61 protein-coding genes and 1 pseudogene (2 of these 62 running past the window's edge) are annotated in these 57,501 nt (G+C 40.5%); 12 read left to right on the top strand and 50 right to left on the bottom strand.

Features of this window, described 5'->3' with window-relative positions; translation table 11 throughout:
* The 34 genes and pseudogenes from rpsE to TZ96_RS00420 form a co-directional block, all read right to left on the bottom strand.
* A protein-coding gene (gene rpsE, locus TZ96_RS00575) for a 30S ribosomal protein S5 (protein WP_000874203.1) crosses the window boundary here: on the bottom strand, positions 1-399 show its 5' portion. It extends 96 nt beyond the left edge of the window; only the first 399 of its 495 coding nucleotides appear in the window; its start codon is at positions 397-399; its stop codon lies beyond the left edge, outside the window.
* Positions 400-416: 17 nt separating this feature from the next.
* Positions 417-773: a 50S ribosomal protein L18 gene (rplR, locus tag TZ96_RS00570; RefSeq protein WP_000624044.1), complete on the bottom strand. Its 357-nt coding sequence runs from the start codon at positions 771-773 to the stop codon at positions 417-419.
* Between the two features lie 83 nt (positions 774-856).
* A complete protein-coding gene (gene rplF, locus TZ96_RS00565; protein ID WP_000086625.1) occupies positions 857-1,393 on the bottom strand; it encodes a 50S ribosomal protein L6 in 537 nt (178 codons plus the stop codon).
* Between the two features lie 187 nt (positions 1,394-1,580).
* Complete coding sequence (gene rpsH / locus TZ96_RS00560; protein ID WP_000245504.1) at positions 1,581-1,979, bottom strand: 30S ribosomal protein S8; 399 nt, start codon at positions 1,977-1,979, stop codon at positions 1,581-1,583.
* A 284-nt stretch (positions 1,980-2,263) separates the two neighbouring features.
* On the bottom strand, positions 2,264-2,449 hold the full coding sequence (locus TZ96_RS00555) for a type Z 30S ribosomal protein S14 (RefSeq protein WP_001085699.1): 186 nt from the start codon (positions 2,447-2,449) through the stop codon (positions 2,264-2,266).
* Between the two features lie 17 nt (positions 2,450-2,466).
* Positions 2,467-3,009: a 50S ribosomal protein L5 gene (gene rplE, locus TZ96_RS00550; protein ID WP_000013542.1), complete on the bottom strand. Its 543-nt coding sequence runs from the start codon at positions 3,007-3,009 to the stop codon at positions 2,467-2,469.
* A gap of 23 nt (positions 3,010-3,032) precedes the next feature.
* Complete coding sequence (gene rplX, locus TZ96_RS00545) at positions 3,033-3,338, bottom strand: 50S ribosomal protein L24 (protein WP_000497691.1); 306 nt, start codon at positions 3,336-3,338, stop codon at positions 3,033-3,035.
* Positions 3,339-3,421: 83 nt separating this feature from the next.
* The gene (gene rplN, locus TZ96_RS00540) at positions 3,422-3,790 is read right to left on the bottom strand and encodes a 50S ribosomal protein L14 (RefSeq protein ID WP_000616548.1); all 369 of its coding nucleotides are present in this window, start codon (positions 3,788-3,790) and stop codon (positions 3,422-3,424) included.
* Between the two features lie 25 nt (positions 3,791-3,815).
* Positions 3,816-4,076 carry a 30S ribosomal protein S17 gene (gene rpsQ, locus TZ96_RS00535; protein ID WP_000440801.1) on the bottom strand — a complete coding sequence of 87 codons (261 nt, stop codon included), beginning with the start codon at positions 4,074-4,076 and terminating at the stop codon, positions 3,816-3,818.
* A 24-nt stretch (positions 4,077-4,100) separates the two neighbouring features.
* The gene (rpmC, locus tag TZ96_RS00530) at positions 4,101-4,307 is read right to left on the bottom strand and encodes a 50S ribosomal protein L29 (protein ID WP_000772918.1); all 207 of its coding nucleotides are present in this window, start codon (positions 4,305-4,307) and stop codon (positions 4,101-4,103) included.
* 9 nt (positions 4,308-4,316) lie between these two features.
* Positions 4,317-4,730, bottom strand: a complete 414-nt coding sequence (gene rplP, locus TZ96_RS00525) for a 50S ribosomal protein L16 (RefSeq protein WP_000960948.1) — start codon at positions 4,728-4,730, stop codon at positions 4,317-4,319.
* A 3-nt stretch (positions 4,731-4,733) separates the two neighbouring features.
* Positions 4,734-5,387 (bottom strand): 30S ribosomal protein S3, encoded by a 654-nt coding sequence (gene rpsC / locus TZ96_RS00520; protein ID WP_000529936.1) that lies wholly within the window; start codon positions 5,385-5,387, stop codon positions 4,734-4,736.
* A 12-nt stretch (positions 5,388-5,399) separates the two neighbouring features.
* A complete protein-coding gene (rplV, locus tag TZ96_RS00515) occupies positions 5,400-5,744 on the bottom strand; it encodes a 50S ribosomal protein L22 (RefSeq protein ID WP_000818137.1) in 345 nt (114 codons plus the stop codon).
* 11 nt (positions 5,745-5,755) lie between these two features.
* Positions 5,756-6,037: a 30S ribosomal protein S19 gene (gene rpsS / locus TZ96_RS00510; RefSeq protein WP_000533766.1), complete on the bottom strand. Its 282-nt coding sequence runs from the start codon at positions 6,035-6,037 to the stop codon at positions 5,756-5,758.
* Positions 6,038-6,141: 104 nt separating this feature from the next.
* On the bottom strand, positions 6,142-6,975 hold the full coding sequence (rplB, locus tag TZ96_RS00505; RefSeq protein ID WP_000512914.1) for a 50S ribosomal protein L2: 834 nt from the start codon (positions 6,973-6,975) through the stop codon (positions 6,142-6,144).
* Between the two features lie 17 nt (positions 6,976-6,992).
* Positions 6,993-7,289 (bottom strand): 50S ribosomal protein L23, encoded by a 297-nt coding sequence (locus tag TZ96_RS00500; protein ID WP_001055347.1) that lies wholly within the window; start codon positions 7,287-7,289, stop codon positions 6,993-6,995.
* Positions 7,289-7,912: a 50S ribosomal protein L4 gene (gene rplD / locus TZ96_RS00495; RefSeq protein ID WP_000024549.1), complete on the bottom strand. Its 624-nt coding sequence runs from the start codon at positions 7,910-7,912 to the stop codon at positions 7,289-7,291. Before rplD ends, TZ96_RS00500 begins: the two co-directional genes overlap by 1 nt.
* Before the next feature lie 24 nt (positions 7,913-7,936).
* Complete coding sequence (gene rplC, locus TZ96_RS00490; protein WP_000160197.1) at positions 7,937-8,563, bottom strand: 50S ribosomal protein L3; 627 nt, start codon at positions 8,561-8,563, stop codon at positions 7,937-7,939.
* 82 nt (positions 8,564-8,645) lie between these two features.
* Positions 8,646-8,954 carry a 30S ribosomal protein S10 gene (rpsJ, locus tag TZ96_RS00485; RefSeq protein ID WP_001284513.1) on the bottom strand — a complete coding sequence of 103 codons (309 nt, stop codon included), beginning with the start codon at positions 8,952-8,954 and terminating at the stop codon, positions 8,646-8,648.
* Between the two features lie 264 nt (positions 8,955-9,218).
* Complete coding sequence (locus TZ96_RS00480; RefSeq protein ID WP_045762467.1) at positions 9,219-9,842, bottom strand: uridine kinase family protein; 624 nt, start codon at positions 9,840-9,842, stop codon at positions 9,219-9,221.
* Positions 9,839-10,435: an anaerobic ribonucleoside-triphosphate reductase activating protein gene (nrdG, locus tag TZ96_RS00475; RefSeq protein WP_045762466.1), complete on the bottom strand. Its 597-nt coding sequence runs from the start codon at positions 10,433-10,435 to the stop codon at positions 9,839-9,841. The genes TZ96_RS00480 and nrdG overlap by 4 nt, the downstream gene beginning before the upstream one ends.
* Positions 10,436-10,440: 5 nt before the next feature.
* Positions 10,441-10,941, bottom strand: coding sequence for a GNAT family N-acetyltransferase (locus TZ96_RS00470; protein WP_045762479.1), 501 nt, complete (start codon positions 10,939-10,941; stop codon positions 10,441-10,443).
* Between the two features lie 339 nt (positions 10,942-11,280).
* Positions 11,281-11,367 (bottom strand): annotated as a pseudogene (locus TZ96_RS10530) (anaerobic ribonucleoside-triphosphate reductase activating protein); the annotation flags it as partial.
* A 5-nt stretch (positions 11,368-11,372) separates the two neighbouring features.
* Complete coding sequence (locus TZ96_RS00465) at positions 11,373-11,873, bottom strand: GNAT family N-acetyltransferase (protein ID WP_045762465.1); 501 nt, start codon at positions 11,871-11,873, stop codon at positions 11,373-11,375.
* Positions 11,874-11,910: 37 nt separating this feature from the next.
* The gene (locus TZ96_RS10815; protein WP_045762464.1) at positions 11,911-12,051 is read right to left on the bottom strand and encodes a hypothetical protein; all 141 of its coding nucleotides are present in this window, start codon (positions 12,049-12,051) and stop codon (positions 11,911-11,913) included.
* Positions 12,052-12,062: 11 nt separating this feature from the next.
* Positions 12,063-14,270, bottom strand: a complete 2,208-nt coding sequence (nrdD, locus tag TZ96_RS00455; protein WP_045762463.1) for an anaerobic ribonucleoside-triphosphate reductase — start codon at positions 14,268-14,270, stop codon at positions 12,063-12,065.
* A 119-nt stretch (positions 14,271-14,389) separates the two neighbouring features.
* A complete protein-coding gene (locus TZ96_RS00450; RefSeq protein WP_045762462.1) occupies positions 14,390-15,943 on the bottom strand; it encodes a damage-inducible protein CinA in 1,554 nt (517 codons plus the stop codon).
* A gap of 44 nt (positions 15,944-15,987) precedes the next feature.
* Positions 15,988-16,122 (bottom strand): hypothetical protein, encoded by a 135-nt coding sequence (locus TZ96_RS11035; protein WP_277813588.1) that lies wholly within the window; start codon positions 16,120-16,122, stop codon positions 15,988-15,990.
* 86 nt (positions 16,123-16,208) lie between these two features.
* Entirely contained in the window at positions 16,209-18,125 is a 1,917-nt protein-coding gene (mnmG, locus tag TZ96_RS00445; RefSeq protein ID WP_045762461.1) for a tRNA uridine-5-carboxymethylaminomethyl(34) synthesis enzyme MnmG, read from the bottom strand.
* Positions 18,115-18,546, bottom strand: coding sequence for an NUDIX hydrolase (locus tag TZ96_RS00440; RefSeq protein WP_045762460.1), 432 nt, complete (start codon positions 18,544-18,546; stop codon positions 18,115-18,117). The genes mnmG and TZ96_RS00440 overlap by 11 nt, the downstream gene beginning before the upstream one ends.
* 8 nt (positions 18,547-18,554) lie before the next feature.
* On the bottom strand, positions 18,555-19,010 hold the full coding sequence (locus tag TZ96_RS00435) for an NUDIX hydrolase (protein ID WP_045762459.1): 456 nt from the start codon (positions 19,008-19,010) through the stop codon (positions 18,555-18,557).
* A gap of 149 nt (positions 19,011-19,159) precedes the next feature.
* On the bottom strand, positions 19,160-19,591 hold the full coding sequence (locus tag TZ96_RS00430) for an SseB family protein (protein ID WP_045762458.1): 432 nt from the start codon (positions 19,589-19,591) through the stop codon (positions 19,160-19,162).
* Between the two features lie 22 nt (positions 19,592-19,613).
* Positions 19,614-20,735, bottom strand: a complete 1,122-nt coding sequence (gene mnmA / locus TZ96_RS00425; RefSeq protein ID WP_045762457.1) for a tRNA 2-thiouridine(34) synthase MnmA — start codon at positions 20,733-20,735, stop codon at positions 19,614-19,616.
* 200 nt (positions 20,736-20,935) lie between these two features.
* Positions 20,936-21,553, bottom strand: coding sequence for a LysM peptidoglycan-binding domain-containing protein (locus TZ96_RS00420; protein WP_045762456.1), 618 nt, complete (start codon positions 21,551-21,553; stop codon positions 20,936-20,938).
* Between the two features lie 232 nt (positions 21,554-21,785).
* On the opposite strand from TZ96_RS00420, the gene sdaAB reads away from it, so the two are divergent.
* Genes sdaAB through TZ96_RS00405 form a run of 3 tightly spaced genes read left to right on the top strand, consistent with a single transcriptional unit; the run spans position 21,786 to position 24,003 of the window.
* Positions 21,786-22,457 (top strand): L-serine ammonia-lyase, iron-sulfur-dependent subunit beta, encoded by a 672-nt coding sequence (gene sdaAB / locus TZ96_RS00415; protein WP_045762455.1) that lies wholly within the window; start codon positions 21,786-21,788, stop codon positions 22,455-22,457.
* 8 nt (positions 22,458-22,465) lie between these two features.
* The gene (sdaAA, locus tag TZ96_RS00410; protein ID WP_045762454.1) at positions 22,466-23,338 is read left to right on the top strand and encodes an L-serine ammonia-lyase, iron-sulfur-dependent, subunit alpha; all 873 of its coding nucleotides are present in this window, start codon (positions 22,466-22,468) and stop codon (positions 23,336-23,338) included.
* Positions 23,339-23,361: 23 nt separating this feature from the next.
* The gene (locus tag TZ96_RS00405) at positions 23,362-24,003 is read left to right on the top strand and encodes an HAD hydrolase-like protein (protein WP_045762453.1); all 642 of its coding nucleotides are present in this window, start codon (positions 23,362-23,364) and stop codon (positions 24,001-24,003) included.
* A gap of 86 nt (positions 24,004-24,089) precedes the next feature.
* Here TZ96_RS00405 and TZ96_RS00400 read toward each other — a convergent pair whose 3' ends face one another.
* The 4 genes from TZ96_RS00400 to TZ96_RS00385 all read right to left on the bottom strand — a co-directional run bounded on the left by TZ96_RS00400 (position 24,090) and on the right by TZ96_RS00385 (position 28,097).
* Positions 24,090-24,506: a DUF805 domain-containing protein gene (locus TZ96_RS00400; protein WP_075230439.1), complete on the bottom strand. Its 417-nt coding sequence runs from the start codon at positions 24,504-24,506 to the stop codon at positions 24,090-24,092.
* A gap of 152 nt (positions 24,507-24,658) precedes the next feature.
* Entirely contained in the window at positions 24,659-25,084 is a 426-nt protein-coding gene (locus TZ96_RS00395) for a DUF805 domain-containing protein (RefSeq protein WP_045762451.1), read from the bottom strand.
* A gap of 261 nt (positions 25,085-25,345) precedes the next feature.
* Positions 25,346-27,196: a polysaccharide biosynthesis protein gene (locus TZ96_RS00390; RefSeq protein WP_001035795.1), complete on the bottom strand. Its 1,851-nt coding sequence runs from the start codon at positions 27,194-27,196 to the stop codon at positions 25,346-25,348.
* Positions 27,197-27,266: 70 nt separating this feature from the next.
* Positions 27,267-28,097 carry a glycosyltransferase gene (locus TZ96_RS00385; protein ID WP_045762450.1) on the bottom strand — a complete coding sequence of 277 codons (831 nt, stop codon included), beginning with the start codon at positions 28,095-28,097 and terminating at the stop codon, positions 27,267-27,269.
* 218 nt (positions 28,098-28,315) lie between these two features.
* On the opposite strand from TZ96_RS00385, the gene TZ96_RS00380 reads away from it, so the two are divergent.
* The 7 genes from TZ96_RS00380 (at position 28,316) to TZ96_RS00350 (ending at position 35,056) form a co-directional block, all read left to right on the top strand.
* Positions 28,316-29,482, top strand: a complete 1,167-nt coding sequence (locus TZ96_RS00380) for a CynX/NimT family MFS transporter (RefSeq protein WP_045762449.1) — start codon at positions 28,316-28,318, stop codon at positions 29,480-29,482.
* Positions 29,483-30,067: 585 nt separating this feature from the next.
* Complete coding sequence (locus TZ96_RS00375; protein WP_045762448.1) at positions 30,068-31,564, top strand: hypothetical protein; 1,497 nt, start codon at positions 30,068-30,070, stop codon at positions 31,562-31,564.
* 41 nt (positions 31,565-31,605) lie between these two features.
* The gene (locus tag TZ96_RS00370) at positions 31,606-32,031 is read left to right on the top strand and encodes a hypothetical protein (protein ID WP_045762447.1); all 426 of its coding nucleotides are present in this window, start codon (positions 31,606-31,608) and stop codon (positions 32,029-32,031) included.
* 173 nt (positions 32,032-32,204) lie between these two features.
* Complete coding sequence (locus TZ96_RS00365) at positions 32,205-32,531, top strand: PadR family transcriptional regulator (RefSeq protein WP_000273853.1); 327 nt, start codon at positions 32,205-32,207, stop codon at positions 32,529-32,531.
* The gene (locus TZ96_RS00360; RefSeq protein ID WP_045762446.1) at positions 32,518-33,111 is read left to right on the top strand and encodes a DUF1700 domain-containing protein; all 594 of its coding nucleotides are present in this window, start codon (positions 32,518-32,520) and stop codon (positions 33,109-33,111) included. Before TZ96_RS00365 ends, TZ96_RS00360 begins: the two co-directional genes overlap by 14 nt.
* A complete protein-coding gene (locus TZ96_RS00355) occupies positions 33,104-34,012 on the top strand; it encodes a DUF4097 family beta strand repeat-containing protein (RefSeq protein WP_045762445.1) in 909 nt (302 codons plus the stop codon). The genes TZ96_RS00360 and TZ96_RS00355 overlap by 8 nt, the downstream gene beginning before the upstream one ends.
* Positions 34,013-34,099: 87 nt before the next feature.
* Positions 34,100-35,056, top strand: a complete 957-nt coding sequence (locus TZ96_RS00350) for a DUF6574 domain-containing protein (RefSeq protein ID WP_045762444.1) — start codon at positions 34,100-34,102, stop codon at positions 35,054-35,056.
* A gap of 156 nt (positions 35,057-35,212) precedes the next feature.
* On the opposite strand, the gene TZ96_RS00345 is transcribed toward TZ96_RS00350, so the two are convergent.
* The 11 genes from TZ96_RS00345 to TZ96_RS00295 all read right to left on the bottom strand — a co-directional run bounded on the left by TZ96_RS00345 (position 35,213) and on the right by TZ96_RS00295 (position 51,514).
* On the bottom strand, positions 35,213-36,070 hold the full coding sequence (locus tag TZ96_RS00345; RefSeq protein WP_045762443.1) for a DUF4299 family protein: 858 nt from the start codon (positions 36,068-36,070) through the stop codon (positions 35,213-35,215).
* A gap of 124 nt (positions 36,071-36,194) precedes the next feature.
* Positions 36,195-37,181: a rhodanese-related sulfurtransferase gene (locus TZ96_RS00340; RefSeq protein WP_045762442.1), complete on the bottom strand. Its 987-nt coding sequence runs from the start codon at positions 37,179-37,181 to the stop codon at positions 36,195-36,197.
* A gap of 128 nt (positions 37,182-37,309) precedes the next feature.
* Positions 37,310-37,999, bottom strand: a complete 690-nt coding sequence (locus TZ96_RS00335; RefSeq protein WP_045762441.1) for a CPBP family intramembrane glutamic endopeptidase — start codon at positions 37,997-37,999, stop codon at positions 37,310-37,312.
* 158 nt (positions 38,000-38,157) lie between these two features.
* Positions 38,158-39,645 carry an ABC transporter substrate-binding protein gene (locus TZ96_RS00330; protein WP_045762440.1) on the bottom strand — a complete coding sequence of 496 codons (1,488 nt, stop codon included), beginning with the start codon at positions 39,643-39,645 and terminating at the stop codon, positions 38,158-38,160.
* Positions 39,646-39,754: 109 nt separating this feature from the next.
* Positions 39,755-40,675: a carbohydrate ABC transporter permease gene (locus TZ96_RS00325; protein WP_006149055.1), complete on the bottom strand. Its 921-nt coding sequence runs from the start codon at positions 40,673-40,675 to the stop codon at positions 39,755-39,757.
* A gap of 13 nt (positions 40,676-40,688) precedes the next feature.
* Positions 40,689-41,618, bottom strand: a complete 930-nt coding sequence (locus tag TZ96_RS00320) for an ABC transporter permease (RefSeq protein ID WP_001032156.1) — start codon at positions 41,616-41,618, stop codon at positions 40,689-40,691.
* A gap of 296 nt (positions 41,619-41,914) precedes the next feature.
* Entirely contained in the window at positions 41,915-44,059 is a 2,145-nt protein-coding gene (locus TZ96_RS00315; RefSeq protein ID WP_045762439.1) for an AAA family ATPase, read from the bottom strand.
* 624 nt (positions 44,060-44,683) lie between these two features.
* The gene (locus TZ96_RS00310) at positions 44,684-46,564 is read right to left on the bottom strand and encodes a beta-N-acetylhexosaminidase (protein WP_045762438.1); all 1,881 of its coding nucleotides are present in this window, start codon (positions 46,562-46,564) and stop codon (positions 44,684-44,686) included.
* Positions 46,558-47,427, bottom strand: coding sequence for an ROK family protein (locus tag TZ96_RS00305; RefSeq protein ID WP_045762437.1), 870 nt, complete (start codon positions 47,425-47,427; stop codon positions 46,558-46,560). Before TZ96_RS00305 ends, TZ96_RS00310 begins: the two co-directional genes overlap by 7 nt.
* Positions 47,428-47,511: 84 nt before the next feature.
* Positions 47,512-50,157 carry an alpha-mannosidase gene (locus tag TZ96_RS00300; RefSeq protein ID WP_045762436.1) on the bottom strand — a complete coding sequence of 882 codons (2,646 nt, stop codon included), beginning with the start codon at positions 50,155-50,157 and terminating at the stop codon, positions 47,512-47,514.
* Positions 50,158-50,233: 76 nt separating this feature from the next.
* A complete protein-coding gene (locus TZ96_RS00295) occupies positions 50,234-51,514 on the bottom strand; it encodes a glycoside hydrolase family 125 protein (RefSeq protein ID WP_045762435.1) in 1,281 nt (426 codons plus the stop codon).
* Between the two features lie 171 nt (positions 51,515-51,685).
* Between TZ96_RS00295 and TZ96_RS00290 the strand changes: the two genes are divergently transcribed.
* Both TZ96_RS00290 and TZ96_RS00285 read left to right on the top strand, forming a co-directional pair.
* Positions 51,686-53,770, top strand: coding sequence for a GH92 family glycosyl hydrolase (locus tag TZ96_RS00290; protein WP_045762434.1), 2,085 nt, complete (start codon positions 51,686-51,688; stop codon positions 53,768-53,770).
* 414 nt (positions 53,771-54,184) lie between these two features.
* The gene (locus TZ96_RS00285) at positions 54,185-55,633 is read left to right on the top strand and encodes an APC family permease (protein ID WP_045762433.1); all 1,449 of its coding nucleotides are present in this window, start codon (positions 54,185-54,187) and stop codon (positions 55,631-55,633) included.
* Between the two features lie 117 nt (positions 55,634-55,750).
* Here the strand turns inward: TZ96_RS00285 and polA are convergent, their stop codons facing one another.
* Positions 55,751-57,501 carry the 3' portion of a DNA polymerase I gene (polA, locus tag TZ96_RS00280; RefSeq protein ID WP_045762432.1) on the bottom strand. The gene runs 883 nt beyond the window's last position, so the window shows 1,751 of its 2,634 coding nt (coding positions 884-2,634); its start codon lies beyond the right edge, outside the window; the stop codon is at positions 55,751-55,753.

Raw genomic sequence — 57,501 nt, 5'->3', positions numbered from 1 at the left:
GATTGGAGTATTTGAGCCAAGAGATTTAGATGTAACATCAGCCACACCTGCCAACTCGATAACGGCACGAACAGCACCACCAGCGGCAACTCCAGAACCTTCTACAGCTGGTTTCAACAATACTTTAGCTCCACCGAATTCTGAAATAACTTCGTGTGGGATTGTTGTTCCAACCATAGGAACTTCGATCAAGTTTTTCTTAGCATCTTCTACTGCTTTGCGGATTGCTTCTGGAACTTCTTGAGCTTTACCAGTACCAAATCCTACGCGACCGTTGTGGTCACCAACGACTACAAGAGCTGCAAAACGAAGACGACGTCCACCTTTAACAACTTTAGTAACACGGTTAACAGCAACTACGCGTTCTTCTAATTCAACTGCATTGTCTTTAAATGCCATTTTCTAGTGTCCTCCTATTAGAATTTCAATCCGTTTTCACGAGCTGCATCAGCCAAAGCTTTCACACGTCCGTGATATAGATATCCACCGCGGTCGAACACCACTTCTGAAATACCTTTAGCGTTTGCACGTTCTGCAACGAGTTTACCGACAGCAACGGCTTGTTCAGTTTTTGTTCCTTTTGAAACTTCTTTGTCAAGAGTTGAAGCACTTGCGAGCGTTACACCCGCTACGTCATCAATAACTTGAGCGTAGATGCCTGTATTAGAACGGAATACGTTCAAACGTGGGCGATCAGCAGTTCCAGAGAGTTTTCCGCGAACGCGACGGTGGCGTTTTTGGCGGAGTTTGTTTTTATCTGGTTTAGAAATCACAGTTTTCACCTCTTTAGTTTTAAATCGTGTGCTATGCACAAAGTTGGAAATGATATTGGTGGCTGAAAATCAACCACTCAATATTATTTACCTGTTTTACCTTCTTTAAGACGAACATATTCGCCAACGTAACGGATACCTTTACCTTTGTATGGTTCTGGTGAACGAAGGCTACGTACGTAAGCAGCTGTTTGACCAACTACTTCTTTTGAAATTCCGCTAACAACGATTGTTGTTGGGTTTGGAAGTTCAAAAGTAATTCCTTCTGGAGCTTCAACTTCGTCTGGATGTGATTTACCAACAGCCAAAACAAGTTTTGATCCTTGAAGTTGTGCACGGTAACCAACCCCACGCATTTCAAGTTGTTTCTTGAATCCTTCTGATACACCAATAACCATGTTGTTCAAAAGAGCACGAGTAGTTCCGTGGATAGTTTTCATTTCTTTTGAATCGTTTGGACGGTGAAGAGTTACTTCAGTACCTTCCACACGAATTTCAATATCTTTTGAGAACTCACGAGTAAGTTCTCCTTTAGGTCCTTTTACAGTTACAACGTTGTCATTGTTAGTGATTTCAACACCAGCAGGCAACACGATAACTTTATTACCAATACGTGACATGTTTTTATTCTCCTGTTAAATTGTCAGGCCTTGTCGGCCAGTTTTCACGGGGTTAAATCGATTTCTCGATTTAAAGGAATATTTAGGTTTCAATTTCAAAGTGAATCTAGGCATCGTCTCGCAGGCATAACTTTGGGTTAGGCAAGAGACGATAACGACGAGTCACAAAGAAATTGGGAGCTAAATATTACCAAACGTAAGCGATAACTTCTCCACCAACGTTCTTTTGGCGTGCTTCTTTATCAGTAAGCAAACCTTCAGAAGTTGAAAGGATAGCAATTCCAAGACCGTTAAGTACTTTTGGAAGGTCTTCACGTTTTTTGTAGACACGAAGTCCTGGTTTAGAAACACGTTTCAAGTTTGTGATAACTTTTTCACCGTTTGGTCCGTATTTAAGGAATACACGGATGATGCCTTGTTTGTCATCTTCGATGATTTCTACGTTCTTAACAAAACCTTCGCGTTTAAGGATTTCAGCAATCCCTTTTTTGATGTTTGATGCAGGTACTTCAAGTACTTCGTGTTTTGCTTGGTTAGCGTTACGAATACGAGTTAGGAAGTCTGCGATTGGGTCAGTCATAACCATTTTATTTTTCTCCTCTTACTAGTAGTTTGCAAGTTGCACTTGCTAGTTAATACATGATACAAAGAGCGTAACAGCAAGAGCAAAAATAGGCAATTTGATGCAGGAGCGATGCTCCAAAGCAAATTGATCTTTTTTGCCAAAGCTGTAGCTCGTGTTCAAATTGGCAAGCCCAACTGAACCCGGGCTAAACTCTGTGTGAAAAAGATAAACTTTTCTAGAAACTAAAGTTTCTTCGTCAAGTTTCCTATTTTCACTTGGAGTTTTGACGCCCTTGATATCTTAAATTACCAAGATGCTTTTGTTACACCAGGGATTTGACCTTTATATGCCAATTCACGGAAGCAAACACGGCAAAGTTTAAACTTGCGGTAAACTGAGTGTGGACGTCCACAACGTTCACAGCGAGTGTATGCTTGAGTAGAGAACTTCGCTGGGCGTTTGTTCTTAGCAATCATAGATTTTTTAGCCATTAGTTATACCTCCTATATTATTTTGCAAAAGGCATTCCAAGGCCTGTAAGCAATGCACGTGACTCTTCGTCAGTGTTAGCAGTAGTTACGATAACGATGTCAAGACCACGAGTTTTGTCAACGTCATCAAAGTTGATTTCTGGGAAGATCAATTGTTCTTTCACACCAAGTGTGTAGTTCCCGCGTCCATCAAATGATTTTGTTGGAACACCATGGAAGTCACGCACACGTGGAAGTGAAACTGAAACCAATTTATCCAAGAATTCGTACATACGTTCACCACGAAGGGTAACTTTTGCACCGATCGCAACACCTTCACGAAGACGGAAGCCGGCGATTGATTTTTTAGCTTTAGTGATAAGTGGTTTTTGACCTGAGATAAGCGCCAATTCTTCAGCAGCTTTTTCAAGGCTTTTAGCGTTTGATACAGCTTCACCAACACCCATGTTCAAAACGATCTTATCTACTTTAGGCACAGCCATCACTGATGAGTAGTTGAATTGTTCTGTCAAAGCAGGAACTACTTCATTAAGATATTTTTCTTTTAAACGATTTGCCATTATACTTCTCCTTTCCTTCGTGATTAATCAAGCACTTCGCCTGATTTTTTGTTGTAGCGAACTTTTTTACCGTCTACAAATTTGTAACCAACACGACCAGCTACACCATTTTTGTCCAAAACTTGAACGTTTGATACGTGTATAGCTGCTTCCTTCTCGATGATACCACCTTGAGGAAGTTCGTTAGTTGGACGTTGGTGTTTCTTAACGATGTTAACACCTTCAACGATAACTTTGTTTACTTTTGGAAGGGCAGTAAGGACAACAGCTTCTGTTCCCTTATCTTTACCAGCGATTACGCGAACTTTGTCGCCTTTTTTTACAAACATTTTTTTCTCCTTTTATTCTTACGCCCAATGGGCACCCTGGCTAAGCCAGGGGACTGTGTTTGTTTGTTTTTGCTCTGTGAAAATTAAAGTACTTCTGGAGCAAGTGACACGATCTTCATGAAGCCACCTTCACGCAATTCACGTGCAACTGGGCCAAAGATACGTGTTCCGCGAGGAGTTTTATCTTCACGGATAATAACTGCTGCGTTTTCGTCAAATTTGATGTATGAACCATCAGCACGACGAGCACCTGATTTAGTACGAACGATAACTGCTTTAACAACGTCACCTTTTTTAACCGCACCACCAGGAGTAGCTTGTTTTACAGATGCCACAATAACATCACCGATGTTCGCAAATTTACGTTTAGAACCACCAAGAACTTTGATAGTCAAGATTTCGCGTGCACCGCTGTTGTCTGCGACTTTCAAACGAGTTTCTGTTTGAATCATTTCAGTTTTCTCCTTTCAGGTTTGATTAGATGATAACCGCTTCTTCAACGACTTCTACAAGACGGAAACGTTTTGTAGCTGAAAGCGGACGAGTTTCCATGATACGTACGATATCGCCTTCTTTGGCAACATTGTTTTCATCATGTGCTTTGTATTTTTTAGAGTAGTTAATACGTTTACCATAGACTGGGTGGTTACGTTTTGTTTCAACTACAACTGTGATTGTCTTGTCCATTTTGTCAGATACAACACGTCCAACAAGAACTTTACGATTATTGCGTTCCATTGAAATTTCTCCTTCCCTAGTCTATTATTTCGCTTCAGATTGAACTGTTTTGATACGAGCGATTTGTTTTTTAACTTCTTTCAAGCGAGCTGTTTGTTCTAATTGACCAGTAGCAGCTTGGAAACGAAGTTCAAACAATTCTTTTTTCAATTCGTTTTCGCGCTTCGCGAGTTCTTCTTGAGAAAGACCACGAAGTTCTTTAACAAATTCTTTTACTTCATTAAGTTTCATGCCTTCTCCTTATTCTGCTTCACGTTTTACGAATTTACATTTAACTGGCAATTTGTGGCTAGCAAGACGAAGCGCTTCACGAGCGATCTCTTCAGATACACCAGCAACTTCAAACATTACTTTACCACGTTTAACTGGTGCTACCCAACCTTCAGGTGCCCCTTTACCAGATCCCATACGAACCCCGATAGCTTTAGCTGTGTATGATTTGTGTGGGAAGATTTTAATCCAAACTTTACCACCACGTTTCATGTAACGAGTCATGGCGATACGAGCAGCTTCGATTTGGCGGTTAGTGATCCAGTGGCTAGTTGTAGCTTGAAGACCGTATTCACCGAATGCTACTTCTTTTCCACCTTTAGCTTCACCGCGCATTTTACCACGGAATTCACGACGGTGTTTAACACGTTTAGGTACTAACATTGGTTATTTACCTCCTTTAGTGTTTTTACGAGCTGGAAGAACTTCACCACGGTAGATCCATACTTTAACACCAAGTTTACCGTATGTAGTGTCTGCTTCTTCCCAAGCGTAATCGATATCTGCACGAAGTGTGTGAAGTGGAACAGTTCCTTCAGAGTATCCCTCAGCACGGGCGATATCTGCACCGTTCAAACGACCTGATACTTGAGTTTTGATTCCTTTAGCTCCAGCACGCATAGCACGTTGGATTGCTTGTTTTTGTGCACGACGGAAAGCAACACGTTGCTCCAATTGACGAGCAATTCCTTCACCAACAAGGTGAGCATCCAAATCAGGTTGTTTGATTTCGATGATGTTGATGTGTACTTGTTTTCCAGTCAATTTGTTAAGTTTAGCACGGAGTGCATCAACGTTAGCACCACCTTTACCGATAACCATACCTGGTTTAGCAGTGTGAAGTGAAACGTTAACTTTGTTTACTGCGCGTTCAATTTCAATAGTTGAAACAGCTGCGTCAGCAAGTTCTTTTTGAACGAATTTACGGATTGCAAGATCTTCATGAAGGTAATCCGCGTATTCTTTTTCAGCATACCATTTGGCATCCCAATCACGGATGATGCCGACACGCATACCAATTGGATGTACTTTTTGACCCACGATTTTACCTCCTTATTTTTCTGCAACAGCTACAGTGATGTGAGCTGTACGTTTGTTGATTGGTGAAGCTGAACCTTTCGCACGTGGACGGAAACGTTTCATAGTTGGTCCTTCGTTTGCGAATGCTTCAGATACTACCAAGTTAGCTTTATCCAAACCAAAGTTGTTTTCAGCGTTAGCTACAGCTGAGTTCAAAACTTTCAAGATGATTTCAGCAGCTTTGTTTGGAGTGAATGTCAAAATTGCGATTGCATCGGCTACGCTTTTACCACGGATGTTGTCAAGAACAAGACGTGATTTACGAGGTGAAACACGTACTGTGCGAGCCATTGCTTTAGCTGAAGTAATTTCTGCCATTTATGTTCTCCTTATTTTCTACGTGTCTTCTTGTCGTCTGCGGCGTGACCTTTGTAAGTACGAGTTGGTGCAAATTCACCAAGTTTGTGACCTACCATGTCTTCTTGGATGTAAACAGGTACGTGTTTACGTCCATCATAAACTGCGATTGTGTAACCAATGAAACTTGGGAAGATCGTTGAACGACGTGACCAAGTTTTGATAACTTTTTTCTTTTCGTCGTTAGCTTGAGCTTCAACTTTTTTCATCAAATGCTCATCGACGAAAGGTCCTTTTTTAAGACTGCGTCCCATTTTTATATTTTCTCCTTTAAATTTTGTACCACAGCGGCTTGCGCTCACAAGGAGCGCTACCGAGCTGGCGGAATTTCCTAGTTGCTTAAGCGACTAGTTTTAAATTATTTCTCGTTGCGACGACGAACGATAAGTTTGTCAGATTTCGCTTTCTTGTTACGAGTTTTAAGACCAAGAGCAGGTTTGCCCCATGGAGTAGATGGTGCTTTACGACCAACTGGTGCTTTACCTTCACCACCACCGTGTGGGTGATCGTTAGGGTTCATTACAGAACCACGAACTGTTGGGCGGATACCTTTCCAACGGCTACGTCCTGCTTTACCAAGGTTTACAAGTCCATGTTGTTCGTTTCCGACAACACCAACTGTAGCACGACAAGTTCCAAGAATCATACGAACTTCGCCTGATTGAAGACGAACAAGAACGTATTTACCTTCTTGTCCCAATACTTGAGCAGAAGCTCCAGCAGCACGAACCAATTCACCACCACGACCTGGTTTCAACTCAATGTTGTGGACCAAAGTACCAACTGGGATGTTAGCAAGTGGAAGAGCGTTACCTACTTTGATATCTGCTTCAGGACCTGAAACGATACGTTGACCAACTTCAAGACCTTTTGGAGCGATGATGTATGCTTTCACACCGTCAGTGTAGTGTACAAGAGCGATGTTTGCAGAACGGTTTGGATCGTACTCGATAGTTTTAACAACTGCTTCAACGTTATCTTTGTTACGTTTAAAGTCAACCAAACGGTAGAAACGTTTGTGTCCACCACCTTGGTGACGAACTGTGATACGACCGTTGTTGTTACGACCAGCCTTGTTCTTCAAAGCAACAAGCAAAGTTTTTTCAGGTGTGCTTGTTGTGATTTCAGCGAAATCCAAAGAAGTCATATTACGGCGACCGTTTGTTGTTGGTTTATAAACACGAATTCCCACGATATTTCCTCCTTAGATTATTCAGCTTCAGCAGCAAACAACTCGATTGCTTTTGAATCAGCTGTAAGTGTGATGATTGCTTTTTTAGTTTTGTTAGTAAAACCAGTGTAACGTCCAACACGTTTAGCTTTAGGTTTTACGTTGATTGTGTTAACATTTGCAACTTTAACACCTTCGAAAGCAGCTTCAACAGCTTGCTTGATCAAAAGTTTGTGCGCACGAGTGTCAACTTCAAATACATATTTGCCTGCTTCAAGTTGAGCCATTGAGCTTTCAGTGATGACAGGTTTTTTGATAACATCATACAAATTCATTATGCAAGAACCTCCTCGATTTTAGAGATAGCTGCTTGAGTAACAAGAAGTTTGTCACTATTTGCGATGTCAAGAACACTTGCAGTTGTAGCAGTCGCAACTTTCACGTTTGGAAGGTTACGAGCTGAAAGAGCTGCGAATTCGTTTCCTTCTTCAAGAATAACAAGGACTTTAGAATCGATGCTCAAAGCTGCAAGAACTTTTGCAAATTCAGCAGTTTTTGGAGCTGTAAATTCAAGAGAATCAACGGCTACAAATTTGTTTTCAGCAACTTTTTCTGAGTAAACAGATTTTAGTGCAAGGCGACGAACTTTTTGAGGAAGTTTGTACGCATAGCTACGTGGAGTTGGTCCGAAGACGATTCCACCACCACGCCATTGTGGAGAGCGGATAGAACCTTGACGAGCACGTCCAGTTCCTTTTTGACGCCATGGTTTGCGTCCGCCACCTGAAACGGCTGAACGGTTTTTAACAGCGTGAGTTCCTTGACGAAGGCTAGCACGTTGGCTGATGATGACATCAAACACAACAGATTGGTTTGGTTCGATACCAAAGATTGCATCGTTAAGAACAACTTCGCCCGCTTGTTTACCAGTTTGGTCGAATAATGTTACATTTGCCATTTTGACTGTATTCCCCTTTCCTTATTATTTACCAGCTTTAACTGCTGATTTGATAGTGATAAGAGATTTCTTAGCACCTGGTACGTTACCTTTGATAAGGATAACGTTCTTTTCTGGAACAACTTGTACAACTTCAAGGTTTTGAATTGTTACACGGTCGCCACCCATACGTCCTGCAAGGTTTTTACCTTTGAATACGCGGTTAGGTGCAACAGGTCCCATAGAACCTGGACGACGGTGGTAACGAGAACCGTGAGCCATAGGTCCACGTGATTGTCCGTGGCGTTTGATAACACCTTGGAAACCTTTACCTTTAGAAGTACCAGTTACGTCAACAACATCTCCAGCTGCGAAAGTTTCAACTGTGATTTCAGCACCAACTTCCAAGCCTTCAACGTTTTTGAATTCACGAATGAAGCGCTTAGGAGCCGTGTTAGCTTTTGCTACATGTCCTTTAGCAGGTTTGTTGCTCAATACTTCGCGTTTGTCATCGAAACCAACTTGGATAGCGTTGTATCCGTCTGTTTCAACAGTTTTAACTTGAAGAACAACGTTTGGAGTTGCTTCAATAACTGTTACAGGGATCAATTCGCCAGCTTCAGTGAAGATTTGAGTCATTCCCACTTTTTTCCCTAAGATTCCTTTTGTCATGAGAAAATAGTTCCTTTTCTATATTTTTTATTCAAAAAGTTTTTAACGAGCGTTTTTTATGCTCAAGTTATCAAGCTTTAAATTAAAGTTTGATTTCTACGTTTACACCACTTGGAAGATCCAATTTCATCAAAGCGTCAACTGTTTTTTGAGTTGGGTTAACGATATCGATCAAACGTTTGTGTGTACGCATTTCAAATTGTTCGCGAGAGTCTTTGTATTTGTGAGTCGCACGAATGATTGTGTAGAGGCTACGCTCAGTTGGAAGTGGGATTGGACCCGCAACTTGTGCACCTGTACGAGTAGCTGATTCTACGATTTTTGCAGCCGCTGTGTCAAGCGTACGGTGTTCGTAAGCTTTCAAACGGATACGGATTTTTTTGTTTGCCATCTTTTTCTCCTTTTCGTCTATTTAAGATAATAGGCTAGCTCCACAAGAAAACCGACGCGCGTTGCGTGGCAATGCAACCGAGCGTGTCGCAACCTCTTGCATCAAAGCTAAAGCTGTAATTTACAGCACCATAATAGAATAACACAAAGCCCCTGCGATTGCAAGGGATTTGACAGGTTTTTTTAAATTTTTTAGATGAAACTGTTTTCTTATTCCATTTTAATAAATTTTCATATTTAAGTGCTAGATTATCTGTCTTTTCTTCTATATAATGTTAGTTTTAATTTGAAATTTATCATCTGATTGATCTACCAAGATATCAGCTCTTGACTCGGTTTCTTTATAGTATTGTAGATACTGCTCCCGTCTCATCTGCTGACTAGCTAATATAAAGGATGCATCACCATTTCTCACAGTCGTATCTCGAGCTAGACGTCTCTTTAATTCGGTCTCCTCATCTGTGTAGAAACAAATGGTTTTGTCAAAAAGTTCCTTGGGTAGAAAACCCACAGACATCCCTTCGACTATCAGAATTGGTTTTGCTCCCGATAAGACCTCACTAGCCTTCCAGGGTTCCTCAATTGTTAAGATGTCCATACCCGCTTGCAGAGCAAGAATATCTCTTTGTAAACTTGCCAACTCATGCGCTACCGGTAAACATGCTGTCACCTTTTGGTCTGGTGCCTCTTTAGGTACCACTAATTGTCGTCCTGAAGTAATATAGGGATCTGTCTCTAGTAAATTTACCTTTTCAGCATCCAATACTTGGTATAATTCTTGAGCAAAAGTTGATTTCCCTGAAGCGCCGTGGCCGTAGATACCTAGCGTCCTAATTCTTCCCGAGTCTATTTCTGATACTAGTCTTTCTATTAACTCTTTTTTCTTCATTCTCTCTTCACCTGTTCATAGCTTTCTTTTCCATCGTTAAGCTTGTCCCAAATGACTACCTTTCCACTTTGGAGAGACTTTTGTACATCGATAATTCGTTGATTGGAAGAGCCGCGGAATTGAAGCATAAGATTTCTCTTGCTCCGATCATAGCGACCATCGACCAGGATATCAATCATAGATAAAAGCTCTAGCTTATCTGTAGTTTCCAGCATCATTTCTTCCCAAGTGTAGCCTGTCCAAGACCAGATGTCTTTTTCTGGCAATTCCTTTCGAATGCGTTTTACAAGGGGCAAAAGAATACCTGTATTGAGGAATGGCTCTCCTCCTAACAAAGTCAATCCTTGAACATAGGGCTGGGCTAAGTCTGCCATGATTTGTTCTTCCAATTCTGGCGTATAAGGAATTCCTGCATTGAAAGACCAGGTCGCTACATTGTAACAGCCCTCACAGTGAAACATGCAGCCGGCTACATAGAGAGAATTGCGCACCCCTTCTCCATCCACAAAGTTAAAAGCCTTATAGTCAATGATACGCCCTTGACTAAGCTCCTCACTCTTCCACTCGCCTGGTTTTGGTGTATTCCATGTCATGCTTTCTACTCCAACTCTATCCAGTAGCGCTCCGTTCCATTTCGAACATCCTCCAACTCTCCACCATTAGCTAAGATAACAGCTCGGCTGGCAGGATTTTCTGTGCTACAAGTAACCAGAGCACGATGAATGTTCTTTTCTTTAGCCACTTGTAGACCTTGACGGAGAGCTTCCTTGGCATAACCTTTGCCTCTTTCAGATGGGCGAATAGAATATCCTATATTCCCTGCATAATTCAGCAGTCCCTCATTCAGTCTCAACCGTAAATTTAAAAAACCTAAAGCATGGCCTGATTCATCAAACAAAACGAACTGAATTGATGGGACGCGATTTTCAGGCAAGTTTATTCCCATTTCTTTATTAAGGTTAGTTTCTAGCCAATTCTCGTAAGAAAAACCCTCAGTATCCCAAAATCCGCCATCGTGGGCTGATTGGCTTTTTTCAAATTCTGCCATCATCTCTAAAACTGTTTCTTTATCTGCTAATCTTGGTCTGCGTAGTTCCATATTCCCCTCCCCGCTATAGGAAAAGCGAGAGGCAATTCTCACTTTTTCTTGTTTTTTGTTTAAAAACTGTTCTCTAAGGCTAACTACTCGGTCTTTTTTGCTGCTTCCACCTTTCGAATGCTTTTCTTGGAATCGTTGGACCAAGGCCTTACCTTTATCGTCTAATTGATATTTTCCCACTCTCTTTCTAATTTCTTACTTCATGTCCTGCTGTTTTGATAGTAGAACCGTTCATGTGTTTGACACGCGCAGCAATTTCCTTATGACGTCCGTTGACCATCGGCCGAGCTTGTGGGTTTCCAAGATAGCCACAAGTTCGTTTAACAACATCTACTGTTTAAAGTTAAAAGCCTTATAGTCAATGATACGCCCTTGACTAAGCTCCTCACTCTTCCACTCGCCTGGTTTTGGTGTATTCCATGTCATGCTTTCTACTCCAACTCTATCCAGTAACGTTCTACACCATTGCGAACATCCTCAAACACCCCACCATTAGCTAAGATAACAGCTCGGCTTGCTGGATTTTCTGTGCTACAAGTCACCAGAGCACGATGGATGTTCTTTTCTTTAGCAACTTGCAAGCCCTGACGGAGAGCTTCCTTGGCATAACCTTTGCCTCTTTCAGACGGTCGGATGGAATAGCCAATATGACCACCTTCTTCCAATAAGAAGTCATTGAGACGCAATCGAAGGTTGAGGAATCCAACTGCTTTACCATCTTTTGCAAAAGCAACTAACTGAATATCAGGCACCCACCCTTCAGGCAAATTAATCCCCATTTCATGATTCTGATTACTTTCCAACCACTCTTCATAAACAAAATTCTCAGCATCCCAAAATCCGCCATCATGGGCTGACTGGCTCTGTTCAAACTCTGCCATCATCTCTAAAACTGTTTCTTTATCTGCTAATGTTGGTCTGCGTAGTATCATTTTTACCTCCTACTAAGAGAAAAGCGAGAGGCAACTCTCACTTTTTCTTGTTTTTGTTTAAATATTGTTCTCTAAGTATAGCCACTCGGTCTTTCTTATTGACTCCACCCTTTGAATGTTTTTCGTGAAATCGTTGAACCAAGGCCTTGCCCTTATCGTCTAATTGATATTTTCCCATTCTATTTCTTTCTAACTTCTTACTTCATGTCCTGCTGTTTTGATAGTAGAACCGTTCATGTGTTTCACACGTGCAGCAATTTCCTTATGACGCCCATTAACCATCGGACGAGCTTGTGGGTTTCCAAGATAACCACAAGTTCGTTTAACAACATCTACTGTTTTAGGATCGTTATTACCACAGTTAGGACAAGCAAATCCTCTCTCTGTCGGCTCAAAATCTCCTTCAAAATCACACTTGTAACAGCGGTCAATTGGAGTATTGGTTCCGAGATAACCTACACGGTCATAAGCATAATCCCAAACAGCTTCCAAGGCCTTTGGATTTTGTTGAAGAACTGGATACTCACAGTAGTGGATGAAGCCACCTGATGCACCCGCTTCTGGATAAACCTTTTCAAAATCTAGTTTTTCAAAAGGAGTTGGATTTTTACGCACATCATAGTGGAAGGAATTTGTGTAGTATTCTTTATCAGTAATGTCTGGAATAGAGCCAAATTTCTCTGTATCCAAGCGGCAGAAGCGGTCTGTCAGACTTTCAGACGGTGTTGAATAAATAGAGAAGTGATACCCATATTGGTCTGACCACTCTTCCACTCGATGTTTCATATCTCGAATGATATCAAGGGTGAATTCTTTAGCTTCTGGATTGGTTTCCCAATTGTTGCCAAAGAATACTGTCGCTACTTCATAAAGTCCAATGTAGCCAAGCGAAACAGTAGCACGACGGTTCTTAAAAAGCTCGTCAACACTTTCTTCCTTCCCAAGACGACGTCCGAAGGCACCGTATTGATAAAGAATTGGTGCATTAGCTGGAGTGGCTTCCTTGGTTCTTTCCACACGATAAACTAGAGCATCTTCAGCAATATTCATGCGCTCGTTGAAAATTTCCCAGAACTTATTCATGTCGCCTTCGGATTCGAGGGCAATACGAGGAAGATTGACCGTCACCACCCCTAGATTCATACGACCAGAGTTAACTTCTACTCCATTTTCATCCTTCCATCCTTGAAGGAAAGAACGGCATCCCATCGGAACCTTGAAAGAACCTGTCAACTCGACAATCTTATCGTAAGACAAAACATCCGGATACATGCGTTTAGTTGCGCATTCAAGTGCTAACTGCTTGATATCGTAGTTAGGTGAACCTTCCTCCAAGTTAAGTCCTCTTTTAAGAGTAAAGATAAGTTTCGGGAAGATAGCTGTACGGTGTTCTGAACCTAACCCCTTGATTCTAATGTTCAGGATTGCCTTTTGAATTTCTCGTTCAAAACGATTGGTTCCTAGACCAAAACCAAGGGAAGTAAAGGGTGTTTGTCCATTTGATGTAAAGAGGGTATTAATCTCGTACTCTAGAGATTGCATGGCATCATAGATGTCTTTTTGGGCTTTCTTCCAAGCATATTCTTCGCGTTTATCAGGTAGAACCCATTCCTCTGCATCTTTGAGGTGTTTTTGGTAATTTTTTTCTGCATAAGGAGCCAAGACTTCATCAATACGGTCTGCTGAACAGCCTCCATACTGACTTGATGCAACGTTGGCGATGATTTGCGATATCTGAGCAGTCGCAGTCTGAATAGACTTAGGACTCTCTACCTCAGCATTCCCAATCTTAAAACCATTTTCCAACATGCCCTTGAAATCAATCAGACAGCAGTTGGTCATCGGAGTGTAAGGGCTATAGTCCAAATCGTGATAGTGGATATCCCCTTTTTGGTGGGCATTAGCCACATGCTTAGGAAGCATTTGAAGACCGATTGATTTCCCAACAATCCCCGCCGTCAAATCACGCTGGGTATTAAAAACATCACTATCTTTATTAGCATTCTCATTGACAACTGCCTGGTCTTTGTTGAGAAGTTTATGGATACTGAAGTTGATATCTGTTGCTTTTGAGCGCTCAAAATCCCTTTGAGTTCGGTAAGTGATATATTCCTCTGCCAAGGCATATTCTTTAGCTTCCAATAACTCATGTTCTACGATATTTTGGATTTCATAGATTTTTACACCTTGAGGAAAGCGACTATGAATCTCTTCTACAATACGTTCAACTAGAGTATTAAGACGCTTTTCTACCAAGGGGGTTACATCCATGACTTTTTCCGCAGCCTTATGCAAAGCTTTGTCAATCTTATCTACATCAAAAATAACGCGTCTACCGTCGCGCTTTTCAACAAATAAGGTTGGATCAGGGTTTGTTTTCTCTTCCAATACAATCATATCCAGGCTCTTTTCTTAAATTTTCTTTCTTAAAGTATTATATCACTATAAAAATAAAAATCAATATCTTGTGTAAAAAAATAATTTTTTTAAAAAATCACACAAGATATTGATAATTTTTATTTTAATTTGTACAGTTTAAAGTCTTTGAATTCACTTTGAACTGGTTGATAACTTTCTGCTAGAAGCTGTTCTACTTCCGTCCAGAGAGCTGTTTTGGTATTGACCACAATCACTTTAGGCTGATTATCACGTAAATCATTGACAAGTTTGCTACGATTTGCATCAAGACCAGTATATAATTTTGGTGATAGCAACTGACTAGCTGCTAAACGTTCACTAGTCTTATAACCATTAGTAAGATCATCCCATATATAAATACGATCTGTTGCCTGTGTTTGCCCTTTAATCGTAGTTTCGATACGAGTTCGTTCTTGATATTGTTCTGAGTGAAGAACATAACGGGCTCCCAGAGGAGCAAAAAATAGATAGGTCAAAGCTAACACTGGCAAATAGACATTACCCTGAAGAAATATTGCCCATATTGAAGGAACTTCTCGATGTCTTCTACGGCGATTGGCTCCTTCTAATTCCCCAGTTCGAATGTGAGTCAATAGAAGAATGGACAAGAACGGAAGAAAAGTAGCTAGACGACTACCGTGAATCGGTTCTGTAGAGAAAATTTCCAATCCTAGTAACAATAAGATAGCTACTGAAGCAAAAATAGATAAGACATATTGCTTGCTTGGCTTAGACTGAAAAAGCCCTGTAAATACGAATCTTAATCCTCCAAGACCAATTGTTAATAATCCATAAAAAAGGAGGTTGTCTAGCAAGGCTGGATTGGACATAAACTTCAAACTATCTACTGGATAGAGAATTTGACTAATAGCATTCCCGAAACTCCCGTTATAAGCCGTATAGTAACCAATTGGATAAAAGAAAAGTGAGAACCCAAGACCAGCTGCAAAAAATTGATAGAGCCCATGAACTAAGCGACCACGCCCAATATTAAAGGCTAACAATGCAAAGAATAAGACTAGAGCATATAGAGCTGTAACTAGAGGGGCAAAGAAAAATGCTAGAGCCAGGCTAATCCCAATACGCACGAAACCTTTGTCATGATTATACTCTACCAAATACCTTGTTACTAAACTAAGAGCGTAAAACAGGAATGGAAGGGCCAAAATGGTGGCATAACCACCGCCAAAGCTAAGTCCTCCAGCAAGAAGATAAAAGATGGTCAACACTTGTTGCGACTGCTTGTTCTCCTCCGTCAAGGCATAAGTTGAACGGAAAAGAAAAATACCAGCACCCACTAGAGCAAACCAAGTAAAGACTGCAAACAAAATACTACCCTTGCTTAGATACTGTAAAAAGTAATAGAGAAGGCCACTCGTTCCAAAATAGTCTGTGTAGATATCTCCCCCCTGGTGCATCGCCCATCCCATATAAAAATCTTGTGCCTGCTCTGGGCTAGTTAGTCCTAGCAAGAAAGGAAGAACTACAGATACAAGTACAACTAAAGTGCTCCAGATTAGGATCTTAAATAATGGTAAGGGAGCAAATGAACTTGGTTCATCCTCGAAGCGCTCCTCTCTCCCAACTAAATCATCCTGAATTCCCGTCCAAGATGGAGTTGGTTCCTCTTCTAATCTGCCATATACGTTCATTCATTCTCTCCTATGTTTTAATTTGTTCTAGTATATCAAAAAGTCTAGAGCTTGTCAGCCTGTGGTGGCCATTTGTCTAACTTTTGACAGAGACTAGCGAAGCGCTCAATCTCATAAAAACGATGATAGGAAGTATTTTTATAGTGGTCTAAAAAATTTTTTTCTTCTACCGTCAGCATGGTCATTCCTCCTTTTCTCTTTATTCGAAAAAAGAAGAAAAATCTAAAAAACTGAATTCCCCAAGCGAGAATTCAGCGATTTGTAATTAGTCAGCCTTTTTTTCTAGATTTTTTGAAATGCTTCGATTTTTACCTTCCAAATACACCATAAGAATGGAGATATCTGCTGGGTTAACCCCAGAAATACGGCTGGCTTGACCGATGGTTTCTGGATTAATGAGTTTGAACTTCTGACGAGCCTCTGTCGCAATGGAGTCAATATCATCCCAATCAATATTGGCGGGAATGCGTTTTTCTTCCATACGTTTCATCTTGGCAACCTGATCCATGGCTTTTGAGATGTATCCTTCGTACTTGATTTCCGTTTCAATCAATTCGATAATTTTGTCATCCAATTCTTCAGCAGCAGGTCCGATGAAGGCAACCACATCTTGGTAAGAGACTTCTGGACGACGGAGGAACTCCTTGGCAGTGACTGCATCAGTCAATGGTTTGAATCCCATCGCTTCGACCTTGGCATTGGTTTCCTTGACTGGCTTGAGTTTGATACTGTCTAGGCGTTTCATCTCATTGTCAAATTGATTTTTCTTGATCTCAAAGCGTGCCCAACGTTCATCATCCACAAGACCAATCTCACGACCCATCTCAGTCAAACGCATATCTGCATTGTCATGACGGAGGATGAGGCGGTATTCAGCACGACTGGTCAAGAGACGGTAAGGTTCAATGGTTCCCTTGGTCACCAAGTCATCAATCATGACCCCGATATAACCGTCACTGCGCTTCAAAATCAACTCAGGCTTGCCTTGGATTTTCAGAGCCGCGTTGATACCTGCGATAATCCCTTGGCCTGCTGCCTCTTCGTAACCAGATGTACCATTTGTCTGGCCAGCTGTGAAAAGTCCTGAGATTTTCTTGGTTTCCAGAGTCGCACGCAACTGGTGTGGTAAGACCATATCATACTCAATGGCATAACCAGTTCGCATCATTTCTGCATTTTCCAAACCTTTGATGGAATGTACCAAGTCACGTTGTACATCCTCAGGAAGGCTGGTTGAGAGACCTTGGACATATACTTCTTCTGTATTGCGTCCTTCTGGCTCTAGGAAGAGTTGGTGGCGTTCCTTGTCTGCAAAGCGTACAATCTTGTCCTCAATCGATGGACAGTAACGAGGCCCCACTCCCTTGACCACACCTGTAAACATAGGCGCACGGTGGAGGTTATTTTGGATAATCTCATGACTGGTACCATTGGTATAGGTCAACCAGCACGGTACTTGGTCTTTAACATAGTCCTCATCACGTGAAGTGTATGAGAAATGATTAGGCGCTTCGTCTCCTGGCTGAATCTCTGTCACATCGTAGTTGATAGAGGAAGCCTTGACACGTGGAGGGGTTCCTGTCTTGAAACGACCGATTTCGAGGCCAAGTTCCTTGAGATTATCAGCTAGGTTAATAGAAGCTAGGCTGTGGTTAGGACCTGATGAGTACTTGAGGTCTCCGATGATGATTTCCCCACGTAGGGCTGTCCCTGTAGTCACAATAACAGCCTTAGCAGCATACTCTTGATGGGTCGCAGTACGCACACCGACAACCTTGCCATCTTCCACCAAAATCTCATCAATCATGGTTTGACGAAGGGTCAGATTTTCTTGGTTTTCAACCGTTTTACGCATTTCCTTAGAGTAAAGTTCCTTGTCAGCCTGCGCACGAAGGGCACGGACAGCTGGGCCTTTCCCTGTGTTGAGCATCTTCATCTGGATGTAAGTCTTGTCAATGGTTTTGGCCATTTCACCACCAAGGGCGTCTACTTCACGCACGACAATCCCCTTGGCAGAACCACCGATAGAGGGATTACAGGGCATGAAAGCCAACATTTCAATGTTAATAGTCGCAAGCAAGACCTTGCAACCCATACGGCTAGCAGCTAGGGAAGCCTCGACCCCAGCGTGTCCAGCACCGATTACAATAATATCGTATTCTTCTATAAAATTATAAGTCATTTCTTAACCTTTCAAAAATTTCTCGCAAATAAGGAACTAACTTTTCCTCCTCTAGAGCTTGATCCATAGCAACCCATTTAAAGTGCGTATGCTCTTCAGGATCTAATCTGATAATTGGCTTCTCCCCAACCCACTCTGCTTTATAAACTAAGCGAGTAAAGACAGTATCCTTAGAGGTATCCAGTTGACTATCTTCGTGAAGAAGTTTGAGCGAACTGCTGTCTAGCCTAACTCCCGCTTCTTCAATACATTCTCTAAGAGCTCCATCTCGCGGAAGTTCACCCTTTTCAACCCCGCCACCAAGAATATCCCAGTAAGTTGGATAAACGTTGGGTTGTCCTCTTTTAATTTCCGAACGCTGAATGAGTAAATAATCACCACCACTATGAACAAGTACATGGGCAATAAGCTTAACCATCATTTTCTCTCCTATTCGTTAAGATGGATGTGTCGTAATTGTCCGTCCCAATTTGGCAGGGCTGTTTTCAAAAAGGCTGGAACTAGCTGAATATCCTCAAGCTTGTCCAAATCAATCCACTCACAGGGCTGCATTTTCTCATCTTCCTGCATGGTCAATGGGGCATCCTCAAGTAAGTCCACTAAATAATGAAACTCGATGTTGTGATAATAGACGCCGTCTTCTTCAAAACGATTTTCAACCACAAAAGCTAGCTGCCCAGCTTGAGCTTTTACACCCAGTTCTTCCCTCACTTCACGGACTACCGCGTCTTCCGTGCTTTCATTGACTTGAATCGCACCGCCGATAGTGTAATACTTGCCCTTATCTTTTGTGACTAGAAGTTTGCCATTTTGGAGAATCAAGGCTGTCGCCCGAACGCCAAAAACTGTGTTCCCCACCTTTGTCCGAAAGTCTTGTTGAGTCATTTTTATCCTTTCCTCTAAACGACACAAAAACAGTCAAAACTCGTAAGAAGTGCAGGACAAAAAAGCCTGCAACATCCATGAGCTTTGACCATCATTTCTATTGCTTTTATTATTGTAGCAAATTGAGAACATTTGTCAATCTAAATGTACTATGATTGGCGTATCGCTTCAAAAGCTCCTTTGTCAATCTCAACTGGGTCAGAAAAGGCATCTAGAACAATCCCTCTCACCGGAAAACTCTCTATCCCTTCCGCAGCAAACAAACAGTCCGTAAGAGACAATTGCAACCAAGAAAAGCGGTCATAATAGTCCTTAGGAATATCTTGTTCTGTTAAGAAACAAGGATAATAGTAGTCGTCTCCTTTTCGCAGAATATCTGGTTTAAGTCGAGCGCCTTCTTGTCCGTCACTCCCATTCACTAGAGAAGCATTGAAAGGGACCCAAACTTTAGCTTGTTTCAACTCCTTAAACAAGATCTCTATCGACTCTGTCGTTTTTTCACTCAGATACTCTTTCTTATAGTCAGAAAGAGTCATTATCTTATCTTTTTTAGGCGTTTTCTTCTTAAAAAATTGAAACATTCTCATTCCTCTTAGAACATCTTTAAATGTATTGACAAACCTTGCCATCGCGATAGGCATTGTCAATCAAGCCACCACCTAGACACTCTTCGCCGTCATAAAAGACAACTGCCTGTCCTGGTGTAATGGCGCGTTGCGGTTCTGCGAAAACGACCTCTGCCTTGTCTCCTTTGACATGTACAGTCACCTTCGAGTCTGGCTGACGGTAGCGGAATTTAGCCGTACATTCGAGCGTAAATTCCCCTGGCATGTCACGAGTAAAGTGGACTTGACTGGCTTCTAGGCTGGTTGACATGAGCGAATCATGGTAGAAACCTTGGCCTACATAGAGGATATTCTTGCTTAGGTCTTTTCCAACAACGAACCAAGGGGCATTGTCACCGCCGTGTTGACCACCGATACCAAGTCCTCCACGCTGACCAATCGTATAATACATAAGACCTGCATGTTCGCCCATATCGCGACCATCCACAGTCATCATGCGACCAGGCTGAGCTGGCAGATAGTTGCTGAGAAATTCTTTAAAATTCTTTTCTCCGATAAAGCAAATTCCTGTCGAATCTTTTTTCTTAGCAGTCGCAAGGCCTGCTTCTTCTGCTATTTTTCGTACTTCAGGTTTTTCCAAATGTCCCAGTGGGAACATGGTTTTTTGAAGTTGTTCTTGCGAAAGTTGGCTGAGGAAATAGGTCTGGTCTTTCCCATTGTCCACACCACGAAGCATATGAACGATGCCATCCTCATCACGCGCCACACGGGCATAGTGACCAGTCGCTACATAGTCTGCTCCCAAGGTCATAGCATAATCCAAAAAGGCCTTAAACTTGATTTCCTTGTTGCACATAACATCTGGATTTGGTGTGCGTCCTGCACGGTATTCCGCTAGGAAATACTCAAAAACGCGGTCCCAGTACTCTTTTTCAAAGTTGACAGAGTAGTAAGGAATACCGATTTGATCTGCCACTGCAGCCACATCCTTGTAATCTTCGGTCGCCGTACAGACGCCGTTTTCATCTGTGTCATCCCAGTTCTTCATGAAGATACCAATTACATCGTAGCCCTGCTCTTTGAGCAAGAGAGCCGTCACCGACGAATCGACACCACCACTCATCCCCACGACAACACGTGTTTTAGAGTTATCACTCATGGTAGTTCTCCCATCTATTCGTTTATTCACGATTGAAGGTCGTGTGTGCTTCACGATTGAAGGTCGTTTGAGCAGTTTTCATTATAACATGCTTGCTTAGAGAAGACAAGAAAGATGACAGAGGCCTTCAATTAGGAAACACGAAAAAAGTCGAGGAGATCCATCCCTCGACTTTTGCATCTTATTTTGTTCGTCAGTTCTTAGTACCAACCGTTGTTAAGCCAGAAGTTCTTAGCAGCTGTCCATGAACCGTAACGTCCTGCAACGTAAGCGTCTGCTACACGTTCTTGGTTTTCTGCTGAATAGTCACCGTTCAAGTATGAATCTGTCAATTGGTAACGTCCAATGTAACGTCCGTTTGTAGCTGTGTAGCTACCGCCTGATTCTTTTTGAGCGATCCATTCTTTAGCTTCTGCTTCAGATCCGCTTACAGTTGAAGTTGATGCTGAAGTTTCTGTTGTAGCAACAGTTTCTTCTGCTACAGTTACGCTTGCTGCTGGTGCTTCATAAGTTGTTGTTTCAGTAGCCGCAGGTGCTGCTACTGGAGCTTCTGCTGTCGCAGCTGAAGTAGTTGGTGCTTCACCATCAATAACCAATACTTGGTCTACATAGATCAAATGAATATCTTTAATCTTATTTTTTTCTGCCAATTTTTCAACAGTTGTATTGTATTTTTCAGCGATTCCTGATAGAGTGTCACCTGATTTTACTGTGTAAGTTGTTGTTTCTTGTGCAAAAGTAAGTGATGGTGCAAGGAAAGCAAGCGCTGCTGCTACTCCTACAAGTCCTGTTTTAATTTTGTTAGTTGTTGATTTCATATTAAAAGATTCTCCTTCTTTCTTATATTTCCATCATACCCTACTATTATTACTGTTTCTTGACGGTTTTATGTAGAAATGTTACAAGACTATGTTTTATTTCGCTTAAACAGCCTCTTTTTGTTACAAAAGGCTTGATTTTATGGGGTTTTTAGATATTTTATCATGGAATTGAGCGCTTGCATCTAATCTTTGATATAATAGAGTTAAGAATCTTTTTAAGGGGAAACAGATGCAATCACTTCGTTTTCAATCTGTCTTTGATATCATTGGGCCAGTCATGATTGGCCCATCTAGTAGTCACACGGCAGGAGCTGTTCGTATCGGTAAAATCGTCTCTTCTATCTTTGACGATACTCCAACCGAGGTCGAGTTCCAGCTTTTTAATTCTTTTGCAAAAACCTATCGCGGGCACGGAACTGACCTAGCCCTTGTCGCTGGAATCTTAGGAATGGACACAGATGATCCAGAAATTCCAAATAGTTTAGAAATTGCCCATAAGCGTGGCATCAAAATTGTCTGGACTATCCAGAAAGATAGTAACGCCCCTCACCCAAATACTACGAAAATCACTGTTAAGAATAAGCACAAGACCATCAGTGTGACAGGAATTTCAATCGGTGGTGGTAACATCCAGGTGACAGAGCTCAATGGCTTTGCCGTATCCCTCAACATGAACACCCCTACCATTATCATCGTTCATCAGGATGTTCCTGGTATGATCGCTCACGTAACAGAGGCCCTCTCTCGCTTTGATATCAACATCGCTCAGATGAATGTGACCCGAGAAAAGGCTGGTGAGAAAGCCATTATGATTATCGAAGTTGATAGTCGCAACTGTGATGAATCTATCGAAGAGATTCGTAAAATTCCTCATTTGCATAATGTCAATTTCTTTCAATAGGAGAAAATATGTTTTACTCTATCAAAGAATTAGTCGAACAAGCCGAACTTGATTTTCAAGGCAATGTTGCTGAGCTCATGATTACGACTGAGTTTGAATTGACTGGTCGTGAGCGCGAAGAAGTTCTCCTTCTCATGGAGCGCAACCTTGAAGTCATGAAAGCTTCAGTTGAGCTTGGTCTTAGTGAAAAAAAATCTCGTAGCGGTTTGACAGGTGGTGACGCTGCCAAGCTTGACCACTACATCAAAAAAGGAAAGACCCTATCAGACTTCACTGTCTTGTCTGCTGCCCGTAATGCTATCGCCGTTAATGAACACAATGCCAAGATGGGGCTGGTCTGTGCGACACCTACTGCTGGTAGTGCAGGCTGCCTTCCAGCCGTTCTCACTGCTGCTATTCAAAAGTTGGATTTAACTCATGAACAACAACTAGACTTCTTATTCGCTGCAGGTGCTTTTGGACTCGTGATTGCTAACAACGCTTCTATCTCGGGAGCCGAAGGTGGCTGCCAGGCCGAAGTCGGTTCAGCTTCAGCCATGAGTGCCGCTGCTCTAACTCTAGCTGCAGGCGGAACGCCTTATCAAGCGAGCCAGGCTATCGCCTTCGTTATCAAAAACATGCTCGGTCTCATTTGCGACCCAGTTGCAGGTTTGGTTGAAGTTCCTTGCGTCAAGCGGAATGCCATGGGAGCAAGCTTTGCCTTCATCGCAGCCGACATGGCTTTAGCTGGTATCGAATCGAAAATTCCAGTTGATGAGGTCATCGATGCCATGTATCAAGTAGGATCTAGCTTACCAACTGCCTTTCGTGAAACTGCTGAAGGGGGGCTCGCTGCCACACCTACAGGTCGTCGCCTTCAAAAAGAAATTTTCGGCGAATAATTTCATCATTATGAGGAGAATCAATGTCATCTATATCTGCTATCTTTTTTGACTTAGATGGAACGCTAGTTGATAGTTCTATCGGTATTCACAATGGTTTCACCTATACCTTTGACCAACTTGGAGTTTCTAGTCCTGGTGCCAAAACCATTCGAGGTTTTATGGGGCCCCCACTAGAAACCAGCTTTGCTAGTTGTTTGCCAGCTGAGCAGATAGAAGAAGCCATTCAGCTCTATCGTTCTTATTATAAGGAAAAGGGTGTTTACGAAGCCCAACTCTTTCCACATATCAAAGATTTACTTGTAGAACTAGCTGAGCATTATCCTCTTTATATCACTACTACGAAGAATACACCAACCGCAGTTGACATGACTAGCAATTTTGGGATTGATCACTTCTTTGATGGCATTTATGGTTCAAGCCCTCAAGCCCTACACAAGGCTGATGTTATTCGTCAAGCTCTAGAAACTCATCATCTAACTCCCGAAACAGTTGTTATTATCGGAGATACCAAGTTTGATATGATTGGTGCCCAAGAAACTGGCATTAAAAAACTAGCGGTAACTTGGGGATTCGGTGAGGAGAAAGACCTCATGGACTATCATCCTGACTGGATTGCTCACCACCCAACAGACATTTTACAGCATCTACAATTAAAACGTTAAACAAAAGACTCCCAGCCTAAAAGTTAGGTTTGGGAGCTTTTTGTCTGATCTTAATGAGGAGAATGACATTCCCCGTACTCATCCAATTATTCAAAAGGGGAAACTTCTTCACTTTCAACTTCTTTAGGTCTATTGATTGTTACTATTTCTACTTCCTTACTTGGCATGGCTAGCAGAACTAATAGAGCAAAACGTCCGACCACTGGAACAAAGTGAAGGAAGATAAAGGCCCAGTGGAAACCTCCATCACGCAAACGTCGAATCTTTAATGCTAAAGTAGGCAACAAAAGGAGTAGAGCCAAAATGGCATAAATACTGACAACCAATATAACTAAAGTAAAGTTCAGAGAAGGACCTTGGTTTATCTCTTTATTGAAGATAAGGATATACAGGGGCAGGAACAAGATATGATTCATCAGCCAAACCCACCAATATTCTGGACGTGTTGAGCGTCCTACAAAATCTACATAACCTTTTAAAAAATTTATATAAGCCCTAAACAAGATATTTCTCCTTTTTAACAACTGTATACTATAAAGTAGCCTCATTGTTATAAAACACTCCCAAATCTATTTTTAGATATGGGAGTGTTAGATATTTGCTTAACAATATAAAGAAAACTCTAAAACAGTTTCACTTGTAAAACCTAAACTTCTTAGTTTTTGTCTGATTCTTCGAATGGTGAAACTTCTACAACTTCTTCAGTTTCATTGATGGTTACTACTTCTACTTGTTTCGTTGGCATAGCTAACAAAACTAAAAGAACAAGAGGTCCAACCATGGGAATAAAAATGATAAAGATTAGAGCCCAGTGGAAACCAGCATCACGTAGACGACGAACTGTCAAAGCTAACATAGGTAATATTAGGGCTAGCCCGAAAATCATGTAGATAATAGCAATTCCACCCAAGGCCACTAGAGCAGCCTCATTTCTTGGATTTGCGAGCACCTTAAAATATGCTGAGTAAAAAGGGACAAGGAGGATCATATTTGTTAACCAAATCCACCAATACTCTGAGCGTGTTGAACGGCCTGTAAAATCTACATAACCTTTAAAGAAATTCTTATATGCGTTAATCATAAGTTACTCCCTATTTTTTTAATTCATACGAAATGAAAATGAAAGAGCAAATTAGAAAGTTCGTTATAAACCATATCTAAGTACAGTCAAACGATGCAGACCTCATTTACTTTGATTTTCAAATAGTATAAATTTAGTTTACCATAAATGTTCAACAATGACAAGTTTGTTCAAAAATTGGTAAAGGAGTAGCAGTTATCAATAAAAGGTATGATTCCACTTACCTCTAACATGAAGCTAGGAATCATACCTTTTTCTTTTTTAATGAATGTGAGTTGTTTCGTTAGCAAAACCGATAATAGCTTGCTTCAACTCTGAACCTTGCAAGGCACGGAATTCTTCAATCTTTTGATTGATAACTTCAAGTGGCATGACATTAACCTTACCAACAAAAATCTTATCCATGACTTGATTATCAACTAATTCAGTAGATACCAACAACTCCTCATAGAGTTTCTCACCTGGACGAATCCCCACTTCTACAATCGGAATTTCATTTTCAGTACGTCCACTAAGAAGAACCATTTTCTTGGCCAAATCATAAATCTTAACTGGTTTGCCCATATCAAGGATAAAGACTTCCCCATCTTTAGCATAAGCTCCTGCATGGATCACCAAACGGCTAGCTTCTGGAATGGTCATAAAGTAACGAGTCATACGGAAGTCTGTCACAGTCACTGGACCACCCTCTGCAATCTGACGCTCAAATACTGGAATCACACTACCACGGCTACCAAGAACATTCCCAAAACGAACCGCACAATAGGTAGATTGACTACGTTGGTTGAATCCTGTAACAATCAACTCTGCCACACGTTTGGTAGCTCCCATTACGTTTGGTGGATTAACGGCCTTATCGGTCGAAATCATAACCATCTTCGGTACCTTAGCGGCGTCAACTGCCTTGGCAACATTGTAAGTTCCGAGGATATTATTTTTAAAGGCTTCTTTTGGATTACGTTCCATCATTGGCACGTGCTTATGGGCAGCAGCGTGGTAAACAATGGCTGGTTGGTACTGCTCAAATACTTGAAGCAAGCGATCGTAGTCTTGGATGTCTGCAATCACAGGAACATAGTCAATTCCTTGGAAGCTACGAATCAATTCATGATAGATCAGATAAATGGAGTTTTCCCCATGACCCAAGAGAACCACGCGCTCTGGATTAAAGCGACTAACCTGACGGCAAATCTCAGACCCAATAGAACCTCCTGCACCTGTCACTAAGATGGTTTTTCCAGTAATTTCTGAGCCTAGACGTGACTCATCTAGTTGAATTTCTTTACGTCCCAAAAGGTCAGTAATATCGATTTTTTGGAAACCACCTACCTGAGGATGCAATCCTTGTACAACCGACTCAATCTTGGGCATCTTATAACACTTCAAGCCAAGTTGGTTACACATTTTTAGGATACGCTCATACTCTGATGGATCGAGAGAAGGAATCGCAACGATAACTTTTTCAATCTGATGACGTTTAGAGAGTTCTGGCAACTGTTCATAAGATCCTAAGACTGGGATTCCACCTAGTTTTTGACCTTTTTTCTTTTCATCATTATCCAAAATACCCACTAACTCAAGATCACTCGTAGGATGTTGGTAGCTGTTCATAAAGAGAGCTCCACCGTCTCCCGCACCAATCAAGAAGGTACGACGATGTTCCCCTTCTCCATCACCCTTTTTGCGTCTTGAATAGATCAACTGCCAAGTAATACGTGGGAGCAAGATCAAGAAGGTGCTGAGCAAGATAAAGAGAACGATGAAACGCACAGAGAATAGTGGCAAGAAGGCATAGCAAAGGAGATAGGACAAGACACTGCTGACACTTACTCCGATGAATATCTTCATAAAGTCTGTGATTTTGCTATAACGACTAATGCTAGCATTGAGCCCCCAGAATCCAATCATGATTTGATAGAAAAGGAAGGTCAAGCTTGTATAGATGACATAGTCCACAGGAGCTGGATTGATCAATCCATAAAACAAGATATAAGAAACAATGATTGAGGAAATCATGCTGGCAGCATCAAAAATCCCCCAAAAGACTTGTTTTTGTTGTTTATTTAACACTTCAACAAGATCAATTACATAATCTGTCATTTTTTTATTCATGTGAATGGTATCCTCCTACACAAAATCACATTTTCTAGTAATTACAAGATATTTTTCTAAAACCGATTAGTTATTTGCTTTTTCTCAATAGTTTTAAAAATATAAACTGTCGGACAAAGCCTGGACATAGGGCAACGACAACTTGGATTAAAACACTTTTCAGATATTCGCCATAAGAAATCTGTCCACGCGCGTGCATTCTTTGACGTGCTTGGCGATAGAGTTTGAGATAGCGAAGGCCACCACGACGTTCAAACATCCCCGCTCCCACGCGTACCTTACAAAGAATCTGATCCACATTTCCAGTCCGAGCACCAGCGCTAATCATATTAAGCCAGAGCAAATCATCTTCCATATAGAGCCCATCTTCATAGTTACCTGCCTTAAGAACCATCTCTTTTTTAAACATAACCGTCATATGATTAAAGGCACTTCTCATACGTTGGTAGGCGATAATCTCTTCGTGCTTAATCGGCACACGACGGTAAGAAACAATTTCATCAGGTTGATCGATGAATTCTGCGATATGACCGCCTAGTAGATCCAAGTTTTCCTTTTCCATCAAGTCAAACTGTTGCTCAAAACGGTCTTCGACAGCAATATCATCTGTATCCATTCGGGCAATAACATCATATTGGCACTGCAAAACACCATACTGTAGTGCCAAGCCCAGGCCACGGTTTTGTTCAAGTGGACAACGTTTAATTGGAATACTTGACTGTGCTGTCAATTTATCCAAAACTTGATATAGTTCAGGTGTCAATGGACCGTCTTCAACGATAACCACTTCACTAGGCTTAAGCGTTTGATGTAAGATACTCTCTACCGCTTCTTCTAGAAAGGTAGGATTTTCTTTGATATAGACTGACATCAAGACACTAAATTTCCGATTTTCAGACACAGCAGTTCTCCAATGTATAGATTTTCTTTCACTATTTTATCACAAATTCCCAGACTTTCCTATTTTTATTTGAATCCCAGAAAAAACTAGTAAATCTATCCTTCTTTTTCACCCATGATTTCGCTCAACTAAGGAGCGGATTTTCTCACACCATCTTGACATCTATTGGAAAAAGCCTTAAAATAAGCTGTTATCAAAATCAGTTTATTGAGGTTCACATGAAAAAACGATCACTCTTTTTTATTCTAGGAATTATCTTAATCGGAGCGGTCTTAAGAGCTCCTTTTACGGCCTTACCAACTGTTTTGGGAGATATTGCTCAAGGTTTAGGAGTTGAGGTCAGCTCGCTTGGGGTTTTGACCAGCCTTCCTCTCTTGATGTTTGCTCTTTTCTCCTCTTTTGCGACACGTTTGGCTCAAAAAATTGGACTTGAGCATCTTTTCACCTACAGCCTCCTCGTCTTGACTGTGGGTTCAGCGATTCGTATCTTCAATCTTCCCCTTCTCTATCTGGGAACCTTACTCATCGGAGCAAGTGTCGCTATTTTTAACGTACTTCTTCCTAGTATGATTCAGGCAAACTATCCACAAAAGATTAGCTTCCTGACAACGGTTTATGTGACGACTATGGGAATCGCGACAGCACTAGCTTCCTACCTCTCTGTACCCATTACTCAGGCAACATCTTGGAAGGGGCTGATTCTCTGCCTGTCCATGGTCTGCCTGCTAACCTTATTGGTCTGGTTCCCCAACCATGGCCACAATCATTTCCTAGAAGGGCATGAAGAGAAAAAAGAAAAAGAGAATATCCTAAAAAGCAAGCAAGTTTGGGCTATTATTGTCTTTGGTGGACTTCAGTCCTTACTCTTCTATACCAGTATGACCTGGTTACCAACCATGGCCATCAGTGCAGGGCTAGCTCATACGAATGCCGGACTTCTGGCTTCTATCTTTTCACTAATTAGCATTCCCTTCTCCATGACCATTCCAAGTTTAACGACGCGTTTGTCAAATCGTCACCGTCAAATCATGTTAACAATCATCTCTCTGGCTGGTATGTTAGGAATTGCCATGCTTTTATACCCAAGTAGTAATTTCTTTTATTGGCTGATGGCTCACCTCTTAATTGGCACGGCCTGTAGCGCACTTTTCCCCTATCTCATGGTTTGCTTCTCCATCAAAACCAGCTCTCCTGAAAAGACAGCCCAATTATCTGGACTTGCCCAGACCGGTGGTTACATTCTAGCGGCCTTTGGACCAACTCTCTTTGGTTACAGTTTTAACATGTTCCAGTCTTGGGTTCCAGCGGTACTGATTCTTCTAGTAATTGATATCATCATGACAATCGCCCTCTTTATGGTGGATCGAGCGGATAAAATCCTTTAAAAGGTTGAAATTCAACTCAACGAGAAATACTTTTCAAGCCAGACGGATGTCTGGCTTTTTTCTTTTAAAAAGGTTTGAAAGGCCTCCTCACAAGACTTTCGTTAAGCTAAAACATGCTATAATATACCTAGGAAGATTTATCGTTTAAATTTGATAAAGAAGACCATGATGGAAACAACTATACAATTTATCTCTCAAAGAAGTCGAAACTCTCTCAATTGAAGGGGATTGTTTTTCCCCTAAAAACATCCATGTAGATTCCTCTAACTTTTTAAATGATATACCATAGTTACGCTATTTCAACTTTTTTACTGGTATCCTAAAAAGTAAGGATGCAACTTCAATCATTAATCTGATAAAGCTAGAATATCTAACAATCAAACCTTCCAAGGAGGTTAACCTTTTGCATCATAAAATCCTTCAATTCCCAAAATTGAAGGACGGCTCAGTCATTGAGAAACCAGAAATCTATCTAAAATAAAACCTTAAAGAACTTTACTTGTTTTAACTCAATTACAAACAAGTATTTGTTTAAAAGTCTAAAAAGACTATTGAAAATGTAGTAACATTTAAGGAGAAATTTATATGCTAGCAAAATCAGGGGACGTCTATTGTGTTTACAATTTCCATCTAAAAAAATACATAGCTTGCCAGATAACCAAGATCGAAGAGGGGGAGAAAAAGCCTCAGGCTGTCCTACTGTCATTAGACTGGTCAGGAGAACAACCTCTTACAGAAGAAGAACTATCTTTCTTAAAGCCACTGTACATTGATTTTATGTACTGGGATAGAGGCTTGCATCTGAGTAATGTTGATATTCATGTACCGTCAAATTATATTTTTATTGGGAATACAAGACCATTAACAACCGAAAGCACAAACACATATGCTATGTTTTGGGGGAATGGTTACGATATTTATAGGCAACTAAAATGGCAAGAAATCCCAAAAGAAAAAAGAGATTTATTTAAGAAAGCAGATAAAAGCAAGGAAAAGGTTTCATTTGCAGGAAATGAGTATCGTATTTCTAAATACAATATCAATGACGAGTGGACGCCCTTTGAAAACGCATTAGAATTAAAAGTCTTTCCTTGTTTATCTAAGTTGGCATTAACTAAATGGCACAAAAATATATATGAATATTTACAGTCGACTCCTTTTATTACAGAACTAGTTCTTGAAAATCATGGACAAACAAAACTGGATTTTTCTAAGACATCCATACATCGACTTTCCATTGATTTGACAGGTGTAGAGGAACTTAGATTAAACGATGATTTAGAGGAACTATTCTTATTAGGAGACATGAGCAACAATTGTCAGATACTTGTAAAGGATCATGGAGCCAGCTTACGATTACAACTTGATAACTCTCTACCCAAGGTGCTGGGATTAAAGGATTTGGGAGCCATCCATTGTTCAAACATCCTTGAAATAGACTTTGCACAAATCTTGAATAACTATCCAAATCTTAGGGAATTGAGATTGTGGGGGAAACCTGGTAATATTCTTAATTTCCATAAATTATCAGAGTTAAAAGAGTTAATCAATTTCTCAACCGTTGATTTGTTTGGCTTTACTGCAGAGGATATCCCAAAACCAGAAGATTTACCTCAATTAAGCATGTTTTGGATGAGCAGCTTACCAGAAGATGCCGCTAAAGTATCCAAAAAATATTATAAAAAACAGCAAGACAAGGGACTGAATCTTTGGATAACAAAACCGAGGAAAGCTGAATGGCTAGCCCAAAACCTAGATAATCCATTTCGCTCATGGGATGGACAAGAAAATATTTCAACCGCAAATGCAAAAAAAGCAGCCTCTCTATATAGAAAGACTAGAGCAAGCCTTATAAAGCTTCTAGAAAACCCCAATGAGAACACTATGACAAACGTAGAAGTTCTCATAAGAGAATATACTCAAGGTTTCAATAAAATCGACAAACGTAACTGTTTTATTGAAACAATCGAGAGAGAGGATATCTATAGTGCCCTAGTTGAGATCTTAGATTTACTACCTGAAGATTTAGGAATAGACAAAGAAAAATTTATAGAAATCTTTGATGAGCTAAAGGATTTTTAAATGAGAAGCCTTTCTAGTTCATTCCTGAAACGGAGATTATCATGACTAACTTTATACAGACTATCACAGTAGAAAATCGACAGGTCGACAAAGAAAATTACTTTACAATTGGCTACTCTCCTGAGATAGAAAAATCTTTACTGTGTGTTTATATTTCTTGGATTGCTGGCTACGAACGCTATTACGAGTTAGATGACGGAGATTTGGCTCTCTTTGAAAGGAAACGAGAAGAATTTCTCAAAAAATATGAAAAAGAAATCAAGGCTTATCGGACTGAAAGATTGATTGGTTCTGGGGCTCTGAGGGATTACAATTTCAGATCTTTGCCTGAGAATATCCTAGAAAACTTGGATAGCTATCCCCCATTTAAGGGATATGTTTATCAAAACGGCATCCTCTGTGCCAAAATCAAGATTGAAGACAAGTATTTTTATCTTCCGCCCATTTATGATGAGGATTGCAGATAAGCATTGCCTCAAAGTAATGCAAAACAGCCTCCAATCTTCTAGTTTTTACTAGAAGATTTTTTATATATAAAATTTTTACACATATTACTTGACAGGGCTTACAAATAGATGTATGATGTATGTGTAGAATAATTATATATAAAATTTTTACATACTAAAAAAGGAGGTGCCCCATGTATTTTCCAACATCATCGGCCTTGATTGAATTTCTCATCCTGGCCATCCTAGAACAAGGGGATTCCTATGGTTATGAGATTAGCCAAACCATTAAACTCATTGCCAAAATCAAGGAATCCACCCTCTACCCCATCTTGAAAAAACTGGATACCAACCGCTATCTGACTACATACTCTCGCGAATACCAAGGTCGGATGCGCAAATACTACTCTTTGACAGAAATCGGAGAGGAGCAACTCTTTGTCCTTCGAGAAGAATGGACACTCTACACTGACACTATCAACGGCATCATAGAAGGGAGCATTCGCCATGACAAGAACTGAATATTTGAATCAGCTTGAAGCCTATCTGATGAAGCTGCCTCAATCTGATCGTATCGAAGCCATGGACTACTTCAAAGAACTCTTTGATGATGCTGGGCCAGAAGGTGAGGAGGAGCTTATCGCTAGCCTGGGAAGTCCAAAAGAAGCTGCCCATGATGTCCTGACTACACTTCTTGATAAGAAAATCAACCAAGAAAATTCCAGCAAGAACGACCGCCATATTTTACGCATCGCTCTACTAGCCCTTCTTGCAGCTCCTATCGGAATTCCGGTCGGAATTGGTCTTCTCATGGCTATCATCGGCATTTTTATCGCTGCTGTCAGCGTACTTATTGCCTTCTTTGCTGTATCAGCAGCTGGAATGGTTCTCGGAGCTGTTCTCCTATTTGAAAGCTTCTACATTCTGGCTGAATCTACATCTGCTTTTATTCTGATTTTTGGTGGAGGTTTACTGGCAGTCGGAGCTTCATCCCTAGTCTTGCTAGCAACTTCCTATGTGACCCGTTTCTTTGGATTACTGGTCCTTCGACTTATCCAATGGATTCTTAATAGAGGAAAGAGAGGTGAAAGACATGCGTAAATGGACAAAAGGATTTCTTATCTTTGGTGTTGTTACTAGTATCATTGGTTTTTCCATGATGATCATCGGGATCCAAACAGATGGTGTCAGAAGCCTCCTTGCAATGTCTCAAAATCCAGTATTTGAAAGTCGAATGGAAGAACTCGTTTTTGATCAAGATATTGAAAATCTAAACATCTCACTAACAGAACATTCGCTCGTCATTACGGAGTCAAACGATGATAAGATTCACCTTCAGTATCATCCAACCATCTCTGAAAAAGAAAATCTTCAACACTCTATCAAAGAGAAAAGTCTTGAAATAACTGACACCAAGTCAACTACACGTCGCTCTATAGGTTCTAGTATCGAGGGTATTCTCTATATCGCAAGCGGAATTTCTAGTCGCAATGATGAAGTTGTTCTCTCATTACCAAGAGGAAAAGACTTAAAAAATCTAACTGCCCAGGTAAACCATCGTATCCTTTCAATTGCTAATGCAAAACTCAGCAATGCCAAGATTCTGTCAAATGGATATCTCCTTCGTATCACTGATAGCGAGATTAAAAATAGCCAACTGATCACAACTGGAATTGTCAATGTATTTGAAACCAGTCTAACAGATAGCCGCATCCAAGCAGATCATGAACATATCAAGGCAGACGATATCCAAGTGCATGGTCGAGTGGAATTCGAGGCAAGAAAAGATATCTCACTCGAGTTATCTCAAAAGGAACTTGATCGAATCAATGTTGAGTTTTCTGCTGAACATGGTGATATCTATCGTTGGCATCGAGACAGACGTGACATACCTACGGGAGGTAGTAAAGGTGAAGCATTAGCGAACCCTTACAAAACAGAAAAAAAAGATACGCAAGATCTCCTCGTCGCAAAATCTAATCAAAGTATCTATTTCCCATAATAAGATCGCTTGCTTTCTTATAGAAATCATGAATAAAGACAACTAGTAGTTACTACTCAAAAATTAATCAAAAAAGGGAGGTCTATTATGACTCAAGAATGGTTTGAAAGTGCTGATTTCGAAAAAACAGCCAACAATGATAAAAAAGATAGCCCATCCGACTCAGTTCTCCTTGAAGAAGATTCAGAGACAAGAGAAGAGGCGCCAGTAGTTGAGGAAAATCCTCAAGCCAATCCAGAAGATAAGGAAACTAGTGAGGAAACTGTAGAGACTGAAGAACTCGCTGAAAAATCAGAAAAGATAGACGAGTCAGAAGAACCTGTTAAAGAAGCTTCTCAGAAAAGTCAATCTTTGGAAAGCCCGTTTTTACCAGATTCTACATCTGCCAAAACAGCACTATTCGCAGTATTCAAAGAAGAACTGGCTGATCTTTGGTTTTGGCTACAAGGTGCCCTTAAAGAACCGACAACAAGCATTGATACAGATAAAAAACATAGTTATAATGCCTTTGCCCTGCTGACTATCTTTTCTGCTCTTAGTTTCTTCTGTGCGATTTATCATATCAAGCATAACTACTACGGCCATATGGCGGCTATCAACTCTCATGTCAGCGAGCAGTTCCCTTCACTGAATCTCTTTTCTATCTTCTCCATCTTGGTAGCGACAAGTTTATTCTTCTTTTCTATCCTTATGGGTGGATTTGTAGTTAAACGTTTTGTCAATCAGGACAATGACTGGACGCTGGAAAAATCCTTGCAAGAGTACAGCAGACTCTTCGCCCTTCCTCTCCTGCTCACAGGTATTGCCAGTTTCTTTGCCTTCTTTAATAGTCTACGCTTTGCGGCTCTTCTCTGCCTCATTAGCATTGGTCTGGTACTTCTTGCCAACCTCTATACCATCTCAAGACCAAGTAAAGATAGCCAAACTGATTCCTTCTATCGCCTTCTCTTGGCATTTCTAGTCAACGGTGGTATCCTATTTCTCTTCTTCCTAGCAGAAATGACTCTAGTATTTGAATATCTACGAATCCTAGCTTTTATGTAAGATAAAGGTAGCGAGATAGAAAGATATTAACTTTAGAGGATCATTACTATAAAATTTTAGAAACAAAAAAGCGAACAAGACAGAATTCTGATAATCAGAAAACTAATCTTGTTCGCTTTTTAACTTATATTTGGACTTTTACTCCAAATTTCTTTTTTATCTATTTACTAAGGCTTCAAAATCCTCTCCTGAAACTGGTCCTACCTCTACTTGGTTGGCATCCAAATCCTGACAAAGTTCCTTTGGAAGAGCTTCTAAAAAGGCTTGGTAATCGAGTCTAGCTACTGCTTCATAGTCTTCAGCTTTTGAACCATCTCCAGATATTTTCACCAAGTCAATCTCCCAGACAAGGTCCTTACCAGCCAACTGCTCAACATAAGGCACGGGAACAACAGGACCTTTCGGCAAAATTGTCTTAACCCCCTGAGCCAGGTGATAGATGCCGTGGATCTTACCCTCACCATCTGGATAGAATTTAGCACTTGCTGGATATGCATCCGACCCTTGAACCTTTTTGACTAATGCTTCAAAACGTGCCACTCCATCTTCTTCCAAGAAGTTTTCTAAGTCCTTCTTATCAAAGTAAATAGTTGATAGAATTCCTTGGCAGAAGCCCAAACGAGCACCCTTATCAGCTAGATAGCTCTTGACAGTTTCTTGGAAATAGTTTTCCAAATCAAAGTCTGACAATCCTTCAACTGCTTCACCAACCTTGCTAGACAAGGCTTGTAAGAGAGCTTCTACAATCTCCCAGTCAGCTCTTGTAATCAAATCAGGAATGATTACTTGGTAGCCTTTTTGAGCATCTGCATAACGAACTTTAAAGAGAAATTGAGACTTGCCTACGATTCCACACTCGATATACTCAAGGCGATTGAAGGGTTGACGGAGATAGACTGCATCATAGCTATGTGACTCTAAGCCATCTACTAGGGCCAAGACTGACTTAGCTGTTAAAATCTCCTGTTGTCCTAGAATGCTTTCTTTATTTGGAATAAAAAATGTTTTCACCATAAATGGTCTCCTTTGAAATCGTTTACATATAGTATACACCATTTTCCTGAAAGATGCAGAAACAAATTTAAGATTTTTTGGTCAAAAGCATAGAAAAAAACAGCCCCTAAGGACTGTCCTACTTTTATACAACTTCAGAATGATCCAAGTTCTCACCAATCGCTGCTAAACGCTCGATGACTTGATCTTGTGTCAATTCATGTTCTAAAACATAGCGATTGCGTGGGTGAACACGGCATTCGTGTGAGCAGCCACGGAGATATTTATCTTCGTTGTCTTCTGATGCCAAGATACGACGGTTACAGAATGGATTTCCACAGTTGACATAACGTTCACATGGTGTTCCATCAAACCAATCTTTTCCGACGATTGTTGGGTTGACATGGTTGACATCGACTGCAATACGCTCGTCAAAGACGTACATTTTCCCATCCCAAAGCTCTCCTTGAACCTCTGGATCTTTCCCATAAGTGGCAATTCCGCCGTGTAATTGACCGACATCTTTGTAGCCTTCACGGACCATCCAACCTGAGAATTTCTCACAACGGACTCCACCAGTACAGTAAACTACGACACGTTTGTCCATGAATTTTTCCTTGTTATCACGGACCCATTGTGGCAACTCGCGGAAGTTGCGGATGTCTGGACGGATAGCACCACGGAAATGGCCAAGATCGTACTCGTAGTCATTACGAGTATCAAGGACAACTGTATCTTCGTCTAGAAGAGCTTCTTTAAATTCCTTTGGAGACAAGTAAGCACCTGTTGTTTCAAGTGGGTCGATGTCGTTGTCAAAGTTATCATCCTCTAAGCCAAGGTGGACAATCTCTTTCTTGTAGCGAACAAACATCTTCTTGAAGGCTTGCTCACTTTCTTCGTCAATCTTGAACCAGAGATCTTCCATACCTGGAAGGCTGTGAACATAGTCCATGTATTTTTGGGTTGTTTCGTAGTCACCAGAAACAGTCCCGTTGATCCCTTCGTCAGCCACTAGGATACGACCTTTGAGGCCGATTGATTTACAGAAAGCCAAGTGGTCAGCCGCAAATTGTTCTGCGTTTTCAATTGGGACATATTTATAGTAAAGTAAAACTCGAATATCTTTTGACATTTGCTTCTCTTTTCTAAGATTAAATTATCAGAATTTTTCATTCAACTATACCAGTATACTCTCCCAAGAAAGCGAATGCAATTTATTTGACTGAAAATTGAAAACAAGACCCAGTTTCAGATCTTGTTTCAGCTAAATATTCGCTGAAAAAAGGTTAGCAAAAACGGCAAGGTAGCTACGATATTATTCATAACATGAACTGCATAGCCAGGATAGATACTCTTGGTATAGCGAGTTAAACCCGCACAAAACACTCCAAATGTCGAAAAAACAAGAATATCTAGGAAATTGGGAAAGCTTGAAAAGTGAGGAAGAGCAAACAAAACCGAAGGAAGAATCAGGTCAAGCCCAAATTTCGAATCTTTAAAAAAGGCATGTTGGAACAAGCCCCTATATATCAACTCTTCCATCAGAGGACCTAGGAAAAATAAGGTCAAGTAGAGACCCAATTCGGCAAAATTTGTCTCACTGTAGCCGATCAACACAGCCCACCCTTCAGAAGTTGATTGTACATGTCTAGCTGTTTGGAAATTAAAAGATATGGAAAGTACAGTTACAAGAATCGTCAAAACTGTATACCACAACCATTTTTTCTTAGGAATGACAAAAAGATAACCATGGTCTGTCTTGATTAAAATCCCTATCATGATGCCAATAAAGACTAGACTAACAAGATTTCGTATCCAGAAAAAATTACCAATCTGAGAAGAAAATTGCCAGTAATTTTGGATCATAAGCGTCAACTGAGAAAGCCCATATACGAAAAATAAGTAGGATAAGATTGTACTAGTTTTGAAAATAAGATGGTATTTTTTCATATGTCTATAACCCATGTTACATGTAAGAGCAAATTTCTGATTTCAAACGCAGATAATTATATGCAAATACTAAAAAAAGAATCACCACCTTATCTAGAAGGCTCTAGACAAGGCAGTGATTGCAATTTTTAGGAATGAATACACGAAATCAATTATTCTTATGATTTTTTGCTTTTCAAGAATTCGTCGTATTGTTTTTGCATTTCATCCAATACTTTTTGGTAAGCACCTTCAGATTTAAGTTTTTCCATCAATTCTGGAATAGCTTTTTCTGGGTCTACAGTACCAGTGTTGATAGCTGTATCGAATTGTTGCATAGTGTTAGTGATAGCTGAAATTTCAGATTTCACATTGTCAGTGTTGAAGATGAATCCAAGCGCTGGAGATTCTTTTGCAGTTTCCAAATCTTTCTTAGATTGTGCAATTTGTTCATCTGTAACGTTTTCGTTGATGTAAAGGATCCAGTTGTTACCAGTGTTCCATCCTGACATGTGAGTGTTTCCTTTGTATCCATCAAGGACTTTAACACGGTTTTCTTTACCTGCAACTTTTTCCCAGTTCTTGCCTTCTGGTCCATAAACAAGTCCGTTCAAGAGTTCTGGGTTAGTGTTCAAGAGGTTCAACACTTCCATTGCTTTTTCTTTGTTCTTAGAGTTGTTTGAGATTACAAAGTTAGCAACTTGAGTTGTTTGGTTTTTCTTGATGAAGTTAGTAAATGGTTTGATTTGGATGTCTCTGTTAGCAACACGAGAAAGCAAGCTGCTACCGTAGTCAGCTGGTCCTACTGTTTCTTCGCGAACAAGCCAAGTATCTTGAGTAAGGTCATATGTAGTTTCGCTTGTTGCTACGTCTTTTGGAATGTATCCTGCTTCATAGTATTTGTGAAGAGTCTTCAAGTGTTCTACGAAACGAGGAACTTCGTAACGGTTTACAATCTTAGTAGTGTCGCCTTCAAGGTCGATGACGAATGGAAGTCCGTTTGCAACTGGGTAGTCAAAGTTTTCTGATGGGATAAAGTTTTTACCAACAGCAAATGGCATTACATCTGGAGCTTTTTCTTTGATTTGTTTCAATACTGGTTCAAGTGTTTCGTATGAAGTTACACCTGAGATATCGATTCCATATTTTTCAAGAAGTGGGCCGTTGAAGGCAAAGTTTTGTGAAGATGCAACGTTAGCTGCTACCGGAACTGCGTAAATTTTACCGTTTACAGTGTTACCTTTGATGTAAGCTGGGTCAAGTGCTTTGTAAAGGTCAGCTCCTTCTTTCTTGTACAATTCTGTCAAGTCAGCATAAGCACCTTTTTGAGCGTTTACGACATAGTTATCTGCAAAGGCGATATCATAGTTTTCACCTGATGAAGTGATAACTGACATTTTCTTGCTGTAGTCACCCCAACCAAGGTATTGGATATCCAATTTAGCGCCAACTTTTTCTCCGATGATTTTGTTTGCATTTTCTAGCAATTCATCCAAGTTATCTGGTTTGTCACCGATTTGGTACATTTTGATAACAGTTGTATCACCTGATGATGATGATTCAGCAGCTTTTTGGTTATTTCCTTTAAGGTTTCCACAAGCAGCAAGGCTAGCAGCTAAAGCGACAAGGCTAGCAGATGCAAAAGCATATTTTTTCCAGTTTTTCATTATAAAAACTCCTTTTTTTATTTTTAAAGTTATTAACAAAATTAAATTGTTGATTTTCCTTTGTCAGAAAAATCAGAGTTAGAGAAGAAACATTGTTTCTTAGACTTCCTTACTCTTTAACACCACCGATAGTCAAACCTTTTACAAAGTAGCGTTGGAAGAATGGGTAAAGGATTGCAATCGGAACAGTCGCAACAACGACCATGGCCATACGACCTGTTTCTTTTGGTAGGGCAACCGCAAGTTGTCCTGACATACCAACTGACTTAGCAATGTAATCCATGTTGTTTTGAATTTGCATGAGCAAATATTGCAATGGATACAAGTTGTCACTCTTGATGTAAAGAAGGGCGTTAAACCAGTCATTCCAGAATCCAAGCGCTGTCAATAGTGTAATCGTTGCGATACCTGGTAGTGACAGTGGCAAACAGATTTGGAAGAAGATACGAGCTTCACTAGCTCCATCGATACGAGCTGATTCGAGGATTGCTTCTGGGATGGTTTTCTTGAAGAAGGAACGCATCAACATGATGTTGAATGGTGATAGAAGCATTGGAACAATCAAGGCCCAAATAGTATCACCAAGGTGAAGCAATTGAGTCACTACGATATAGCCTGGTACCAAACCAGCGTTGAACAACATACTAAGAAGAGCAAAGATTGTAAAGAATTTACGATACTTAAATGTTGAACGTGAGATGGCATAGGCGTAAGTTGTCGTGATAAAGACGTTTGTCAATGTACCGACAACTGTCACAAATACTGAGATAAAGAGCGCTTGTAAAATCTTATCTTTGAACTGAGCCAAGAACTCAAAACCATCTAATCCAAACTGTGATGGGAAGAAGCTATATCCATATTGAACAATACTCTTCTCATCTGTAACTGAGATAATGATGACAAAGATAAAAGGCAAGATACAAGAGAAGGCCAGCAAACCAGAAATGATACTAAAGAAGATATCTGCTTTCTTGCTGAAGGAGTGTATGCCAACATTATCAATTTTTTCTTTTTGAATTTTTTTTGCCATATGCTCCTCCTTTCTAGAATAGTGCTGAGTTAGGATCAACACGTCTTGCAAGTAAGTTTGATAGGATAACCAGAATCAAACCGACGACTGACTGATAGAGACCGGCTGCTGAAGCCATACCGATGTCTGCTGTCTGTGTCAAACCATTAAAGACATAGACGTCCAATACGTTTGTTACGCTATAGAGCTGACCAGCGTTGTGAGGGATTTGATAGAAGAGACCGAAGTCTGCACGGAAGATGTTTCCGACTGCAAGGATGGTCAATACTGTCACAAGTGGTGTCAACTGAGGGATGGTTACGTTGCGAATACGTTGCCATTTGCTAGCACCGTCCACTGTCGCTGCTTCGTAGTAAGTTGGGTCAATACCCATGATTGTAGCGTAGTACATCACACTACTGTATCCGAAGCCTTTCCAGATACCTAGGAAAAGGAGGAGGTAAGGCCAGATACTGATGTCTGCGTAGAAGTTAATACCCTTCATCCCGAGAGCTTCTAAGGTGTGATTGATAAGCCCTTTATCGATATTTAGGAAAGCATCTGTAAAGAAACTGATGATAACCCAAGATAGGAAGTACGGGAATAACATAGAAGTTTGGTAGATTTTAACCATTTGCTTAGAGCGAAGTTCACTAAGGATAATGGCAATCCCAACCGATACGATCAAACCAATAAAGATGAATCCAAGGTTGTAAAGGACAGTGTTTCGAGTGATGACAAAGGCATCTTTTGAACTAAATAAGAATCTGAAGTTATCTAGTCCAACCCATTTACTATTTATAATACTGTGGACGAATCCTTCACCAGTCATATGGTAGTCTTTGAAGGCAACCACATTTCCAAATACTGGGATGTAGAAGAATAAGATCAACCAAAGTGTCCCTGGTAAAACCATTAAGAGAAATATCCAATTATCTCTCAAAGTTTTTGAAAACTTGTTCATAATTTCCTCCCTTTTTATTTTTCTAAAACTTGATAATCTCACAATTTTTAGACTTGATAACGTTTACAAAAACAGTATACTCTTATTTTAAGGATAGTTTAAACTACAAATTATAGAAAAAACTCCACAAATTATTTTATGTGGAGAACTTTTTTATAATAAGAAGTGTGTTTCACGAGAAACACTCTGTTTCTAATTGTGAGAATCCATTTAAAATCACAACCACCCGTCTAACGGGTGGTTTCCACCAGGGCTATAAGCCCAAAGTACCAAAAGCTAGCAAAAAGCACTATTTTCTATCTATCTAATCGTCTCATTGACTCAAAATGAATTTTATCTACTTGCTGAATGAATTTCATAATGAATTTTGAATTATTTAATATTTCGTCACTTTTAATTGGACGATGTGATAACACATTAATAAACGAAAGGAAACTACCCAGCTCTTGTTTTCGGTTATTCCCCATGTGTTGCCCCGTCGCCTTTTCAAAAATATCTTCAATCTCTTTTTGATTTGTCTTTTGCGGGAGCAAATTAGGCTTCTTGAAATTTAGAAACTCTTCAAACACTCTTCTCATACTATTTGCAGCATGATAAATATCACAGTCATTTAAACTGTTCAAATCTTTCAATGAGAGTTCGTATAGTTCGATAAACAATTTTTTATAAGGTGATACATTTGTAGCACACTCTCGAACTGCACTTTGAAATTGTTGTGTAGGTTCCTTATAGATTTCAAAAAGCTTTGCATCTGTATTATTTTTAAAATGATATGACATATTACAAAAATCATCCCAGGAATGTGTCAAGACAAAGATTTGGATTTTTTTCTCACTTAACAATTTCTTTATGATTTCTAAAACATAAAATTTATTAGCATCATCTAAACTAGAAATCGGGTCATCAACAACTATTAATTCAATTTCTTTTTTTAATTTAGTCTGTTTGTTGTCATTATACAGTTCAAAATAGAAATACAACAATGATAGTAAATTTTTCTCTCCCTCACTTATATCATCTACAGTTAACTTACATTCTTCTATTGTGTGTTGTAAGTAATAATTTTTATCCTCTAAAATTAACTTTATTTGAATTCCTAAATTCTTTAACACATAATTTAAAAATTCCATGAAATCTGTATACTTTGATTGTTTTTCTTTTAATTTATTAATTTCACTATCTATTTGTTCATTTCTTTTTTCAATTTCTAATAACTCTCTTTTCTCTCTGATTAATTCTATAAGTTTTAACATAAAGTTATTCTTGACTAAAGACAAACAGATTTTCCCTTTTGTTAAGATCTCAATATTATTAATAGTGTCGTCAAGTTCTTTAATTTTATCTCTGTATCCCTTTCTAATTTTATCAGCAACACTATCCACTTTTAATTCAAACTTTGAAATTGAATCTGTAAAACTATACGTTGTGCTCATATCTTGAATCTTCGACTCAATAGTTGATGCAAGTTCAGCTAATCTAGATACGTTGTCACTATTAATAATTTCTTCAATAATTCCAGATTCAATATTAATCAAATTTAACTGACTTTTCAGCTTGTTTTCATCTTTAAGAAGAGACAAATTGTATTTAAGTACTCCTTTTATTTTTTCCAGTCGTTCAATATCTTTTTGTTTTTCATTTTCTTTATATTCTTTTACTCTTTGTTTTACATCATCAAGGGTGAAAGAATTCTGGCAAAATAAACAATAATGTTCTGCATCTTTATGGAGTTCTATACCTTGTTCTAACCAATGTAGCAATTCTAATGTGGGGATTTCCTTAATATCCTCATAGGATTTTTCTAGAACATCTTTCAAAAACTTTTTATCTTCGTTAGTAAATTTTGTAATTTTTAATTGTGGAAATGAGCTTGATAATATATTTTGTTTAATTTTCTCAAAACTTTCACTATCAGGTTCAAATGATGCTATAAACTCATCCGATGAGTTGATTTCACGTGCTCTTTTTAAATCTTCTATATAGAGATTAAAAACTTCTATAGGACCTAGTGTGGCTTTTCTTTTATTAATTTTAGCTTTTCCTTTGTTTGAATCATGTATAGTGTCAATTTCAATCCTCAGATTATTTTTTTTATCACTAATGGAACTTTTTAAAGTTTTTACATCTACTTTTTGGGTTTCTAAATCTTTTATCGTTTTAGCTATACTTGCGTCGTTCTTACTAAAAGTTACCCTCACCCCTTTTATAATCGAAACAGTATCATTTAATAGTAATGTATCTTTTACATAATCTTTATTGAAGAGTCGATACGAAGTTTCACTTTTAACACTGGCTTTAAAAGTATCAATGATACCCAATGCCAAAGAACTCTTCCCTCTACCATTATATCCAAATAAAATATTCTTCTTCTTAAAAAAATTAGGGGGAGTAGTATAGTCTTTAAAAGATTTTCGCGATAAATTTGTAATTTGTTCAATCATATTAAAATACCATCTAAATAGTTTTGTATTAATTGTTTAATTTCTTTTCTATGTTCTTCCGTCAGTTCGTATTATCTCAATAAACTAACAATCTCCTCAAGGCCATCATATTGTCCTTTTAGAATCTCAAAAGAAGTATTTAAGATTTCAGCTAATTTTTCTACTGTTTCATCTTTTGGATTCCTTCCTCCACTTTCTCACCTAGCATACTGGACTTTTGCTCCACCTAACTTTTCAACAACTTCTGATTGAGTAATTCCTGCATCTAGTCGGACTTTTTAAAATTGTCTTTTAACATTTTAAAATTGTTTTCACTTTTTCATTGACTGATAATCGAAAAGGTTACTTTGTATTTATATAACCAAAATGGTAATGCAAAATCCATAAAAAACGAAATATGGCTAAATTGAGGATATTATGAAATCTACATAATACGCAACAAAAGATAACAACACTCATTCTTTTTTATTCGCCTAGTTTAGGAGCATCTGTTCTAATAAATGATAATCTATTTAATTACATACGAGACGAATAAATTGATCTTCGAGCTCTTAATCTCCTGTCAAGTTCTCTAGACAAGCATTTTAGTTAGTTTATAAACTAAGTAGTAGGGTATTCTTGCCTTTAAGTCGTATAAATGGTCGAAGCTGTCGCAATAGTATGCCATTGATTAGCTGTCGTTGCTGCGAAGTCCTTGTCTGCGTATAAGTCAGTAAATGGCAGAATCTCTACTTCTAGTTCTTCGATGCGGTCAATTTGACCAGCAAGATAAGCCTCGATACGGCTCTCTGCGCGCTTGATTCGTTGCAAGAGTCCACCCATACGGATGTCTACTGTATCCAAACCAAAGACCTTATTTTCTTTCAACCATTGTTGACTAAAAAGCTTGTGGAAGTTTTCAATCTCACTTCTCAGTTTTGGTAATTCTTCTCTTGCGATTTGTTGCAAGCTTTCTTTATCATCTGCTTGATAGGCTTGACGAATGCGGCGGCCTACATCCACCTTGCTACTTAAAATGGCATTCAACTGTGCCTGAGTTTCAAAGAGATAAGCGTAAGCACCAGCTTTTTCTTTAATGTCAGCAAGAATCTCAGCTGCCTGGGCAAAGTGAGGTTTGTCCTGTTCAGGTGTCATGTGCTTGTCAAGGATTGGGCAGAGAACATCCTGATAAAAGACATAACGGTTAGGATTGATACCACTGAGATTGTCTGGTAGATCAGGCAAGAGGTTGGCAAGATCCAGCTGCATAAAGTCCTCAACAGATAAACCTGTATTGGTCTTGAAGTGATCTGACAAACGCTCTAAATCATTGCGATAGCTGAGTTCTGCCCAGATTTGTAGACTTGGCAGAATAGAGAACTGAGCTGTTTCACCACCATTATCTCCCCAACCAGTCACAATGACTTCTTTAATCTGATTGGCACGGCAGGCTTTATTTGCTTCAACAGCGATGAGACGACTGAAATGGTTGTGTGGTGTGAAACCAATCCACTTCCAAGCACCGCCTGCAAAGGCAATATCCTGGCTAATCTTGTGGTGGTTACCGAAGTTACGATTGTATTTTTCTTCGCTATCCTGATAATAATCCCAGTAAACCAAGGTCACACGGTCTTTGAGACGGTCAAGGTAAACACGAGTTTCTTCTGGAATTTCCACATCACGGTCATACTGGCCGTCTGCTGACATGAGTTTGAAGAACATATCGCTCCACATCTGGCAGTGGAAACCATACTTGTCTGCAATATCCAGCACGCGCTCCAAGTGTTGGCACATGAGGAGGCTACGATCAACCACACCGTTCAGGATAAGATAACGCCCCAAACCAACTAGGTGAGCTTCATCCATTCCGATATTAACCTTGCGAGTTTGCAGTTTAGATAACGTCGCAAACATACCATCAATCAGGTCGTAGACTTTTTCTTCACCGATGAGAAGAATGTCTTCTACATCGCGGAGTTCTTGCACTTCTTTGACTCCCCACTTGACAAAGGCTGATAAGTGGGCCAGGGTTTGGATACATGGGACAAAGGTCATGTCAAACTGTTGGGCGTAGGCTTCGATTTCCTGTAATTCCTCAGCTGAATAAGCCCCACGGAAATAACCAAAGTAAGGTTGTCCTTCAATTTGATAAGTGTCTTCCATGTAGAGCTCAAAAGTTGAGTAACCCATGAGAGCCAAGACTTCAATCATCTGCTTGGCAGATGCGACATTGAGCACGGCATTGCGCGAACAGTCCGCCATATAGGCTAAATCTTCATAGGCCGCCTGCTCTTCAATCTCTACCTTGTCCCCTTCTGCTAAAGCTGTTGCTAGCACAGATAAAGCACGGTAGAGTTGATGAGGTTTACGGTAGGTCAGTTGATACTGCCCCTTCTCACCCTTGATAGAGATAGAAGCTTGGTCAGACTGAGCGACTGCCACCTCTACATCTGATAGAGAAATGTGACTTTTTAATACTTCGATAGCTTGCGCTTGTTTGGAACTAAGTCCTGTAAAAATTACCATTGGTTTTCCTCCTGTAACCAGTTGACAAGGGCACCGTAGAGATTGGCATCTGCGTGATAGGTGCAGGCTTGAATAACTGGAGCAATTGTATATTCTTCATATCTTCCCACAAAGGTGTCTACTGCTTTTTGCACCCCTTTGATAAAATCTGGGTTCTGACTGATAGAGCCACCTAGGCTAATGACATCTGGGTCGATTAGGTACTGGATATTGAGCAGGCCTTGAGCTAGGTTACGGTTCATGCGTTCAATGGCTTCTTGGCAGAGGGCGTTTCCTGCTGCAGCCTCTTGGTAAATCTTACGGCCATCCCAGTCAGACTGACCTGATTTTTCAATCACATAACGCACCATGTTTCCTGTGGAAGCGAGTTGCGACCAGTTGTTGAGTTTTTCTGCTGGTTCGATGGTTGTCATGTAGCCAAACTCACCGCCCAAACCATGGCGACCACGGTGAAGCTTGCCATTGATAATCATGGCTCCACCGATTCCTGTACCAATCACGACACAGGCTGCATTTTCAATCTCAGGATGAGCTAGCAATTCACTGAGTCCAACACAGTTGGCATCATTTTCTAGATGGACAGGTAGCTTGTGATGAGAAAGGGCCTCATACCATGAAAAACCATGGATGTATGGAATAGCACTGATTCCCTCAATCACCCCTGTTTCTTGATTAACTGCACCTGGTACACTCATAGCGATCCCACGATAGTCCTGTTCTGATAACTGTTGATCCAACCAAGCTAGCAAATCTTCTAAAGTTTCTGGAGTTGGAGTGCTGGTCTTATCTAAAATCTTTCCATCAGGAGTTAGACTGGCAAACTTGATCCCAGTCCCTCCAATATCAATTGTTGCAAGTGTCATTTCTTTCACCTGTAAAAAGGAGCGAATTAGCAGTTGGTTCTTACTTTTTCGCTCCTCCTTTCTGTTTATGTTTTCTTTTTGAAATTAAATTTCTTCTTTTTTAATCAATTCTGTACGAATTTCCTGTGGTGCCAATAGTCCTGAGTGAACTGGATATGGGCGTTCTAACAAATCAAGAATAGTTTGTTGTTTTTCAGACACGCGAACATTTTCTTGACTCATATTGTAGTAACGAAGAACGTATCCTTCTTCATTTTCAGCAACTTTAAAGGCTGTTGGGCAGACTTGTGGCAAGTTCAGTGCTGCATGGTTGAAGAGACTACCTGTTGCAGCAACGCTACCTTCTTGTTTTGCAACTTGAAGAGCTGTAAATGGCACCTGGAAGGCTTTTGCACGACGGAAGGCCGAGAAGCGTTCCCCTGCTTGATGGCATTCTACTGCAAACTCAACTTCGATATCGCGCAAGCACTGGGCTTCTGGTGTTGGGAAGTAGCCCCAGTCACCTAGCTCACCTGAAGCACGGAGAAGGGTTACAGCCATGGTATCGTCCTCAAGGATTTCGTATTCGTGCAATCCTTTATTGGCTACAGTCACCCCTTTTACATCATCATACAAGCTGACAAAGGCTTGTTGGTGTTGTGGATTTTCAGGATTTTCCCAAGAAGCTGCTGGTTTATTTGGTCTTGTTACAACTTCATAGATGCTTTCAGAATCGTTACTTGGGCGTGTGTTATGAGTTTTGACCAAGAGGCGGATGCGGTGGTCTTTAGCAGTGTTGGTAAAGCGAGTCTTGAAGCGAATCTGTGGATTGTCCACAAAGACAGTCATTTCTGTTTCAAGAGGAATGGTTATCAACTCTTCTGAACGACCTGCATCTCGTTTCATGAACTCGATGATACCTCTTTGCTCTGCATCCAATTTGTCATCTGCGCTAACTGGAATAGTCAAGTCATGTTTGAGCAAAACCTTAGCATAGCGAGCATTGTTTTCTAAGACTTCATAGCCTTTCAGTTGAGCGTAGATTGGCTCTGTTCCTTTTGGTTGGAAGTAAATGTACTCGTTACCGATATCACCACGGTCCTCAAATTGGATGAAATCTTCGTAGGCTTCATTCGTAGTCTTGTCGTAGACTGTAATTCCTTGGTCTACACTCACAGTTACGAATGGTGTATCAATGACTCCATTTTGGTAAATACCATCACGGTGATTTACTTGACCTTCAACCAATTGGAAGCTTGCCCAAGAAAGAGGAGCAAGGTGAACTGGGATTGTCACGCGCACTTGACGTGCAATATATGGCTGACGGAATTTATCCTTTGGCAAAGTATAGCCAAAACTTGCTCCCAAGTCTTCAATCTTGGCTTCAATGACATGACCATCCAAATCTTCAACGTGATAATCTGGCAAGGTCACAGCTGCCATCTTCTTGTAGCCTTCAGTCGGATGCAATTCTTTGAAATCACAAGTGACAACATCCACTACAACACTGACCGTATCAACCTTGTCATGTAAAGCTGTGTTGACAACGGTAAAGAGGTGATCACTTTGCGCTTCCTGAGTTGCTATTTTATGTTTCCACTCATTGAGAAGGTTAGTCTTGACAAAGTTTCCAACCTGATTGACCTTGGCAAAACGAGTTTCCATTTCTCGGTGGACCTCGTCAATACTGCATCCACAGATGCTATCGTGTGGCGCATTTTGCAAGAGCACTTTCCATGCATAGGTTAATTGGTCCTTATGGTTATGACCACCAGTGAGAATAGTCAATGGTTCCACAACCTGCTCTAACAAGTTGCTATTTTCTTGAAAGGCTTGTTTGAGGTAAATACGTGAAGAAGAGGTGTTAGCAAGAGTATACCAACCATCCGTTTCCTGACTTGTCAACTCACCTGTGACCGTTGATAGGTGTTCAGGAAGTGCACTTTCCACTGCTTGGACATATTCATCAAAAGAACTGTGAATAAAGGTCACATCAGGGAAAAGTTCGTTGGCTACACGAATTGCTTCACTAATATTTCTCTGTACAGGCTGGTGGTCACAACCGTTCATCATCAACCATTGATTGGTCGAAGCGTAGTCACGCACATCTGCCAATTTTTGCTTCCAGAAGGTCAAGGCTTCGTCTTTATCCACTGGAATTTCGTTCCCATTACTATACCAGTTAGCAAAGAGAATACCAAGCACACGGCTACCATCAGCACCCTGCCAGTACATCTCAGAAAATTGAGAGGTGAATTGCTCATCTTCGAGCACTTGGTTGTCAAATCCGATTGGTTTAACACCGCGACCAAAGGCTGCTACGTGAATGCCTGATTTTTGAAGAATTTGAGGAGCTTGCCCCATATTTCCAAAGGTATCTGGGAAGTAACCAATCTGCGTAGATTTGCCCCATTTAGCACATTCAGCTTGTCCAATCAAGGTATTGCGGACGTTAGCTTCGCTGGAGATCAAATAATCATCCTGCAAGATATAGAAAGGACCAATCTTGAGCTTGCCTTCGTCGATATAGCGCTGAACCTTGTCACGGTTTTCAGGGCGAATTTCTAAATAGTCATCAAGGACAATGGTTTGTCCATCCAAATGGAAACTCTTGAACTCAGGGTCATTTTCAAAAAGATCAAAAAGATTGTCAAAAAGTTCCACCAACTGCATACGGTGACTTTCAAACGGTAAATACCACTCACGATCCCAGTGGCTGTGAGAGATGATATGTACAACAACATTTTCCATGAGTAAAACCTCATTCTAACTTAAATTTAAAAATATATTTGTGATTCTTTAGAAGAATCTGTCGAGCAAAAGCTCATTAGCGAATATCCAAGTAATCCAAGACTAATTCGCAGAACATCATGTTGGCCCATGAGAACCATTCGCGTGAGTAGAGTGTCGGGTCGTCTACGTGGAAGCTTTCGTGCATCACACCTGTTCCACCATCACAGGCAACCAACTGATCTAGCAAGAATTTCTTCTCTGCCTTATCCGTCGTTGTCAATCCTTGGATAGATAGAGCAATCGGCCAGATATAACGGTAGAAGGTATGTGAACTTCCGAGTCCACTTGCGTACTCTCCTTGGTAGAAATATGGATTTTCAGGGCTCAGGATAGTGCGACGAGTTGCTTGATACACTTCATCGTTAACATCACAGTAACCCAGATACGGAGCCGCCAATAAGCTTGGCACGTTTGGATCATCCATGATACTAGCATTTCCTAAACCGTCTACCTCAAAGGCATAGATTTTCTCGCCCTTACTGTTTGTAGTGTAGGCGTAGTTCTCAATTCCTTCTTGAATCTCAGCTTGGAGTCGTTTGGCATCAGCAATGATGCTCTTGCTATCAGCTAGATTCAATTCTGCAAAGATTTCTTGGACATAACCTAAGACAACCACTGCAAACATATTTGATGGAATCAAGTAGCTGTACTGACAGCAGTCATCACTTGGACGGAAGGCTGACCAGGTCATCCCTGTCACGGCAAAGTCAGGACCAAAGCCGTCATTTACCAAGGTATCTTCCTTACGATCGGTATCACGGACGAAGCGATAAGGCGAGTTCTTATGATCTTGTTCCACCGTCCAGAGATGAAGGATTTCCTTAGTCGCTGTAACAAAGGTTTCATCAAATTGACTAGTTTCTCCTGTTTCTTTCCAGAGAAGATAAGCCAACTGCAAGGGGTAGCAAAGCGAATCCACTTCATACTTGCGCTCCCAAATCCAGCCATTGAGGTCTGTATGGTCTGTCTCGTGGTGCCCCTTCCAGTTCTCTTCAATGTTGAAGGAGTTGGCATAGGGATCTTTGAGAATCAAAGTCATCTGACGTTTGACCAAACCTGCAATGGTTTGACGCAAACGAGGGTCTCTTTTAGTCACATGGAGGTAAGGTCTCAGCTGAGCAGTTGAGTCACGAAGCCACATAGCTGGGATATCTCCCGTCAGTACAAAGGTCGAACCATCTTCTAAAATCTCAACTGTATTGTCTAAAGTGTCTGTGTAGCAACGTTCAAAGACATCAACCCACTCAGGATGCTCCTTGGCACGCTCTGCTACCTCATCTAGCCACTCTCTGACAATTTCTTTTGAATAAACCATAAACTATTTTGCCTCTTTCAAACAGATTTTCATTTTCAGTATATAGCTTTTAGTCCAGAAAATATATACACAAATGTTAGTCATTATTCTACAAAATTGTTATATTTTGAAGTCGCTTTCTAAAAGTCTCCTTTTTCTGATATAATGTAGAAAACTACTGAAGGGATTACTATGAAACCTATACTTGAATCCATTGATACGCGTTTTGGAACAGCCAGTAAACATGCATTTTCACGAGGAAACACCCTACCCTACACAGGTGTTCCTTTTGGCATGAATTATTTTGTCCTCCAAACTAGTGACCAGGAAGGATCTTGGTTCTTTGATTCCCATCTTCCTATCTTTCAGGGTATTCGACTAACCCACCAACCTAGCCCTTGGATTGGCGACTACTCTTGGCTCTTGCTGACACCAATTACAGGAGAAATCAGCGGCGATACTCTCTTTCATCGTCAATCTTCTTATAATCTTGAACGTGCTATTTTTAATCCTCATTTTTTAAAGATTTTTTCTGAGCGTTATCAGATTGAAACGCAGCTAAGTCCTACTTGCTATGGAGCTTCTATTCAACTAAGACAGATACAAGGAAAAGCCCTCTCCCTCTATCTTCACGCAGCAGATGAACTGACAGTTGAACAAGTCGATAAGCGAACTATGACCCTGAGACAAGAAGGTGAAACCGAAACCAATAAAAGTCCTCTCGTCATGTATGCTGCACTCGCATTTTCTGTAGAAATCCTTTCTATTACGCAAGAGGGACAGGACTGGCGAATTGACTTAGACGAATCGGATGCTCAAGTTCAACTAGCAACTTCCTTTATTTCCAAAGAACAGGCCCTCTTTAATCTCCCTGAACAGGATTTTGAAGAAACAAAAGCAGTTGCCAAAGCAAGTTGGGAAGATCTTCTAGGACGATTTGATGTCGTGGAAACTGGTCCAGTAAACCGAACATTTTTTGACCACTGCCTCTACAGGCTTTTCCTCTTCCCGCAAACATTTTATGAGGTAACTGAGCAGGGTGAAAGCATCCATATGGACCTCGCTTCAGGAACAGTTAAACCAGGTCTTCTCTTTACCAACAATGGTTTTTGGGATACCTTCCGCACGTCATTCCCACTCTTTGCCTTGATTATTCCAGAGCACTATCGTCAGTTTCTCGAAGGCTTCCTCAATAGCTACCGTAACACCGGATACCTCCCTAAGTGGCTTGCCCCTGATGAAAGAGGCATGATGCCTGGCACCTTGATTGATGGTCTTATTGCCGATAGTGCTTGTAAAGGCATGGCACCTGATCTTGAAGAAGAATTTCTTAAAGCCATGATTGAAACTGCAACCAATGCAGATCCAAAAGCTATCAACGGACGACACGGCCTGGAACAATACCAAAAGCTAGGATATCTATCCACAGACCACCACGAAAGTGTCAGTCACACACTAGACTATGCTTACAGTGATTTTTGTATCTCTACTTGCGCAGCAAAATTAGATCAAGCAGAGCTAGCTCAGACCTATACTCAATATTCTAAGAACTATCAAAACCTATTTGACCCTGAGACAGGTTATATGAGGGCGCGTGATGTAGATGGTAACTTCCGTCCTGACTTTTCTCCTTACAGTTGGGGCCGTGATTATGCTGAGTGTTCAGCCATCCAAGCCAGTCTCGGTGTCTTACACGATATTTCTGGACTTAGTCAACTAATGGGTGGGAAAGAAGCCTTTAGCAATTATCTCTTAAAAGCTTGTCAAAGTCTCCCACTCTTTGAAACGACGGGTTATGGATATGAAATTCACGAGATGAGCGAAATGGCAACAGCACCTTTTGGTCAACTAGCCATTTCAAACCAACCAAGCTTCCACATCCCTTATCTGTTCCGCTACAGTAATTATCCCCAATATACCAGTCTCTTAATCAAGACTCTCCGTCAAAAAGCCTTTCGAGCTGGCTGGGATGCTTATCCAGGAGATGAGGATAACGGCAGTTTATCGGCTTGGTATGTCTGGTCCACTCTTGGGCTTTATCCAACCTGCCCAGGAAAAGCAAGCTATGATCTTGGAATTCCGCTCTTTGATCACCTTCGTGTCTATCTTGCAGAAAAAGACCAGTGGTTGGATGTTCGTACTCAGCAAAATCATGAACACTTCCACTTTGTACAAGACTGTCATCTTGACGGAAAAGAAGTTCAGAGTATTGGTCACCAGGATTTGCTAAACGCCCAATCTCTCGACTTTACCCTCAGCTGGTTACCAAATCACTAATAGTTCAAATCCCTTTGTCATGTACAGGGGGATTTTCTGATTAATAGTAAATCTTCCACAAAGTTATCCACAGGTTGTGCATAACTTTCAAATCAATTTCATAGACTTCCAAACGATTTCTCTCAACCATTTTTTTGACATCCTAAACTAAAACACCCTCAATATCCTGTCCTATCAGTCTTTATAACTGACTAGCTTAGTACCCAACTCATACATTCTATCTCTTTTTTCTAAACTAACATTTGGAAAACAATTGTTTATTTCACAAAGTTATCCACAGATTGTGTATAACTTTTACTCAAGTACAAACTCCATCTGATAAATCCCCCCTACATTTTTTATAGGAAATTTCGAATTTTGTTAGGCGCTTTCAAAAAAACATGATATACTGAAACTAATAGAAAAGGAGACATTATGAAAAAAGATCAACACCAACTTAATTGGCTGATGGTTTCTCTGATTGCCTTCAACATGGTTTGGGGGCTAGGAAACGTCGTCAACAACTATTCTCAACAGGGAATTTCAGTCGTCGTATCTTGGATTTTAATCCTCGCACTCTACTTCATCCCTTATTCCCTCATCGTTGGACAACTAGGTTCTACCTTTAAGGAAAGTGGAAGTGGTGTTAGTGACTGGGTTGAAAAAACATCAACCAAACGTTTAGCCTACTTTGCTGCTTGGACCTACTGGGTTGTGCACATCCCTTATCTCGCACAAAAACCTCAAGGAATTCTAATTCCGCTTGGTTGGGCCTTGCAAGGTAACGGACAATTCCTTAAACAAATCGACATCCACTGGATCGTTATTCTCTGCTTGCTAATCTTTGGACTTTTCCTCTACCTTTCTACAAAGGGATTGGCAACTCTAAAAGTCATTGGTAGCTTGGCAGGAAGTGCTATGTTGATTATGTCTTTACTCTTTGTGCTTTTGGCTGTCGGTCTGCCTTTCATTAAACCAGACATCCAATTTGCGACACCGCACATGGATCAACTGAGCACCTACATTCCAAACTTTGATTTTTCTTATTTTACAACGATTTCACTACTAGTCTTTGCAGTTGGTGGTTGTGAAAAAATTTCCCCTTATGTTAATCAAACCCGCAACCCTGCAAAAGAATTTCCAAAAGGTATGATTGTCATGGCCATCATGGTGGGGCTCTCTGCTATCCTCGGATCAGTTGCCATGGGAATGCTATTTGATGGCAATAACATCCCTGAAGACCTCATGCGTAATGGTGCTTATCAAGCCTTCCAAATGTTAGGAAATTCTTGGGGAGTTGGAAACCTCTTTGTCGTGATCTACGCTCTTACAAACATGGTCGGACAAATCGCTGCACTTGCCTTCTCTATTGACGCACCATTGCAAATCCTTCTCAATAACGCTGATGAAAACTACATCCCAAGCTGGCTTCGCAAACGTACTGAAAAAGGTGTCCTCATTAACGGCTACCTTCTTACAGGTGTCCTCGTTAGCCTTATCATCATCCTTCCAATTTTTGGTATTCAAGAAATTGACGGACTTGTAAAATGGATGACCAACCTCAATTCTATCGTAATGCCAATGCGTTACCTCTGGGTATTCCTTGCCTACATGATGCTCAACCGTGCTTGGAAAACATACAAAAATGCCGAATACAAGTTTGTGAACAATCCTAAGTTTGGCTTTATTATCGGTACTTGGTGCTTCCTCTTTACTGCCTTTGCTTGTATCCTTGGTATGGTTCCAAAAATTAACTACGCTGAGAATCCAACTGCTTGGCAATTCTCTCTTCTTACAAACATCTTGACTCCAATTATTCTTATTGGATTAGGTGTGATTCTACCAGTACTTGCCAAAAAAGAACAAAAGAAACAAATCAAATAAATTCTACTACTAGCTAGATAAAATCGCTTTTATCTCTGCTTGCAAGAATTTTATCAGCAAAAATCCCCTTAAACGTTACTGTTCAAGGGGATTTCTTTTTGTTTAATAGTCTATTTTCTACTTGGCTTCATACCAAGTTACGCCTTCATTTTCATCAGCAATGAGGGGCACACTGAGTTGAATAGCTTCTTCCATGGTTTGCTTGACGAGTTTTTTGATGGCAGCTAATTCTGACTTAGGAACTTCAAGAACAATTTCATCGTGTACTTGTAGAAGCATCTTAGTCTGATAACCACCCTCTACCAATGCTTTATCCAGCTGAATCATAGCGATTTTGAGAATATCTGCAGCCGATCCTTGGATAGGTGAGTTGATGGCTGTACGTTCCGCAAAACCACGAATGTTAAAGTTGCGCGAATTGATATCTGGCAACTCACGACGACGTTTGAAGAGAGTCTCTACATAACCCTTATCACGCGCTTCACGCACCACTTCATCCATGTAGTTTTTAATACCTGGGAAGCGTTCAAAGTAGGTATCAATGTAGGCTTTAGCCTCTTTACGACTGATGCCCAGATTATTAGATAAACCAAAGTCTGAAATTCCGTAAACCACTCCAAAGTTCACAGCCTTGGCATTGCGACGGTCGTTTGGAGTTACATCCTCAGGTCGTTCAATTCCAAAGACCCGCATGGCTGTCGAGGTATGGATGTCAGCTCCTTCTTGGAAAGCCTTAATCAAGTGCTCATCTTTAGAGATATGTGCCAAAACGCGCAACTCAATCTGTGAATAGTCCGAGCTGAGAAGGACACTGTCCTCCCATTCTGGCACGAAAGCCTTACGAATGAGGCGCCCTTGTTCCAAACGAACAGGGATATTTTGCAAGTTTGGATCGACACTAGACAGACGACCTGTCTGAGTCAAATCTTGCACATAGCGCGTGTGAATCTTACCATCAGCTAAAATCCAGTCCTGCAAACCAATCACATAAGTGGATTGAATCTTAGCAATCTGACGGTAATCGAGAATTTTCTTGACGATTGGTGCAATAGGAGCTAGACGCTCCAATACATCCACGGCTGTCGAGTAGCCCGTCTTGGTTTTCTTGGTATATTCGAGAGGGAGACCTAGTTTTTCAAAAAGAAGGACGCCCAATTGCTTAGGTGAGTTGATATTAAACTCCTCACCAGCCAACTCATAAATCTCTTGCGTCAGCTTTTCAATGACAAGCTCATTTTCAGCCTGCATCTCAAGAAGTGTTTCTTTTTTGACCTTGATCCCAGCTATTTCCATCTTAGCAAGGACAAAGGCTAGAGGTTGCTCCATGTCATAAAGAAGGTCAAGTTGTCCGTTTTCGCTTAATTTTTCAAGTAAGACAGGCTCTGTCTCAACCAATACAGCAACCTTACGAGCTAAGTGTTCCAAGAATTTCTCTCGCTCAGGGATAGCTTTCTTGACACCCTTACCGTAGAAGGTTTCATCATCGACTAGGTAAGTTTGACCATAGAGACTAGAAATAGTTGAAATTTCATTATTCTCGACAGTAGAGAGAAGGTATTTGGCCAAACGACTGTCAAAAGCAGGAGCCTGCAAATTCAAGCCAAAGCGATTTAAGAGAACTTTTGCTTTCTTAAAATCATACACTTTCAGAGCTGTTTTTTCTAAAAAGTCCTTGAAAATCGGGTCTTGCAAAAGTTCAAGATTGTCTGTGGCGTAGAGTTTGTCTCCGCAAGACCAGGCAAAGCCAATCAAGTCATCTGTATGGTAGTTTTCTCCAAAGAGTTCAAAGTGGAAGATGGAGTCTTCACTCAGCATATCTTGACTCACTTTATCCACCATAGTGAAATTCAAAGTCTCAGCTTGGTTAG

Origin of the sequence: Streptococcus infantis (genome assembly GCF_000963255.1) — a bacterium.
In the GTDB taxonomy this organism is placed as follows: domain Bacteria; phylum Bacillota; class Bacilli; order Lactobacillales; family Streptococcaceae; genus Streptococcus; species Streptococcus nidrosiense.
This window is presented reverse-complemented; position numbering and strand designations above follow the sequence as displayed.

Bases quoted from the DNA above. Each gene is read 5' to 3' on its own strand.
- mnmG (WP_045762461.1), bottom strand. From the start codon at position 18,125: ATGACTTATAATTTTATAGAAGAATACGATATTATTGTAATCGGTGCT.
- TZ96_RS00340 (WP_045762442.1), bottom strand. From the start codon at position 37,181: ATGTCAAAAGATATTCGAGTTTTACTTTACTATAAATATGTCCCAATT.
- sdaAA (WP_045762454.1), top strand. From the start codon at position 22,466: ATGTTTTACTCTATCAAAGAATTAGTCGAACAAGCCGAACTTGATTTT.
- TZ96_RS00305 (WP_045762437.1), bottom strand. From the start codon at position 47,427: ATGACACTTGCAACAATTGATATTGGAGGGACTGGGATCAAGTTTGCC.
- rplF (WP_000086625.1), bottom strand. From the start codon at position 1,393: ATGTCACGTATTGGTAATAAAGTTATCGTGTTGCCTGCTGGTGTTGAA.
- TZ96_RS00470 (WP_045762479.1), bottom strand. From the start codon at position 10,941: ATGGAACTACGCAGACCAAGATTAGCAGATAAAGAAACAGTTTTAGAG.
- TZ96_RS00370 (WP_045762447.1), top strand. From the start codon at position 31,606: ATGACTAACTTTATACAGACTATCACAGTAGAAAATCGACAGGTCGAC.
- TZ96_RS00500 (WP_001055347.1), bottom strand. From the start codon at position 7,289: ATGAATTTGTATGATGTTATCAAAAAACCTGTCATCACTGAAAGCTCA.
- TZ96_RS00395 (WP_045762451.1), bottom strand. From the start codon at position 25,084: ATGATTAACGCATATAAGAATTTCTTTAAAGGTTATGTAGATTTTACA.
- TZ96_RS00310 (WP_045762438.1), bottom strand. From the start codon at position 46,564: ATGGTAATTTTTACAGGACTTAGTTCCAAACAAGCGCAAGCTATCGAA.
- rplX (WP_000497691.1), bottom strand. From the start codon at position 3,338: ATGTTTGTAAAAAAAGGCGACAAAGTTCGCGTAATCGCTGGTAAAGAT.
- rpsQ (WP_000440801.1), bottom strand. From the start codon at position 4,076: ATGGAACGCAATAATCGTAAAGTTCTTGTTGGACGTGTTGTATCTGAC.
- TZ96_RS11035 (WP_277813588.1), bottom strand. From the start codon at position 16,122: ATGCTGACGGTAGAAGAAAAAAATTTTTTAGACCACTATAAAAATACT.
- TZ96_RS00295 (WP_045762435.1), bottom strand. From the start codon at position 51,514: ATGGTTTATTCAAAAGAAATTGTCAGAGAGTGGCTAGATGAGGTAGCA.
- TZ96_RS00465 (WP_045762465.1), bottom strand. From the start codon at position 11,873: ATGATACTACGCAGACCAACATTAGCAGATAAAGAAACAGTTTTAGAG.
- TZ96_RS00320 (WP_001032156.1), bottom strand. From the start codon at position 41,618: ATGAACAAGTTTTCAAAAACTTTGAGAGATAATTGGATATTTCTCTTA.
- TZ96_RS00325 (WP_006149055.1), bottom strand. From the start codon at position 40,675: ATGGCAAAAAAAATTCAAAAAGAAAAAATTGATAATGTTGGCATACAC.
- TZ96_RS00315 (WP_045762439.1), bottom strand. From the start codon at position 44,059: ATGATTGAACAAATTACAAATTTATCGCGAAAATCTTTTAAAGACTAT.
- rplV (WP_000818137.1), bottom strand. From the start codon at position 5,744: ATGGCAGAAATTACTTCAGCTAAAGCAATGGCTCGCACAGTACGTGTT.
- rpsS (WP_000533766.1), bottom strand. From the start codon at position 6,037: ATGGGACGCAGTCTTAAAAAAGGACCTTTCGTCGATGAGCATTTGATG.
- rplD (WP_000024549.1), bottom strand. From the start codon at position 7,912: ATGGCAAATGTAACATTATTCGACCAAACTGGTAAACAAGCGGGCGAA.
- TZ96_RS00335 (WP_045762441.1), bottom strand. From the start codon at position 37,999: ATGAAAAAATACCATCTTATTTTCAAAACTAGTACAATCTTATCCTAC.
- TZ96_RS00375 (WP_045762448.1), top strand. From the start codon at position 30,068: ATGCTAGCAAAATCAGGGGACGTCTATTGTGTTTACAATTTCCATCTA.
- TZ96_RS00555 (WP_001085699.1), bottom strand. From the start codon at position 2,449: ATGGCTAAAAAATCTATGATTGCTAAGAACAAACGCCCAGCGAAGTTC.
- rpsJ (WP_001284513.1), bottom strand. From the start codon at position 8,954: ATGGCAAACAAAAAAATCCGTATCCGTTTGAAAGCTTACGAACACCGT.
- TZ96_RS00365 (WP_000273853.1), top strand. From the start codon at position 32,205: ATGTATTTTCCAACATCATCGGCCTTGATTGAATTTCTCATCCTGGCC.
- TZ96_RS00300 (WP_045762436.1), bottom strand. From the start codon at position 50,157: ATGGAAAATGTTGTTGTACATATCATCTCTCACAGCCACTGGGATCGT.
- rplC (WP_000160197.1), bottom strand. From the start codon at position 8,563: ATGACAAAAGGAATCTTAGGGAAAAAAGTGGGAATGACTCAAATCTTC.
- mnmA (WP_045762457.1), bottom strand. From the start codon at position 20,735: ATGAGTGATAACTCTAAAACACGTGTTGTCGTGGGGATGAGTGGTGGT.
- TZ96_RS00285 (WP_045762433.1), top strand. From the start codon at position 54,185: ATGAAAAAAGATCAACACCAACTTAATTGGCTGATGGTTTCTCTGATT.
- rplP (WP_000960948.1), bottom strand. From the start codon at position 4,730: ATGTTAGTACCTAAACGTGTTAAACACCGTCGTGAATTCCGTGGTAAA.
- rplE (WP_000013542.1), bottom strand. From the start codon at position 3,009: ATGGCAAATCGTTTAAAAGAAAAATATCTTAATGAAGTAGTTCCTGCT.
- TZ96_RS00430 (WP_045762458.1), bottom strand. From the start codon at position 19,591: ATGTTTCAATTTTTTAAGAAGAAAACGCCTAAAAAAGATAAGATAATG.
- TZ96_RS00480 (WP_045762467.1), bottom strand. From the start codon at position 9,842: ATGAAGAAAAAAGAGTTAATAGAAAGACTAGTATCAGAAATAGACTCG.
- TZ96_RS00345 (WP_045762443.1), bottom strand. From the start codon at position 36,070: ATGGTGAAAACATTTTTTATTCCAAATAAAGAAAGCATTCTAGGACAA.
- rplN (WP_000616548.1), bottom strand. From the start codon at position 3,790: ATGATTCAAACAGAAACTCGTTTGAAAGTCGCAGACAACAGCGGTGCA.
- TZ96_RS00420 (WP_045762456.1), bottom strand. From the start codon at position 21,553: ATGAAATCAACAACTAACAAAATTAAAACAGGACTTGTAGGAGTAGCA.
- TZ96_RS00390 (WP_001035795.1), bottom strand. From the start codon at position 27,196: ATGAATAAAAAAATGACAGATTATGTAATTGATCTTGTTGAAGTGTTA.
- TZ96_RS00330 (WP_045762440.1), bottom strand. From the start codon at position 39,645: ATGAAAAACTGGAAAAAATATGCTTTTGCATCTGCTAGCCTTGTCGCT.
- nrdG (WP_045762466.1), bottom strand. From the start codon at position 10,435: ATGACATGGAATACACCAAAACCAGGCGAGTGGAAGAGTGAGGAGCTT.
- TZ96_RS00350 (WP_045762444.1), top strand. From the start codon at position 34,100: ATGACTCAAGAATGGTTTGAAAGTGCTGATTTCGAAAAAACAGCCAAC.
- TZ96_RS00450 (WP_045762462.1), bottom strand. From the start codon at position 15,943: ATGAACGTATATGGCAGATTAGAAGAGGAACCAACTCCATCTTGGACG.
- TZ96_RS00290 (WP_045762434.1), top strand. From the start codon at position 51,686: ATGAAACCTATACTTGAATCCATTGATACGCGTTTTGGAACAGCCAGT.
- TZ96_RS00355 (WP_045762445.1), top strand. From the start codon at position 33,104: ATGCGTAAATGGACAAAAGGATTTCTTATCTTTGGTGTTGTTACTAGT.
- TZ96_RS00440 (WP_045762460.1), bottom strand. From the start codon at position 18,546: ATGATGGTTAAGCTTATTGCCCATGTACTTGTTCATAGTGGTGGTGAT.
- rpmC (WP_000772918.1), bottom strand. From the start codon at position 4,307: ATGAAACTTAATGAAGTAAAAGAATTTGTTAAAGAACTTCGTGGTCTT.
- sdaAB (WP_045762455.1), top strand. From the start codon at position 21,786: ATGCAATCACTTCGTTTTCAATCTGTCTTTGATATCATTGGGCCAGTC.
- TZ96_RS10815 (WP_045762464.1), bottom strand. From the start codon at position 12,051: ATGGGAAAATATCAATTAGACGATAAGGGCAAGGCCTTGGTTCAACGA.
- TZ96_RS00435 (WP_045762459.1), bottom strand. From the start codon at position 19,010: ATGACTCAACAAGACTTTCGGACAAAGGTGGGGAACACAGTTTTTGGC.
- TZ96_RS00405 (WP_045762453.1), top strand. From the start codon at position 23,362: ATGTCATCTATATCTGCTATCTTTTTTGACTTAGATGGAACGCTAGTT.
- rpsH (WP_000245504.1), bottom strand. From the start codon at position 1,979: ATGGTTATGACTGACCCAATCGCAGACTTCCTAACTCGTATTCGTAAC.
- nrdD (WP_045762463.1), bottom strand. From the start codon at position 14,270: ATGATTGTATTGGAAGAGAAAACAAACCCTGATCCAACCTTATTTGTT.
- TZ96_RS00380 (WP_045762449.1), top strand. From the start codon at position 28,316: ATGAAAAAACGATCACTCTTTTTTATTCTAGGAATTATCTTAATCGGA.
- TZ96_RS00360 (WP_045762446.1), top strand. From the start codon at position 32,518: ATGACAAGAACTGAATATTTGAATCAGCTTGAAGCCTATCTGATGAAG.